The organism is Pseudomonas sp. 05N433, assembly GCF_056396925.1.
In genome coordinates this window covers 1-57671 of sequence record NZ_JBFTML010000031.1, presented here as the reverse complement: position 1 = coordinate 57671, position 57671 = coordinate 1, and the positions used below count along the sequence as shown (strand labels likewise).

Annotated in this window: 48 protein-coding genes and 1 tRNA gene (1 of these 49 running past the window's edge); 30 read left to right on the top strand and 19 right to left on the bottom strand. The window is 59.8% G+C overall.

The window, feature by feature from the left end; translation table 11 throughout:
* Both AC1DIS_RS17275 and AC1DIS_RS17270 read left to right on the top strand, forming a co-directional pair.
* Positions 1-1175, top strand: the 3' portion of a protein-coding gene (locus AC1DIS_RS17275; RefSeq protein WP_018928846.1) for a SpoVR family protein. The gene continues 388 nt to the left of window position 1, outside the view; the window shows 1175 of its 1563 coding nt (coding positions 389-1563); its start codon lies beyond the left edge, outside the window; it ends in the stop codon at positions 1173-1175.
* Positions 1176-1238: 63 nt separating this feature from the next.
* Positions 1239-2462 carry a multifunctional CCA addition/repair protein gene (locus tag AC1DIS_RS17270; protein WP_086944453.1) on the top strand — a complete coding sequence of 408 codons (1224 nt, stop codon included), beginning with the start codon at positions 1239-1241 and terminating at the stop codon, positions 2460-2462.
* 79 nt (positions 2463-2541) lie between these two features.
* Here AC1DIS_RS17270 and folK read toward each other — a convergent pair whose 3' ends face one another.
* Together folK and folB are read right to left on the bottom strand one after the other, a co-directional pair.
* Complete coding sequence (folK, locus tag AC1DIS_RS17265) at positions 2542-3060, bottom strand: 2-amino-4-hydroxy-6-hydroxymethyldihydropteridine diphosphokinase (RefSeq protein ID WP_477748475.1); 519 nt, start codon at positions 3058-3060, stop codon at positions 2542-2544.
* Positions 3051-3404, bottom strand: a complete 354-nt coding sequence (gene folB / locus AC1DIS_RS17260; protein ID WP_018928843.1) for a dihydroneopterin aldolase — start codon at positions 3402-3404, stop codon at positions 3051-3053. The genes folK and folB overlap by 10 nt, the downstream gene beginning before the upstream one ends.
* Before the next feature lie 74 nt (positions 3405-3478).
* Between folB and plsY the strand changes: the two genes are divergently transcribed.
* On the top strand, positions 3479-4048 hold the full coding sequence (gene plsY, locus AC1DIS_RS17255; RefSeq protein ID WP_018928842.1) for a glycerol-3-phosphate 1-O-acyltransferase PlsY: 570 nt from the start codon (positions 3479-3481) through the stop codon (positions 4046-4048).
* 23 nt (positions 4049-4071) lie between these two features.
* Here plsY and tsaD read toward each other — a convergent pair whose 3' ends face one another.
* Positions 4072-5097: a tRNA (adenosine(37)-N6)-threonylcarbamoyltransferase complex transferase subunit TsaD gene (gene tsaD / locus AC1DIS_RS17250; protein WP_018928841.1), complete on the bottom strand. Its 1026-nt coding sequence runs from the start codon at positions 5095-5097 to the stop codon at positions 4072-4074.
* Between the two features lie 199 nt (positions 5098-5296).
* On the opposite strand from tsaD, the gene rpsU reads away from it, so the two are divergent.
* The 7 genes from rpsU to AC1DIS_RS17215 all read left to right on the top strand — a co-directional run bounded on the left by rpsU (position 5297) and on the right by AC1DIS_RS17215 (position 15108).
* The gene (gene rpsU / locus AC1DIS_RS17245) at positions 5297-5512 is read left to right on the top strand and encodes a 30S ribosomal protein S21 (protein ID WP_002551877.1); all 216 of its coding nucleotides are present in this window, start codon (positions 5297-5299) and stop codon (positions 5510-5512) included.
* Positions 5513-5995: 483 nt separating this feature from the next.
* A complete protein-coding gene (gene dnaG, locus AC1DIS_RS17240; protein ID WP_258612748.1) occupies positions 5996-7963 on the top strand; it encodes a DNA primase in 1968 nt (655 codons plus the stop codon).
* 67 nt (positions 7964-8030) lie between these two features.
* Entirely contained in the window at positions 8031-9878 is a 1848-nt protein-coding gene (gene rpoD, locus AC1DIS_RS17235; RefSeq protein ID WP_007936542.1) for an RNA polymerase sigma factor RpoD, read from the top strand.
* 123 nt (positions 9879-10001) lie between these two features.
* Positions 10002-13748, top strand: coding sequence for a bifunctional diguanylate cyclase/phosphodiesterase (locus AC1DIS_RS17230; RefSeq protein ID WP_477743657.1), 3747 nt, complete (start codon positions 10002-10004; stop codon positions 13746-13748).
* A 15-nt stretch (positions 13749-13763) separates the two neighbouring features.
* A tRNA-Ile gene (locus AC1DIS_RS17225) sits at positions 13764-13840 on the top strand.
* A 514-nt stretch (positions 13841-14354) separates the two neighbouring features.
* Positions 14355-14855, top strand: coding sequence for a hypothetical protein (locus AC1DIS_RS17220; protein WP_019580724.1), 501 nt, complete (start codon positions 14355-14357; stop codon positions 14853-14855).
* A gap of 10 nt (positions 14856-14865) precedes the next feature.
* Complete coding sequence (locus AC1DIS_RS17215) at positions 14866-15108, top strand: hypothetical protein (RefSeq protein ID WP_018928836.1); 243 nt, start codon at positions 14866-14868, stop codon at positions 15106-15108.
* A gap of 290 nt (positions 15109-15398) precedes the next feature.
* Here the strand turns inward: AC1DIS_RS17215 and AC1DIS_RS17210 are convergent, their stop codons facing one another.
* Positions 15399-15563 (bottom strand): hypothetical protein, encoded by a 165-nt coding sequence (locus AC1DIS_RS17210; RefSeq protein ID WP_168206189.1) that lies wholly within the window; start codon positions 15561-15563, stop codon positions 15399-15401.
* 238 nt (positions 15564-15801) lie between these two features.
* The gene (locus AC1DIS_RS17205) at positions 15802-16446 is read right to left on the bottom strand and encodes a peptidase M41 (protein WP_477743656.1); all 645 of its coding nucleotides are present in this window, start codon (positions 16444-16446) and stop codon (positions 15802-15804) included.
* A gap of 138 nt (positions 16447-16584) precedes the next feature.
* Between AC1DIS_RS17205 and AC1DIS_RS17200 the strand changes: the two genes are divergently transcribed.
* The 10 genes from AC1DIS_RS17200 (at position 16585) to AC1DIS_RS17155 (ending at position 27621) form a co-directional block, all read left to right on the top strand.
* Entirely contained in the window at positions 16585-17046 is a 462-nt protein-coding gene (locus tag AC1DIS_RS17200) for an Lrp/AsnC family transcriptional regulator (RefSeq protein WP_007980298.1), read from the top strand.
* A 215-nt stretch (positions 17047-17261) separates the two neighbouring features.
* A complete protein-coding gene (locus AC1DIS_RS17195) occupies positions 17262-18944 on the top strand; it encodes a flavin monoamine oxidase family protein (RefSeq protein WP_018928833.1) in 1683 nt (560 codons plus the stop codon).
* A 12-nt stretch (positions 18945-18956) separates the two neighbouring features.
* Entirely contained in the window at positions 18957-19751 is a 795-nt protein-coding gene (locus tag AC1DIS_RS17190) for a carbon-nitrogen hydrolase family protein (RefSeq protein WP_477743655.1), read from the top strand.
* 107 nt (positions 19752-19858) lie between these two features.
* A complete protein-coding gene (pqqF, locus tag AC1DIS_RS17185) occupies positions 19859-22297 on the top strand; it encodes a pyrroloquinoline quinone biosynthesis protein PqqF (protein ID WP_477743654.1) in 2439 nt (812 codons plus the stop codon).
* Between the two features lie 156 nt (positions 22298-22453).
* Positions 22454-22528, top strand: coding sequence for a pyrroloquinoline quinone precursor peptide PqqA (gene pqqA / locus AC1DIS_RS17180; RefSeq protein WP_009045898.1), 75 nt, complete (start codon positions 22454-22456; stop codon positions 22526-22528).
* Between the two features lie 84 nt (positions 22529-22612).
* The gene (pqqB, locus tag AC1DIS_RS17175) at positions 22613-23524 is read left to right on the top strand and encodes a pyrroloquinoline quinone biosynthesis protein PqqB (protein WP_018928830.1); all 912 of its coding nucleotides are present in this window, start codon (positions 22613-22615) and stop codon (positions 23522-23524) included.
* Positions 23525-23651: 127 nt separating this feature from the next.
* Positions 23652-24404: a pyrroloquinoline-quinone synthase PqqC gene (pqqC, locus tag AC1DIS_RS17170; protein ID WP_007936521.1), complete on the top strand. Its 753-nt coding sequence runs from the start codon at positions 23652-23654 to the stop codon at positions 24402-24404.
* Positions 24401-24676, top strand: a complete 276-nt coding sequence (gene pqqD, locus AC1DIS_RS17165; protein ID WP_018928829.1) for a pyrroloquinoline quinone biosynthesis peptide chaperone PqqD — start codon at positions 24401-24403, stop codon at positions 24674-24676. Before pqqC ends, pqqD begins: the two co-directional genes overlap by 4 nt.
* 4 nt (positions 24677-24680) lie before the next feature.
* Entirely contained in the window at positions 24681-25823 is a 1143-nt protein-coding gene (gene pqqE, locus AC1DIS_RS17160) for a pyrroloquinoline quinone biosynthesis protein PqqE (protein WP_168206208.1), read from the top strand.
* Complete coding sequence (locus AC1DIS_RS17155; protein ID WP_477743653.1) at positions 25789-27621, top strand: S9 family peptidase; 1833 nt, start codon at positions 25789-25791, stop codon at positions 27619-27621. Before pqqE ends, AC1DIS_RS17155 begins: the two co-directional genes overlap by 35 nt.
* A 170-nt stretch (positions 27622-27791) precedes the next feature.
* Here the strand turns inward: AC1DIS_RS17155 and AC1DIS_RS17150 are convergent, their stop codons facing one another.
* The gene (locus tag AC1DIS_RS17150) at positions 27792-29075 is read right to left on the bottom strand and encodes an aspartate aminotransferase family protein (RefSeq protein ID WP_086944446.1); all 1284 of its coding nucleotides are present in this window, start codon (positions 29073-29075) and stop codon (positions 27792-27794) included.
* A gap of 169 nt (positions 29076-29244) precedes the next feature.
* On the opposite strand from AC1DIS_RS17150, the gene AC1DIS_RS17145 reads away from it, so the two are divergent.
* A complete protein-coding gene (locus AC1DIS_RS17145; RefSeq protein WP_477743652.1) occupies positions 29245-30165 on the top strand; it encodes a LysR family transcriptional regulator in 921 nt (306 codons plus the stop codon).
* A 225-nt stretch (positions 30166-30390) separates the two neighbouring features.
* Here AC1DIS_RS17145 and AC1DIS_RS17140 read toward each other — a convergent pair whose 3' ends face one another.
* From AC1DIS_RS17140 to bioB, 10 genes are all read right to left on the bottom strand, one after another.
* Complete coding sequence (locus AC1DIS_RS17140) at positions 30391-32169, bottom strand: acyl-CoA dehydrogenase C-terminal domain-containing protein (RefSeq protein ID WP_018928824.1); 1779 nt, start codon at positions 32167-32169, stop codon at positions 30391-30393.
* Positions 32170-32356: 187 nt separating this feature from the next.
* Positions 32357-34153: an acyl-CoA dehydrogenase C-terminal domain-containing protein gene (locus AC1DIS_RS17135; RefSeq protein WP_477743650.1), complete on the bottom strand. Its 1797-nt coding sequence runs from the start codon at positions 34151-34153 to the stop codon at positions 32357-32359.
* Between the two features lie 90 nt (positions 34154-34243).
* Positions 34244-35533: a GGDEF domain-containing protein gene (locus AC1DIS_RS17130; RefSeq protein WP_477743649.1), complete on the bottom strand. Its 1290-nt coding sequence runs from the start codon at positions 35531-35533 to the stop codon at positions 34244-34246.
* Positions 35534-35759: 226 nt separating this feature from the next.
* Complete coding sequence (locus tag AC1DIS_RS17125; protein WP_007936490.1) at positions 35760-37565, bottom strand: phenylacyl-CoA dehydrogenase; 1806 nt, start codon at positions 37563-37565, stop codon at positions 35760-35762.
* A gap of 277 nt (positions 37566-37842) precedes the next feature.
* Entirely contained in the window at positions 37843-38139 is a 297-nt protein-coding gene (locus tag AC1DIS_RS17120; RefSeq protein ID WP_018928821.1) for a hypothetical protein, read from the bottom strand.
* A gap of 120 nt (positions 38140-38259) precedes the next feature.
* Positions 38260-38940, bottom strand: a complete 681-nt coding sequence (gene bioD, locus AC1DIS_RS17115; protein WP_018928820.1) for a dethiobiotin synthase — start codon at positions 38938-38940, stop codon at positions 38260-38262.
* On the bottom strand, positions 38937-39749 hold the full coding sequence (gene bioC, locus AC1DIS_RS17110; RefSeq protein WP_477743648.1) for a malonyl-ACP O-methyltransferase BioC: 813 nt from the start codon (positions 39747-39749) through the stop codon (positions 38937-38939). The genes bioD and bioC overlap by 4 nt, the downstream gene beginning before the upstream one ends.
* Positions 39742-40473, bottom strand: a complete 732-nt coding sequence (locus AC1DIS_RS17105) for an alpha/beta fold hydrolase (protein ID WP_018928818.1) — start codon at positions 40471-40473, stop codon at positions 39742-39744. The genes bioC and AC1DIS_RS17105 overlap by 8 nt, the downstream gene beginning before the upstream one ends.
* On the bottom strand, positions 40466-41572 hold the full coding sequence (gene bioF / locus AC1DIS_RS17100) for an 8-amino-7-oxononanoate synthase (RefSeq protein WP_477780988.1): 1107 nt from the start codon (positions 41570-41572) through the stop codon (positions 40466-40468). The genes AC1DIS_RS17105 and bioF overlap by 8 nt, the downstream gene beginning before the upstream one ends.
* Positions 41573-41643: 71 nt before the next feature.
* Positions 41644-42699 carry a biotin synthase BioB gene (gene bioB, locus AC1DIS_RS17095; protein ID WP_008008198.1) on the bottom strand — a complete coding sequence of 352 codons (1056 nt, stop codon included), beginning with the start codon at positions 42697-42699 and terminating at the stop codon, positions 41644-41646.
* 90 nt (positions 42700-42789) lie between these two features.
* On the opposite strand from bioB, the gene AC1DIS_RS17090 reads away from it, so the two are divergent.
* From AC1DIS_RS17090 to rarD, 5 genes are all read left to right on the top strand, one after another.
* Positions 42790-43530 (top strand): ComF family protein, encoded by a 741-nt coding sequence (locus AC1DIS_RS17090; RefSeq protein ID WP_477743647.1) that lies wholly within the window; start codon positions 42790-42792, stop codon positions 43528-43530.
* Positions 43531-43593: 63 nt separating this feature from the next.
* Positions 43594-44358, top strand: coding sequence for a TOBE domain-containing protein (locus tag AC1DIS_RS17085; protein WP_018928815.1), 765 nt, complete (start codon positions 43594-43596; stop codon positions 44356-44358).
* 72 nt (positions 44359-44430) lie between these two features.
* Positions 44431-46332: a PhoX family protein gene (locus AC1DIS_RS17080; RefSeq protein ID WP_477743646.1), complete on the top strand. Its 1902-nt coding sequence runs from the start codon at positions 44431-44433 to the stop codon at positions 46330-46332.
* Between the two features lie 163 nt (positions 46333-46495).
* Entirely contained in the window at positions 46496-47470 is a 975-nt protein-coding gene (locus tag AC1DIS_RS17075; protein ID WP_477743645.1) for a serine/threonine protein kinase, read from the top strand.
* A gap of 108 nt (positions 47471-47578) precedes the next feature.
* On the top strand, positions 47579-48466 hold the full coding sequence (rarD, locus tag AC1DIS_RS17070; RefSeq protein WP_018928812.1) for an EamA family transporter RarD: 888 nt from the start codon (positions 47579-47581) through the stop codon (positions 48464-48466).
* Between the two features lie 215 nt (positions 48467-48681).
* Here rarD and AC1DIS_RS17065 read toward each other — a convergent pair whose 3' ends face one another.
* Positions 48682-49200, bottom strand: coding sequence for a glycine cleavage system transcriptional repressor (locus tag AC1DIS_RS17065; RefSeq protein ID WP_007936467.1), 519 nt, complete (start codon positions 49198-49200; stop codon positions 48682-48684).
* 581 nt (positions 49201-49781) lie between these two features.
* Here AC1DIS_RS17065 and AC1DIS_RS17060 point away from each other — a divergent pair.
* Entirely contained in the window at positions 49782-51959 is a 2178-nt protein-coding gene (locus AC1DIS_RS17060) for a malate synthase G (protein ID WP_086944442.1), read from the top strand.
* Positions 51960-52237: 278 nt separating this feature from the next.
* On the opposite strand, the gene AC1DIS_RS17055 is transcribed toward AC1DIS_RS17060, so the two are convergent.
* Entirely contained in the window at positions 52238-52684 is a 447-nt protein-coding gene (locus AC1DIS_RS17055) for a response regulator (protein WP_477743644.1), read from the bottom strand.
* A gap of 265 nt (positions 52685-52949) precedes the next feature.
* Here AC1DIS_RS17055 and AC1DIS_RS17050 point away from each other — a divergent pair, with 265 nt between their 5' ends.
* The 3 genes from AC1DIS_RS17050 (at position 52950) to AC1DIS_RS17040 (ending at position 56430) form a co-directional block, all read left to right on the top strand.
* Positions 52950-54890 (top strand): putative nucleotidyltransferase substrate binding domain-containing protein, encoded by a 1941-nt coding sequence (locus tag AC1DIS_RS17050; RefSeq protein ID WP_018928809.1) that lies wholly within the window; start codon positions 52950-52952, stop codon positions 54888-54890.
* The gene (locus AC1DIS_RS17045) at positions 54887-55594 is read left to right on the top strand and encodes a 3'-5' exonuclease (protein WP_018928808.1); all 708 of its coding nucleotides are present in this window, start codon (positions 54887-54889) and stop codon (positions 55592-55594) included. The genes AC1DIS_RS17050 and AC1DIS_RS17045 overlap by 4 nt, the downstream gene beginning before the upstream one ends.
* A gap of 206 nt (positions 55595-55800) precedes the next feature.
* Positions 55801-56430, top strand: coding sequence for a glutathione S-transferase (locus tag AC1DIS_RS17040; RefSeq protein ID WP_019650301.1), 630 nt, complete (start codon positions 55801-55803; stop codon positions 56428-56430).
* A 181-nt stretch (positions 56431-56611) separates the two neighbouring features.
* Here AC1DIS_RS17040 and creD read toward each other — a convergent pair.
* A partial coding sequence (gene creD, locus AC1DIS_RS17035; protein WP_477780987.1) for a cell envelope integrity protein CreD occupies positions 56612-57671 on the bottom strand: 1060 nt, incomplete at its 5' end.

Sequence of the window (57671 nt, the reverse complement as noted above, 5' to 3'; positions counted from 1 at the left end):
GCAATTACCTGTTCCGCACCTGGACCGACGCCAGCTCGATCATCGATTACCTGGTGTTCGCCAAGCAGTACATCATGCAGTGCGAAGAACGCCACGGTATCGACGCGGTAGAGGACTTGCTCGATTCCTGCCATGCGCTGATGAATTACGGGGTCGACCGTTACAAACGCCCTTATCCGATTTCCGCCGAAGAAGAACGCCGTCGGCAGAAGGATCGGGAAGAACATCTGCAAAAGCAGATCAACGATTTGTGGCGGACCATTCCAAAAGGCGCGGACAAATTCAGCGACAAGGACAACGCACGCTTCCCCGCCGAGCCTCAGGAAAACATCCTGTATTTCATCGAAAAACACGCCCCGCTGCTGGAGCCATGGCAACGTGAAATCGTGCGGATCGTGCGCAAGATCGCCCAGTATTTTTATCCACAGCGCCAGACACAGGTGATGAACGAAGGCTGGGCCACCTTCTGGCACTACACCTTGATGAACGACTTGTATGACGAAGGCCTGGTCACCGATGGCTTCATGATGGAGTTCCTGACGTCCCATACCAGCGTGGTGTTCCAGCCGGGCTTCGACAGTCCCTACTACAGCGGAATCAACCCCTACACCCTCGGTTTTGCCATGTATCGCGATATCCGGCGGATATGCGAACAGCCTACCGAAGAGGACTACCGCTGGTTCCCGGAAATCGCCGGCACAGACTGGCTGTCCAGCATCAAATTCGCCATGAGCAGCTTCAAGGACGAGAGCTTCATCCTGCAGTACCTGTCACCCAAGGTGATCCGCGACCTGAAGCTGTTCAGCATCCTCGATGACGACCAAAAGGATGATCTGCTGGTTCCGGCGATCCACGACGAAGAGGGCTATCGAACCATCCGCGAAACCCTGGCGGCGCAATACAACCTGGGCAATCGCGAACCCAACATCCAGATCTACAGCATCGACCGGCGCGGGGACCGCTCGCTGACCCTGCGTCACCAGCAGCACGACCGCAAGCCGCTCGGCGATTCCACCGAGGAAGTGCTCAAGCACCTGCATCGGCTCTGGGGCTTCGACATTCACCTGGAAACCCTGCAAGGGGATCAGGTGGTGAAAACCCACCATGTTCCACCCAGAAGCGAACACGGCGAGGGAGACTACGGCCGGCTAGACTTGGCTGTCATTCATCTTTGATCCTGTTTCGGCCTCCGGAAGTTCGACGCAAAGGTTATTCTGTCGGGCTAACGGAGGTTTTTTATGCAGATTTATAAAGTCGGTGGTGCGGTACGCGATCGCCTGCTGGGCAGGCCTGTCACCGATATCGACTGGGTCGTGGTAGGCGCCACCACCGAAGAAATGCTCGCCAAGGGCTTTCGCCCGGTGGGTGCGGATTTTCCGGTATTTCTTCACCCCAAAAGCGGTGAGGAATACGCCCTCGCCCGCACCGAACGCAAAAGCGGGCGCGGTTACGGCGGCTTCACCTTTCACGCCAGCCCCGAAGTCACGCTCGAAGAAGACCTGATTCGTCGTGACCTGACGATCAACGCCATGGCCGAAGACGATCAGCAGAACCTGACCGACCCCTACCATGGCCAGCGGGATCTCGAGGCTCGCCTGCTTCGTCACGTTTCCCCCGCGTTCGCCGAAGATCCGCTCCGCGTTCTGCGCGTTGCCCGCTTCGCCGCGCGTTATGCAGGACTGGGCTTCACCGTCGCCCCCGAGACACTGGCGCTGATGAGGCAACTAAGCGAATCGGGTGAACTGGAGGCACTGACCGCGGAACGCAGCTGGAAAGAAATCGCCCGTGCGCTGATGGAAGACCAACCCCAGGTGTTCATCCAGGTGCTGCGCGAGTGCGGTGCGCTCAAAGTGCTGATGCCGGAAGTCGATGCGCTGTTCGGTGTACCGCAACCCGAGGCCCATCACCCGGAAATCGACACAGGCGTGCATACCCTGAGCGTGCTGGAGCAAGCGGCACAGCACAAACAACCGCTGACCGTGCGCTGGGCCTGCCTGCTGCACGACTTGGGCAAAGGACTGACGCCCGAGGAGGAATGGCCCCGCCACATCGCCCACGAGCAAAAAGGCCTGAAGCTGATCAAAGCGGTCAACGAGCGCTTCAAGGCACCGAAGGATTGTCAGGAATTGGCACTGCTGGTGGGCGAGTATCACACCCATGGCCACCGGGCTCTGGAACTGAAACCGTCGACCTTGCTGGAGTTGCTGCAGAGTTTCGACGTCTATCGTCGACCTCAGCGCTTTGAGGAGTTTATTGCGGCGTGCGAGATGGACGCTCGAGGGCGCAAAGGCCTGGAGCAGCGAAGTTATCCACAGGCGGATTATTTGCGCGGTGCGGCGACTACAGCGCGAAGCGTGGCGGTTCAGCCGTTGCTGGAGAAGGGATTCAAGGGGCCGGAATTGGGCGAGGCGATCAAGCGCGAGCGGCTCAAGGCGCTGAAGGCCTACAAAGAAAAAGCATAAGCAAGGGCAAAAGATCGCAGCCTGCGGCAACTCCTACAGAGATCGGCGTAGAAGTTGCCGCAGGCTGCGATCTTTTGCTTTACAGCATATCGGAAGGGGTCAACTGCTCACCGCGCCACTCAAAAGCCACCGGCGCCAACACCTGATCGATCCGCGCCTCGCTCCACAAGGTCGCAAAGCTTTTGCCTACGCCCGGATGCACTCTGTCCGGCGCAATCAGCGACAACGGCCACAGCACGAAGGCATTTTTCAGAATCTCTGCCCTGGGCAAGATCAAGCCATCGAAGTTACCCACCAGGTCGCCGAACAGCAGCACGTCGATATCCAGCGGCAAGCCCTTGCGGTCCGGCGCGTAACGGCCGTTATCCGCTTCGATGAATTTCAGCCGTCGATCCAGCTCCATCAACGGTAGATCGGTATAGGCCGAGACCACAAAGTTGAAAAACGGCCCGCTCTTGATCCCCACCGGCTGGCTTTCGAACACCGCCGAGCAGCGCATATCCACCAGGAAACCCGCCAGGGCGTCCAGGCCAGCCTGCAAATGGGATTCGCGCTCGATGTTGCTACCGAGCCCGAGGTACACCTGAGTCAGCGACATCCGCGCTCGATCTCCACACCCACGCCCTTGGCCGCCGGAACGGCACCTGGCTTGGTCAGCTTGAGGTGCATCCAGGTGATCTTGAACTCACTCATCAGCACTTCTGTCAGACGCTCGGCAAACGTCTCGACCAGCTGGAACTGCGCCTGCTCGGCAAAAGCCTGGATGCGTGACGAAACGCTCGCGTAGTCGAGCGCCAGAGTCAGGTCATCACCAGCAGCGGCCGGACGATTGTCCCAGGCGAAGCTCAGATCAAGTCGCAGACACTGTCGGATGCCTCGTTCCCAGTCGTAGGCACCAATCACGGTGTCGACTTCCAGGCCCTCGATAAACACTCTGTCCAAGCACTTCTCTCCGCTGCACGACAAGGGCGCAATGCGCCGTTAGAATCAGGGCGTCCTCGCCCGGAATAGTTAGCATGTTTTGGTCACTGGCGATTTTCGCCTACCTGCTCGGCTCTCTGTCCTTCGCCATTTTGCTCAGCCGCCTGACCGGTAACCCCGATCCGCGAATGAGTGGCTCGGGCAATGCCGGTGCCACCAATATGTTTCGTCTGGCCGGCAAAAAACTCGCCATCCTGACCTTGCTCGGCGACCTCTGCAAAGGCCTGCTGCCAGTGCTGGTCGCAGGTGCAATGGGCCTTTCACTGCAGGAACAGGCCTGGATCGGCGTCTTCGCCGTCATCGGTCACCTGTTTCCACTGTACTTCCGCTTTCGCGGCGGCAAGGGTGTCGCCACCGCGGCCGGCATGCTGCTGGGGCTCTATCCACCCGCTGCGCTGCTGGCGGTCTGTGCCTGGCTGTTGACGTTCTACCTGACCCGCACCAGCTCACTCGCCGCCCTGATTGCCACACCCCTGACCCTGCCGCTGCTCGCCTGGCAAGAACCGGCGGCACTGCTGCCCATGAGCGCACTCACGGGGCTGATCGTCTGGCGTCATCGCGGCAATCTACGCGACCTGTTTGCCGGGCGCGAACGGCATTTTTAAATACCGCACGTGAGCGCCACTCATCACAGCGCCGACAACTGCTCCATCGGCCAGCGCGCCTGCACGCTGATTGCCAGGCTTTCGTGCTGACCGGCCCGCAAGCGCTGGCAGCCGGCAAACGCAATCATCGCACCGTTGTCGGTGCAGAACTCCGGACGGGCATAAAACACATCGCCCCTCATGTCGCCGAGCATTTTTTCCAGTGACGTACGCAACGCCTTGTTGGCGCTGACGCCACCAGCGATCACCAGACGCTTCATGCCGGCCTGTTTCAGGGCACGCTTGCACTTGATGGTCAAAGTCTCCACCACGGCCTGCTGGAACGCCAGCGAGATGTCGCAACGGGCTTGCTCGCCGTCGTCCCCGGCGCTGACGCATTGCTGCCAGGTGTTCAAGGCGAAGGTTTTCAAACCGCTGAAGCTAAACGCCAGGCCCGGACGATCACACATCGGACGCGGGAAGACGAAACGTCCGTCAACGCCTTGCGCCGCCAGACGAGCGATCTCCGGACCGCCCGGGTAATTGAGGCCCATCATTTTTGCAGTTTTATCGAACGCTTCGCCGGCGGCATCGTCGAGGGTCTCGCCCAAGAGCGTGTACTGACCGATCCCGTCGACCTGAACCAGCTGCGTATGACCGCCCGAGACCAACAAAGCGACGAACGGGAACTCCGGTGGCTGCGGCTCCAGCATCGGCGCCAGCAAGTGACCTTCCATGTGGTGCACGCCCAGGGCCGGGATACCCCAGGCAAAAGCCAGCGCCTGCGCGCAGGAAGCCCCTACCAGCAGGGCTCCGACCAGGCCGGGGCCGGCGGTATAAGCGATGGCGTCGATCTCGGTCGGCACGCAGTCGGCCTCCGCCAGCACCTGACGGATCAAGGGCAGCATGCGTTTGACGTGATCGCGCGAAGCCAGCTCCGGCACAACGCCGCCATAAGCGCGATGCAGGTCGATCTGACTGAACAGCGCATCGGCCAACAACCCGCGTTCACTGTCGTAAAGTGCGACACCGGTTTCGTCGCAAGAGGTTTCTAATCCCAGTACTAGCATGGGTTTGCGCCTTGTAGAGGCTGAATTCGAAGGCGCGCATAATAGTCGTCGCGTGATGCCCCGACCAGCGGTTTTCGATCAGAGGCTTTGCATTCCGAGCGATGAGGGGTTAACATCCGCAACCCTTAAAAACCGACGTCTTCAAGTGCTCTTTTGCCGCGAGGATGTTGACCCCGGTAATGAATGAAGGTAGCTCTGGATGCCAGCCGTCAAAGTTAAAGAGAACGAACCCTTCGACGTAGCTCTGCGTCGTTTCAAGCGCTCCTGCGAAAAAGCCGGTGTACTGGCTGAAGTTCGTAGCCGCGAATTTTACGAGAAGCCTACTTCTGAGCGTAAGCGCAAAGCAGCAGCCGCTGTTAAGCGTCACGCCAAGAAAGTACAGCGCGAACAGCGCCGCGCCGTTCGTCTGTACTAATACACAGACGATCGTAGCAAGCTTCTGCCAAGCCCGGCCCTCAGCCGGGCTAATGGCATTTGCGGACAACGCTTGATGCTTCACCGTCAAAGCCGCAGACGCGACCGAGACAAACCTGCTTCACAGCGTCAGACCTGGCTCTTTTGCCAGCGGTGCACGTCTTTTCTGACGAGCCTTTCAAGGCTACTGACGAGCACACCCACTGATTCCTCTCACGACGATCAGCCCAAGGCACCTTCTTGCGTGCCCGCTTATTGAGCTATCCGAGGCCATAGATTGGCCGTCGCCGGACTCAGCGAAACACTTTCGAATAGTCGAATGCTGATTGGTACTAACGTCAGTGGATTTTCGGCAGATACACTTCCCGACAGCGATTACGCAGACGACACCGGTCGAGCCGCACACCCTGCGCGCCTCAAACAACGACCTGCGTTCGGCCGCACTTCGTTTCGGGTCCATTTCAGCGCAGATGACGAGAACGCCATGGCCGGGCTAATTCCCCAGAGCTTCATTGACGACCTTCTGAACCGCACCGACATCGTCGATGTGGTCAGCTCGCGCCTGCAAATGAAAAAGGCCGGCAAGAACTACACTGCCTGCTGCCCGTTTCACAAAGAGAAAACCCCCTCCTTCAGCGTCAGCCCCGACAAACAGTTCTATTACTGCTTCGGTTGCGGCGCTGGCGGTAACGCCCTCGGCTTCATCATGGACCACGACAACCTGGACTTCCCCCAGGCAGTCGAAGAACTGGCCAAAGCCGCCGGCATGGAAATCCCCCGCGAAGAAAGCGGCCGACCGCACAAACCGCGGCAGCCCACCGATTCGCCGCTGTATCCGCTGCTCACCGCTGCCGCCGATTTTTACCGCCAGGCCCTGAAAAGCCATCCAGCGCGCAAAGCGGCCGTGGATTACTTGAAAGGTCGTGGATTGACCGGCGAAATTGCTCGGGATTTCGGCCTCGGATTCGCTCCGCCCGGCTGGGATAATCTGTTCAAGCATCTGAGCAGCGACACCCTGCAGCAAAAGGCCATGATCGATGCCGGCCTGCTGGTGGAGAACGCCGAAACCGGCAAGCGCTATGACCGCTTCCGCGATCGCGTGATGTTCCCGATCCGTGACAGTCGCGGGCGCATCATCGCCTTCGGCGGCCGGGTACTGGGCGACGACAAGCCGAAATACCTGAACTCACCGGAAACCCCGGTTTTCCATAAGGGCCAGGAACTCTATGGCCTTTACGAAGCGCGCAAGAACAACCGCAACCTCGACGAAATCATCGTCGTCGAAGGCTACATGGACGTCATCGCCCTCGCCCAGCAAGGCCTGCGCAATGCTGTGGCAACCCTGGGCACCGCCACCAGCGAAGAGCACTTGAAGCGACTGTTTCGCGTCGTACCCAACGTACTGTTCTGCTTCGACGGCGACCAGGCCGGCCGCAACGCTGCCTGGCGTGCACTGGAAGCGACGTTGCCGAGCCTGCAGGACGGACGGCGCGCACGCTTTCTATTCCTGCCCGAAGGCGAAGACCCGGACACGCTGGTCCGCTCCGAAGGCACTGACGCCTTCCGCGCGCGGATCAATCAGCACGCACAGCCATTGGCCGATTATTTTTTCCAACAGCTGACCGAGGAATCGGACCCGCGCTCGCTTGAAGGCAAGGCCCACATGGCTACCCTCGCCGCGCCACTGATCGACAAGGTTCCGGGCGCCAACCTACGCATTCTGATGCGCCAGCGCCTGACCGAAATTACCGGGCTCAGCGGCGAAGCCGTGAGTCAACTGGTGCTAAGCGCACCTCAGGAAGCACCACCGGCTTACGACCCAGGCATTGATTACGACGCCATGCCCGATTACAGCGACTACCATCAGCCGCAGGCACAAGAGATGTATGTGCCGCAGCAGGAGTGGACGCCGAAAAAACCCGGTGCGGGCGGCAAGAAATGGGACAAGAAACCGTGGGACAAGAACGGCAAACGTGGCGGCGATCGCGATCAACCACGCGCGCCACGAGTACCGGCTGCTGTAGAGCCACCCACCCTGGCCGCCTTGCGCACGTTGCTGCATCACCCGCAATTGGCCGAAAAAGTCGAGGATGCCGGGCACTTTGCGGCCGAAGACCACACTAACACGCAACTGCTGGTCGCCCTGCTCGAAGCCGTACAGAAGAATCCCAAGCTAAACTCATTTCAACTGATTGCGCGTTGGCACGGCACTGAACAGGGCCGACTGCTGAAAGCGCTGGCAGAAAAGGAATGGCTGATTGATGGAGATAACCTTGAACAACAGTTTTTCGACACCATTACTAGCTTGTCAGCCCGCCAACGCGAGCGAAATCTGGAACAACTTCTTCGAAAAGCGCGTCAAAGTGAGTTGAGTGCCGAAGAGAAAAATCAACTGCGCGACCTTTTAAGCCGCAATGTTTGCGCATCAAACCCGACCTCAACTGGCGCGTGAGGTCATAGCTCAGGTATAATCCTCGGCTTGTTTTTTGCCCGCCAAGACCTTCAGTGGATAGGGTGTTATGTCCGGAAAAGCGCAACAGCAGTCTCGTATCAAAGAGTTGATCACACTTGGTCGTGAGCAGGGCTACCTGACTTACGCGGAGGTCAACGACCACCTGCCGGAGGATATTTCAGATCCGGAACAGGTGGAAGACATCATCCGCATGATCAATGACATGGGGATCAACGTATTCGAGGTTGCGCCAGATAAGGATTCCCTTATGCTGGCCGACGCCGATACCGACGAAGCCGCGGCCGAAGAGGCAGCAGCAGCGTTGGCAGCGGTCGAGACCGACATTGGTCGCACCACCGACCCAGTGCGCATGTACATGCGTGAAATGGGTACGGTAGAGCTCCTCACACGTGAAGGCGAAATCGAAATCGCCAAGCGTATTGAAGAGGGCATCCGCGAAGTGATGGGCGCAATCGCGCACTTCCCTGGCACGGTTGACCATATTCTCTCCGAGTACACTCGCGTCACCACCGAAGGTGGCCGCCTGTCCGACGTCCTGAGCGGTTATATCGACCCGGACGACGGCATTGCGCCGCCTGCAGCCGAAGTGCCGCCGCCTGTCGACCCGAAAGCCGTGAAAGCGGACGACGACACCGACGACGATGACGCCGAAGCAAGCGATGACGAAGAAGAAGCCGAAAGCGGTCCGGATCCGGTCATCGCCGCACAGCGTTTTGGCGCTGTCGCCGATCAGATGGAAATCACCCGCAAGGCGCTGAAAAAGCACGGTCGCTACAACAAGGCTGCGATTGCCGAGCTGTTGGCCCTGGCTGAGCTGTTCATGCCGATCAAACTGGTGCCGAAGCAATTCGAAGGCCTGGTCGAGCGTGTTCGCAGTGCCCTGGATCGTCTGCGTCAGCAAGAGCGCGCGATCATGCAATTGTGCGTTCGTGATGCCCGCATGCCGCGTGCCGACTTCCTGCGCCAGTTCCCGGGCAATGAAGTCGACGAAAGCTGGAGCGATGCACTGGCCAAAGGCAAAAGCAAATACGCTGAAGCCATTGGTCGCCTGCAACCGGACATCATTCGTTGCCAGCAGAAGCTGACCGCGCTGGAAACCGAAACCGGTTTGACGATTGCCGAGATCAAGGACATCAACCGTCGCATGTCGATCGGTGAGGCCAAGGCCCGCCGCGCGAAGAAAGAGATGGTCGAAGCGAACTTGCGTCTGGTGATCTCCATCGCCAAGAAGTACACCAACCGTGGCCTGCAGTTCCTCGATCTGATCCAGGAAGGCAACATTGGCTTGATGAAAGCGGTAGACAAGTTCGAATACCGCCGTGGCTACAAATTCTCGACTTATGCCACCTGGTGGATCCGTCAGGCGATCACTCGCTCGATCGCCGACCAGGCCCGCACCATCCGTATTCCGGTGCACATGATCGAGACGATCAACAAGCTCAACCGTATTTCCCGGCAGATGTTGCAGGAAATGGGTCGCGAACCGACCCCGGAAGAGCTGGGCGAACGCATGGAAATGCCTGAGGACAAGATCCGCAAGGTACTGAAGATCGCTAAAGAGCCGATCTCCATGGAAACCCCGATCGGTGATGACGAAGACTCCCATCTGGGTGACTTCATCGAAGACTCGACCATGCAGTCGCCAATCGATGTCGCCACCGTTGAGAGCCTTAAAGAAGCGACTCGCGAAGTCCTGTCCGGCCTCACTGCCCGTGAAGCCAAGGTTTTGCGCATGCGTTTCGGTATCGACATGAATACCGACCACACCCTCGAGGAGGTTGGTAAGCAGTTCGACGTGACCCGTGAACGGATTCGTCAGATCGAAGCCAAGGCGCTGCGCAAGCTGCGCCACCCGACGAGAAGCGAGCATTTGCGCTCCTTCCTCGACGAGTGATCACAGAACCCCCGGCCCAGGCCGGGGGTTTTGCTTTATGCAGATTAAATGCCCCGCACGTCCCACCCGCCGAATAGCCCGTCTACACTCGAAGCATTCCCCCAAAGCCATAACGAGACCGTTATGCCCAGATGGTCGACCGTGCTTTTTTTGCTGTCGCTGATGACCTGGACCGCAACGGCTGGCGCGCTGACTCTGACCGACGAAGAACGTAGCTGGCTGGCGGCTCACCCGGAATTGCGCCTGGGCGTCGATGCCTCCTGGCCGCCGTTTGAGTTTCGCGACGATCATGGGCGTTATCAGGGCCTGGCAGCGGACTATATCAACGTCATCCGGCAACGGCTGGCCATCAAACTCACGCCCATCGAACCGGTCAGCTGGACCGAAGTGCTGCAGCAGGCCAAACAAGGCAAGCTAGACATCTTGCCGGGCATCATGTCGACCCCCGAGCGCCAGACCTATCTGTCGTTCACCCGCCCCTACCTCGATTTTCCGATTGTCATTCTGGCCCACGTCGGAGGCCCCCAACCGCGCAAACTCAAAGATCTGTACGGACTGAAGATCGCCGTGGTGGAAAACTACGCCCCCCATGAACTGTTGCGCACCCAACATCCCGACCTGAATCTGGTGGCGATGCCCAATGTCAGCTCGGCATTGCAAGCGCTGGCTACCGACGAAGTGGACGCGGTCGTGGGCGATCTCGCCTCCAGTGTCTGGAGCCTGCGCCAGCTCAAGCTCGAAGGGCTCTACGTCAGCGGTGAGACGCCCTACCGCTATCAATTGGCGATGGCCGTCCCCCCGAACAATAAGCTGCTGGTCAGTATCCTGGACAAAGTCCTGGCAGACATGAGCCCGAGTGAAATCAGCGCCATCCAGGAACATTGGGTCGGTAACGTCCTGGATCATCGGACCTTCTGGTCCGACGTGCTGATTTACGGCCTGCCAGGACTATTGGCACTGATGATCGTGCTGGCAGTGGTGATCCGTATCAATCGCCGACTGAGTTCGGAAATTGCCCGCAGGGTCGACCTGGAACAGGAGCTGCGCAGCAGCGAATACCATTACCGCGGGCTGGTGGAGAGTCTTTCAGCCATCGCCTGGGAAGCGCAGATCAGCGATTACACCTACAGTTACGTGTCGCCCCACGCCCAGGACCTCCTCGGTTATCCCCTGTCCCATTGGCTGATTCCGGGCTTCTGGCGCAACATCATCCACCCCGCGGACCTCACTCGGGCCCAGGCGTTCTGCGACCGTGAAGTGGCGGCCGGGCGCGATCACAGCGTCGATTACCGGGTCATCACCGCTGATGGCCGTTGCCTGTGGGTCCGCGATATCGTCAGCCTGATCGAACATGGCCGTGAACCGGTCCTGCGCGGGCTGATGATCGATATCAGCGAAGCCAAACGCACCGAAGAGGCGCTGCGCCTGTCGGAACAGAAGTTCGCCTCAGTGTTCCAGCAATGCCCGGATATTCTGGTGATCGCACGGCTTTCCGATGGCTGCCTGCTGGAAGTCAACGAAGCGTTCGAGGAACAGATCGGCCTCAAGGCCGAAGACGTCATAGGCCAGACGGCCACCGACCTGAACATCTGGGGCGTTCCTGGCGTGGGACCGGGTTTGCTGCAGCGATTGCAGGCCGGCAGTATCCGCAACCTGGAGATGCCCTTTCGCCGCAACAATGGCCAGGTGTTTACCGGCCTGATCTCTGCCGAGCCTTTCGACCTCGACACGACCCCGGCCCTGGTGGTCGTCGTACGAGACATCAGTCAGCTCAAGGAAACCCAGCAACAGCTGCAAACCTCCGAAGAGAAATTCGCCAAGGCCTTCCACGCCTCCCCCGACGGCTTGCTGCTGTCCCGGCAGAGCGACGGCTTGCTGCTGGAGGTCAACGAAGGTTTCAGCCGTATAACCGGGTTCAACAGTGCGATGTCGGTAGATCGGTCGGCGCTGGACCTGGGGATCTGGGTCAATCTCAACGAGCGCAAACAGATGCTCGAATTGCTGCACCGGGATGGTTTCGTCCGCGATTTCAGTTGCCACATCCGCCGCAAGGACGGGCAGATCCGGCTCTGCGAAGTTTCAAGCCGGCCACTGCCCATCGGCGATGAAGACTGCATGCTGACCATCGCCCGGGACATTACCGAGCGACACCTGATGCAGGAAAAACTGCAACAGGCCGCCACCGTGTTCGAAAGCACCGCCGAGGGCGTCTTGATCACCGACACCCAACAGCACATCAGCGCGGTCAATCGGGCATTCACCGAAATCACCGGCTACAGCGAGACCGAAGCACTGGGCCACACCCCTCGCCTGCTCGCCTCGGGCCTGCACGACAGCGCCTTCTATGCTGCGATGTGGCATCAACTGACCGCCGAAGGTCATTGGCAAGGCGAGATTTCCAACCGGCGCAAGAACGGCGAGCTCTACCCGAGCTGGCTGACCATCAGCGCCGTGCGCAACCGGGACAAACTCATCACCCACTTTGTCGCGGTGTTCGCGGACATTTCCAGCCTCAAGCATGCGCAAGCCAAACTCGACTACCAGGCGCACCACGATCCGCTGACCGGCCTGCCGAATCGCACATTGTTCGAAAGCCGCCTGCTGACCGCGCTGAACAACCAGCAGGAAAACGGTGGCCAAGGCGCCGTGCTATTCCTGGACCTGGACCGTTTCAAACACATCAACGACAGCCTCGGTCACCCGGTCGGCGACCTGCTGCTCAAAGGCATCGCCGTACGCCTCAAGGAGCAGTTGCGCGATATCGATACCGTGGCGCGGCTGGGTGGCGACGAATTCATCATCCTGCTCCCCGGCCTGCAACAGGCCAGCGATGCCGACAACATTGCCACCAAGCTGCTCAATTGCTTCAGCGCCCCTTTCCAGGCCGGCGAGCACGAGTTTTTCATCAGCGCCAGCATCGGCACCAGCCTGTATCCCAAGGACGGCTGCGACGTTGCCACGCTGGTCAAGAACGCCGATGCCGCGATGTATCGCTCCAAGGCCAAGGGCCGTAACCGGGTTGAAAGCTACACCCGCGACCTCACCGCCCAGGCCAGCGAACGCGTGGCACTGGAGCATGAACTGCGACGCGCCATCGAGCGCAATGAGCTGTTTTTGTACTACCAACCCAAAATCAGCCTCAAGGATCATCGGCTGGTCGGTGCCGAAGCGCTGATTCGCTGGCATCACCCAACCTTTGGCGATGTGCCCCCCGAGCACTTCATTCCCCTGGCCGAAGAAAACGGCATGATCCTGCAAATCGGTGATTGGGTATTGGAGACTGCCTGCCAGCAGATGTACGAGTGGAATCAGGTCTATGAGTGCCTCGGCCCACTCTCGGTCAACCTGGCGGGCGCTCAATTACGCCAGCCGAACCTGCTCGGCCGGATCGAGCAATTGCTCAAGGACAACCGCCTCAAACCTGATTTTCTGCAACTGGAGATTACCGAAAACTTCATCATGAGCCAGGCCGAAGAAGCGCTGACGGTCCTGCACCAACTCAAACGCCTGGGCGTGCAGCTGGCGATCGACGATTTCGGCACCGGTTATTCGTCCCTGAGCTACCTCAAACGCCTGCCGCTGGACATCCTCAAGATCGACCAGTCCTTCGTCCGCGGCTTGCCGGACGACCCGCACGACGCGGCGATTGTCCGCGCAATCATCGCCCTGGGCCGCAGCATGCAATTCACCGTCATCGCCGAAGGCGTCGAAACCCACGCCCAGCAACAATTCCTCACCGCCGAAGGCTGCGAACAGATCCAGGGCTACATCGTCAGCCTGCCACTTTCCCCCGACGAATTCGCCGCGACGTTTCTTCGTATAGCCGTATCGGATTTTTCGGATAGCACAGCCGAGAAACCATCGCTATAATCCGCGGCCTACTGAGGGCCTATAGCTCAGTTGGTTAGAGCAGAGGACTCATAATCCTTTGGTCCACGGTTCAAGTCCGTGTGGGCCCACCAACTCCAAAGCCGCGCATTGCGCGGCTTTCGCGTTTCTGGCTGGTCCACCACAGATACAGTCCCAGGGTCCAAGGGTACAATTCAGGTACAGTGCTGGTTCGCCAGCCGCCAAGGCGCTTCAAGGAGGTGCCTTGGCCTACAGGTCATCCTCTGGATTGCGCAACAGCCGCAACTCACCGCGTGCAACCTCATCCGGCACCGCGAAGGAGTACCGTCCCAGCATAGTGCCCAGCTCCAACGCAGCTGACATCTCCCGAGCACGATCATACTGATCGTAAGCCGAATCCAGGTCGAAGCTATTGTTCTCTTGCTTCAGGTCCCACAGCACACTTTCGGACGCCGAATGAGCCGTCGCTGTTGCCGCTGACCGAAAACTGACCTTGCGGGGGTGCGGTAGCTGGCGATGAGACCCGTGCAGACGTCAAATTCCCTGGGGGCCTCACATCAAAGACGGTTTGCATCTTAGTCACCGCTTGTAGAAAATCATCGTCTTTTTGCACGAATGGATACGCGCATGAAGTTCGAGAAGACCACGCAGTACAGGTCCGAGGAAGGGATCGTCTTCAATCTGTCTCAAATCACCCTCATGGAAAGCGACCGAGGTCGCCTGCGCGAGCTGCACTTTGGCGAAGCAAAACGCGCCCATTACCAAGTCAACAGCATAGTCGTCGATATGTACGACCGAATGCAGGCTCGAAACCTGCCATGCCTGCTGACAGTCTGCATTTCCAATCCCCTCACCCGGCAGCAGGCCGATGCTATCAGCACTATGCGCGGCAACGTCGCCAAGGGAATTGCTGCGGCCTCAGGTGGCGTTGCAGGGAAGGTAGGTGCGTTGGGCGGGCCGCTCATTGGCTGGGCTTCAGGTGCAGTCGTGACGACAGGTGTCAACTGGTACCTCAAAGGGGCCCTGCCGAACCTGCATGCAGGTGACGTGCTGGTCAGCATCGAGGGAGAGGTCCATGGCGGGATTGGCCCACAGCGCTCTGTCGTGACGCTGGTCATCAAGGTCTGAGGAACTGCACATGCCCTACATCATGCAAACTATCGTCCTTCTGGTGCTGGGCGCGATCCTCGTTCAGTTTCTGAAACCGTACCCGTTGCGCAAGTGGCTGGGTTTGACGCTGCTGGCAACGGGCTTGGTCAGCATCTTCAAGGTTGGTGAGCAGCAGGTGCTGGGCTTTGACCTGGAACTGCTAGCACTGCTGGCCGTGCCGCTGGGCGTGGTGCTTTTCCTGACGCGGCGGCGGTTCACGGAGGGGGACTGAAGCCCTGGCACGATTTCTCGGTGCCGTCTCTGACCCAAAATCATATGGGACAACAGTCGATCAACAGCGCGTTGATCGATGATCTTAGCGTTGGACCTTGCCGGTGGATTGGGGGTTACTTTGAACATACTGGTAACTCCTAACGTTGGTTAGATGCCGCCAAAATCACTGCTAAATGATCGGTGGCGGCTGTAACGCAGGCCTGGTGCGTCGGAAATGTGTAATGCCACATTGACCAGCCTTGCCAACTCTGCGGGCGCGGCCTAATTCTGATCCTAGACAGCACGGATCTAGCGCACATGAAAGGTCACCTGGGCCAGCGCGGCGCCGAGCCCGAACGGCAGTAGTATCGCTCGGGTCGCGGTGGGGGCCGGGCTACGCATGTCTTCAGCCAAAGCAGCCACGTCTCGGTGCAACTGTTCAATGCTGGCTTGAGTCGTGGGAGGTAAGGACATACAGCGTCTTCCTGTCGGGATCAGATCGCGCCTTGTGCGCGGCTCCGAGGCGGGTCGTGCGTCATTTTTCCTGCCTGTCGTCTAGGTTATATTTTGCGCGGACGGCGGGTTATCGGATGACGTCCGCCAAGGTTGTAGGCAAACTCCGAGAATTGCGTAATGGGCGCATTTGGGCACTTTTCCGCCTTGTTGGGCTTTTTTTCGACGGGATACTCTCCGGACGTCGCTGCCAATCAGCTTACGTCCAAACACCCAATGAAGGGATCGCCTGCACCGGCTGCAACCGCTCAAGCACTTCCCCCGTCAACACAACCTCATACGTATCCGCCGGCCGCCCCCACTGCTCCACAATGACCATGCGCTCCACCAAAAGCCCCGCCAATCCAGTAATCGTATCGGCCAACACCTCGACGATTTCTTGAGTGCGCAACCACAAGCGATCATTAATGTCTGTCAGCTCAGCAATGATGCGATCAGACGACGCTGGGTCCGTATCGGGATAGGCGATATTTCGAAGCAAGTACCGCAACTCTCTTATTTTTGCGTGATCCTGCTCCGCTCCAAACTCTCCTTTCAGGATGGCTGCCGCTTTCGACTTATCGACGCGTTTCTCGGGCGAGTGCTTTGCAGGCAAGGTCTGCGCCATGGCGCCAGCGAAGAGGACCATTATCCGGGCTTCCAAATGTTCCTTCATGGCTTCGAGCGACGAAATGGACCGCGTCAAGGTAATGGAGGCCCCGCCATGATGCGTCAGGCCCATGGTCACTTTCAGGGTCACATCACCCGTTTCAAAACCCAGGGCTCGGGCTACGACGTAATGCCCCATTTCGTGATTGGCAATCTGCAGTGCATAGTCGCGCAGAGCCGCAGGCATGCTCTTCATTTCGATCCCCTCGCTTCACAGCCCCTGGTTGCGCATTCGACTACGAGTGACAATTTGTGTCCATCCAATTAACCCGTTGAGGGCATGGACTGCCTGTAATATGCCTGCCCATTGCTCTGTACCGCTGGAGATACCCCTTTGCCTGACACTCGCCCGCCCGTTCTCGACGAAATCGACCGCCAATTGATCGCCGCCTTGCAGATCAATGCCCGTGAAAGTGTGGCCATGCTTGCCCGGCAACTGGGCATCGCCCGGACCACCGTTACTTCGCGCCTGGCCCGGTTGGAAAAGGCCAAGGTGATCACCGGTTACGGTGTGCGACTGGGTCAGCGTGTGGTGGATGGCGGATTGCAGGCTTACGTCGGGATTACGGTGCAACCGAGATCTGGCAAGGAAGTGCTGCGACGACTTAGCGCCATGGCTCAGGTGCAGCAGCTGTGTGCGGTGAGTGGCGAGTTTGATTATGTGGCGTGGTTGCGCACCGATTCGCCGGAGCAGCTGGATCAGTTGCTGGATCAGATCGGCAGTGTGGATGGGGTGGAGAAGACGACGACTTCGATCATCCTGAGCAGCAAGATTGATCGGGGGCAGCCGGTTTGAATTTCCGCCGGTAGGTCTTCGGTGTCTGGTCGGGCCTCTTCGCAGGCAAGCCTCGCTCCTACAATATGTAGTGATAAATCGTCATATTGATAAAACAATTAGCAAAACGACGACACATTGCGTCTTATTAACGTGTTCTACGCTCTCTAGAATGGCTGCCATCTTTTCCTATACTCAGACGCGCATCCTGCGTCGGGTCGCCAGCAAGGTCAGCCATGAACAAGAACAATCGCCATCCTGCAGACGGTAAAAAACCAGTCACTATTTTCGGCCCGGATTTTCCTTTCGCCTTCGACGACTGGATCGAGCACCCGGCCGGGCTGGGCAGCATTCCAGCACACAATCACGGCGCCGAAGTGGCGATCGTCGGGGCTGGCATTGCCGGTCTGGTGGCCGCCTATGAACTGATGAAACTGGGCCTGAAACCTGTCGTCTACGAAGCCTCGAAAATGGGCGGTCGTCTGCGCTCCCAGGCGTTCAACGGTGCCGAAGGCATCATCGCCGAGCTCGGCGGCATGCGCTTCCCGGTGTCGTCCACTGCGTTTTATCACTACGTCGACAAACTCGGCCTCGAGACCAAGCCCTTCCCGAACCCGCTGACCCCCGCGTCTGGCAGCACGGTGATCGATCTGGAAGGCAAAACCCATTACGCACAGAAACTGGCGGATCTTCCTGCACTGTTCCAGGAAGTGGCTGACGCTTGGGCCGATGCCCTGGAAGACGGTTCGCGCTTCGGCGAGATCCAGCAGGCGATCCGCGATCGCGACGTGCCGCGCCTCAAGGAATTGTGGAACACCTTGGTGCCGTTGTGGGACGACCGCACGTTCTACGATTTCGTCGCCACCTCCAAAGCCTTCGCCAAGCTCTCCTTCCATCACCGCGAAGTGTTCGGCCAAGTCGGTTTCGGCACCGGTGGCTGGGACTCGGACTTCCCCAACTCGATGCTGGAAATCTTCCGCGTGGTGATGACCAACTGCGACGATCACCAGCACCTGGTGGTCGGCGGCGTGGAACAAGTGCCGCAAGGCATCTGGCGCCATGTGCCGGAGCGTTGCGTGCACTGGCCGGAAGGCACCAGCCTCAGCTCGCTGCACAACGGCGCACCACGTACCGGCGTGAAGAAAATTGCCCACGCGGCAGGCGGCCGTTTTGCGGTCACCGACAACTGGGGCGACACCCGCGAATACGCAGCGGTGCTGACCACTTGCCAGAGCTGGCTGCTGACCACCCAGATCGAATGCGACGAGAGCCTGTTCTCGCAAAAGATGTGGATGGCCCTGGACCGTACCCGCTACATGCAGTCGTCGAAAACTTTCGTGATGGTCGACCGCCCGTTCTGGAAGGACAAAGACCCGGAAACCGGCCGCGACCTGATGAGCATGACCCTCACTGATCGCCTGACCCGTGGCACGTACTTGTTCGATAACGGCGACGACAAGCCTGGGGTGATTTGCCTGTCGTACTCATGGATGAGCGACGCCCTGAAAATGCTTCCACAGCCAGTGGAAAAGCGCGTGAAGCTGGCGCTGGATGCGTTGAAGAAGATCTACCCGAAAGTCGACATCGCCGCGCGGATCATCGGCGATCCGATCACCGTGTCGTGGGAAGCCGACCCGCATTTCCTCGGGGCCTTCAAGGGCGCCCTGCCCGGTCACTACCGCTACAACCAGCGCATGTACGCGCACTTCATGCAGGACGACATGCCGCCCGAGCAACGCGGGATTTTCATCGCCGGCGATGACGTTTCATGGACACCGGCGTGGGTTGAAGGCGCGGTGCAGACCTCGCTCAACGCGGTGTGGGGCATCATGAAACACTTCGGCGGTGAAACTCACGCTGAAAACCCGGGTCCAGGAGATGTGTTCAACGAGATCGGTCCGATCGCCCTGCCCGAGTAAGAGGAATCCGAAATGCGCGTAGCCCTTTACCAATGTCCACCGCTGCCCCTGGATGTCGCAGGCAACCTGCAACGCCTGCATCAACTGGCGCTGGAGGCCAAGGGCGCGGATTTGCTGGTGGTGCCGGAGATGTTCCTGACCGGCTACAACATCGGCATAGACGCCGTCAGCGTGCTGGCGGAGGTGCACAACGGTGAATCGGCGCAGCAAATCGCGCGCATCGCCAAGGCAGCCGGGATCGCCATTCTGTATGGCTACCCCGAGCGTACCGAGGATGGGCAGATCTACAACGCCGTGCAGTTGATCGACGCCCATGGCGAGCGGCTGTGCAACTACCGCAAGACTCATCTGTTCGGTGACCTCGATCACTCGATGTTCAGCCCCGGGCCGGATGAGTTTCCGTTGGTTGAACTCAATGGCTGGAAGCTTGGCTTTTTGATCTGCTACGACCTGGAGTTCCCGGAAAACGCCCGGCGTCTGGCGTTGGCCGGTGCCGAGCTGATCCTGGTGCCGACGGCGAACATGATTCCCTACGATTTCATCGCCGACGTCACCGTCCGCGCCCGGGCCTTCGAAAACCAGTGTTATGTGGCTTACGCCAACTACTGTGGGAGCGAGGGCGAGATCCAGTATTGCGGCCAGAGCAGCATCGCCGCGCCGGATGGCAGCCGTATCGCCCAGGCCGGTCTTGATGAAGCGCTGATTGTCGGTGAGCTGGATCGCCAGCTGATGATCGATTCCCGCGCAGCCAATCGCTACTTCCTCGATCGCCGTCCCGAGCTTTACGACGCGCTGAACAAGCGCTGATCCACTTAGGGGGCGTTCTCAATATGTTTCCCCGGCGCAGTGTGGAAACTCATTGAGAACGCCCCCTAATCCGCTAGCATTAGCGCTTCTCTGTTCTGGAAGTGCTCATGCCTGCGCTGAATCACCCCCACCTTCACACTGAAACCCTGGCCAACGGTTTGCGGGTGACGCTGCGTCATGCTCCCGGTTTGAAGCGCGGCGCCGCTGCGTTGCGGGTCGCTGCCGGCAGTCACGACGTGCCATCGGCCTGGCCGGGGCTGGCGCACTTTCTCGAGCATTTGCTGTTCCTGGGTACAGAGCGCTTTCCCGCAGGACAAGGGCTGATGGCCTACGTACAAGGTCATGGCGGGCAGGTAAACGCGCGAACCAGCGAACGGACGACGGACTTCTTTTTCGAACTGCCGCCCCAGGCGTTCAGCGCTGGGCTGGAGCGTCTGTCAGACATGCTCGCCCATCCGCGTATGAATCCGGACGATCAGCGGCGGGAACGGGAAGTGCTGCACGCCGAATTTGTCGCCTGGTCGCGGGATGCCACAGCCCAACAGCAATTCGCGCTGTTCGACGGGCTCTCGGCGGCTCACCCGTTACGGGCGTTTCATGCTGGCAACCGTTACAGCCTGCCGATTCCGCAGCCCGAGTTTCAGCAAGCGTTGAAGGACTTCCATCAGCAGTTTTATCAGACCGGGCAAATGACGTTGAGCCTGGCCGGCCCGCAGAGTCTCGAAGCATTGAAAGGGATGGCGCAGGCGTTTGCCCTTGCCATTCCCACCGGTAAAAAAGTCCCCCAGGCAAAGCCCAGCCTGTTGATGGATTCATCGGCCAATAGTTATCAACAGGCTGGAGAACGTCGACTGGATCTGCTGTTCACCTTCGAAGGGCTGCCCGACTCATCGCCCGAAGCGCTGGCGTTCCTGTGCCATTGGCTGACCGCCGCAAAGCCCGGCGGCCTGTTGGCGCAGCTGCGAGACAGCGGGCTGGCAGACAACCTGAAAGCCGCGCCGCTCTACTGCTATGCCGGGCAAGCCTTGCTGCACATCGAATTCACGCTGCCCGCAAACGCCACGCAATCGGGCAACGTGATCCGCGAACGGCTTCTGGATTGGCTGGGCTTTTTTGCCTCCCGTCAGGATTGGGCCCAATTGCGCGAAGAATACGCAGCCCTGCAGCAGCGCCAACAACAAGTCAGCAGCGCCTTGCAACTGGCCCAACGGGACAGCGAGCAACTTGCACCGGGGTTGTCCGAACAGGGCGTTGTCGCCCTCAAGGCAATCCTGCAACAAATCGGCGCTGTGGATAACTTCACCGGCCAGTGGCAACTACCGCCCCCCAACCCGTTTTTGCGTACCGAGACTCCAGCCCCGAATGCCGGCTTGATTCGCGGCCAGACCAGCGCCCACCGTGGCCTGCGGACCTTTGCCCAGGATCGCTCGCGCAGTCGCCGCGAACGTTCGCCGATGCAGTTCAGTCAGGCGTTGCCGGATAACACGGATGAAGGCGCGGTTTATCTGCGCTGGCGCCTGGAGTCCGCGCCTCACAGCCGTCTTCAGACCAATCTGGAAAACAACCTGGGGCCGTTGCGCGAGGATGCACGTCAGGCCGGTGTCGACGTTTCCTTCAGCGCATCGGGCAATGAGTGGCTGCTGAGACTGACGGGGCTGCAGGAACCGATGCCAACAGTCCTCGAACATGTGCTGAAAGCGCTGACAAAACCTGATGCGCGTTTCTTACAGGATGCACCGACGGCCACCCCATTGATGCCGATTCGACAGCTGCTCAAGGCGCTGCCCGATCTATGCACTGAACACACCGCAGCCTCGGATGACTTGCAGCAACTCTGGTCGAGTGCGCGTTGGGATGGCCTGGCGACCGGATTGTCGGCCCAGACGCAAGCGGCGATGGGGTTGGCGTTGAGTCGTGTGCCGGGAACGCCAGACCATCAATCGACGTCACCTCTATCGATCGGCTCACAGCATCTCTGGAGCGCCATCGATACCGGCTCCAGCGAACACGCGCTGTTACTCTTTTGTCCGACGGCAACCCATGACATCGCCGACGAAGCTGCCTGGCGCTTGCTCGCACACGTGTGCCATACACCGTTCTATCAACGCTTGCGGGTGGAACTGCAACTCGGTTACGCGGTGTTCAGTGGCCTGCGCCAGATCAACGGTCAGACCGGGCTGTTGTTCGGCGTGCAATCGCCGAGCGTCGCGCCTCTGGACTTGTTGCAGCACATCGAACAATTCCTCGGCGAGCTCGAAAGGATGATCGAAAGCATCGATGAGCTGACCTTCATCGCCCAACGCCAAGCCCTGGCCGATCAATTCGACAGCACCGCCCTGCCCAACACCCAGGCCGCCGAACTGCTCTGGCAAGGCAAACTGGCCGGCCACTCGTCGGATTATCTGGGCCTTTTACCTCAAGCGATTCTGAAGATCGACCGCAAAGCCTTGCTGGCCGCGGCACAGCGACTGAATAGGGCCGAAGGTGGCTGGCGCTGTCTGGCCAGCGGAGCTTGCCCGACTACGCGCTGGCAAGTGGCAAAATGATCATTACCGGCGCTGCAATTAGCTTTCTCAAAGATTCGCAGCCAATCACTCTGTAATTTTGAGTAACATAGCCACCTAACTATCTGAACATCTCCGGCTGGAGGTGGACTATATGTGTAGGTCTCAACTGTCCCATCCACCTGAAGGAGCGCTTCTATGTCCTGGTCCAAACCTGCTTACACCGACCTGCGTATCGGCTTCGAAGTCACCATGTACTTCGCAAGCCGCTAAGCTCTGCCGTTTGGTAGAGAATGCAGTGCTACGCCTCGGCTTGCCGGGGCGTTTTTATTTTCAGTTTTCGATGATGGAGCGGCCATGTTTGTCCAGATTCTAGGTTCCGCCGCCGGCGGCGGTTTCCCCCAGTGGAACTGCAACTGCGCGAACTGCGCAGGTTTTCGCGACGGCAGCCTGCGGGCCGAAGCGCGTACCCAGTCGTCCATCGCGATTTCCGATGATGGCGTGAACTGGGTGCTGTGCAATGCTTCGCCGGACATCCGCGCCCAGCTCCAGAGTTTCGCGCCGATGCAGCCGGGCCGCGCGCTGCGTGATACCGGCATCAGCGCAATCATCCTGATGGACAGCCAGATCGACCACACCACCGGCCTGCTCAGCCTGCGTGAAGGTTGCCCGCATCAGGTCTGGTGCACTGACATGGTCCATGAAGACCTGAGCACCGGGTTCCCGTTGTTCACCATGCTGACCCACTGGAACGGCGGGTTGAACTGGAACCGTATCGAACTCGATCAGAGCTTCACCGTCCCGGCCTGCCCGAATCTGCGTTTCACCCCACTGCCCCTGCGCAGCGCCGCCCCACCCTACTCGCCGCACCGCTTTGACCCGCATCCGGGCGACAACATCGGCCTGATCGTCGAAGACCTGAGCACCGGCGGTAAACTGTTCTACGCACCGGGCCTGGGCAAGGTCGATGCTCCGCTGCTGAAGATCATGGCCAGCAGCGATTGTCTGCTGGTAGACGGTACGATGTGGGACGACGACGAAATGCAGCGCCGTGGCGTCGGCACGCGCACGGGTCGGGAAATGGGCCACCTGGCGCAGAACGGCCCCGGCGGCATGCTCGAAGTGCTGGAACAACTGCCCAAGCAGCGCAAAGTGCTTATCCACATCAACAACACCAACCCGATTCTCGATGAGGATTCGCCAGAGCGTGCGGAGCTGGCCCGTCGTGAAGTTGAAGTGGCTTATGACGGCATGAGTATTGTGCTGTAGCGGATGGCCTCTTCGCGGGCCAGCCACGCTCCCACAGGGATAGCGCTATCTCTGTGGGAGCAGGCCTGCCCGCGAAGGCGTCAGACCAGACACCAAAGAATCCACCGGTTGTTCCCGGAGAACCGCAATGACTGATACCCCAATGTCCCCCGCCGAATTCGAAGCGGCCCTGCGCGCCAAGGGCGCCTACTACCACATCTATCATCCGTATCACGTGGCGATGTATGAAGGCCGGGCGACCCGCGAGCAGATCCAGGGCTGGGTCGCCAACCGCTTTTACTATCAGGTGAACATCCCGCTCAAGGACGCCGCGATCCTGGCCAACTGCCCGGACCGCGAGATTCGTCGCGAGTGGATTCAGCGCCTGCTGGACCATGACGGCGCCCCCGGCGAAGACGGCGGTATCGAAGCCTGGTTGCGTCTTGGGCAAGCGGTCGGCCTCGACCCGGATCAGTTGCGCTCCCAGGAGCTGGTGCTGCCCGGCGTGCGTTTCGCCGTGGATGCCTACGTCAACTTCGCCCGCCGGGCCCGTTGGCAGGAAGCCGCCAGCAGCTCATTGACCGAGCTGTTCGCGCCGCAAATCCACCAATCGCGCCTCGACAGTTGGCCGCAGCATTACCCGTGGATCGACCCGGCCGGTTACGAATATTTCCGTACGCGCCTGGGCCAGGCTCGCCGGGATGTGGAGCACGGTCTGGCAATCACGTTGCAGCATTACACTACGCGGGAAGGCCAGGAGCGCATGCTGGAAATTCTCCAGTTCAAACTGGACATTCTTTGGAGCATGCTCGATGCCATGAGCATGGCCTACGAACTGAACCGCCCGCCGTACCACAGCGTGACCGAACAGCGGGTCTGGCATAAAGGAATCACCTTATGAGTTTTGATCGCAGCAAAACCCCGACCTGGCGTCCCGGCTACCGTTTCCAGTACGAACCGGCGCAAAAGGGCCATGTATTGCTCTACCCCGAAGGCATGATCAAACTCAATGAGAGCGCCGCGCTGATCGGCGGCTTGATCGATGGCCAGCGAGATGTCGCGGCCATCATCGCCGAGCTCGACAAACAGTTCCCCGGCGTGCCCGAGCTCGGTGACGACATCGAGCAATTCATGGAGGTCGCCCGTGCTCAGCACTGGATCGAACTTGCCTGATTCCGTGTCAGGCAAGTTACCGCCCAAGCCCGAAATCGGCCTGCCCCTTTGGCTGCTGGCCGAGCTGACCTATCGCTGCCCGTTGCAATGCCCGTACTGCTCCAATCCGCTGGATTTCGCCGAGCAAGGCCGGGAGTTGACCACCGAGCAGTGGATCAAGGTCTTTCGCGAAGCCCGGGAAATGGGCGCGGCGCAGTTGGGCTTTTCCGGTGGTGAACCGCTGGTGCGCCAGGACCTCGCCGAGTTGATCGCTGAGGCGCGCAAACTGGGGTTCTACACCAACCTGATCACCTCCGGCATCGGCCTCACCGAGCAGAAAATCAGCGACTTCAAAAAGGCCGGCCTGGACCACATCCAGATCAGCTTCCAGGCCAGCGACGAGCAGGTGAACAACCTGCTGGCCGGCTCGAAAAAGGCCTTCGCGCAAAAACTCGAAATGGCCCGTGCGGTGAAGGCGCACGGCTATCCGATGGTGCTGAACTTCGTCACCCATCGGCACAACATCGACAAAATCGACCGGATCATCGAGCTGTGCATTGCCCTTGAGGCAGACTTCGTCGAACTCGCGACGTGCCAGTTCTATGGTTGGGCTCAGCTCAATCGGGTCGGCCTGTTACCGACCAAGGAACAATTGGTTCGCGCCGAACGCATCACCAACGAATACCGCGCGAAACTGGAAGCCGAAGGGCATCCGTGCAAGCTGATTTTCGTGACGCCGGACTATTACGAAGAGCGTCCGAAAGCCTGCATGAATGGCTGGGGCAGTATTTTTCTGACGGTCACACCAGACGGAACCGCCCTGCCCTGTCATGGCGCCCGACAGCTGCCGGTGCAGTTTCCCAACGTGCGCGACCACAGCATGCAGCACATCTGGTACGACTCGTTCGGCTTCAACCGCTTTCGCGGTTACGACTGGATGCCCGAGCCGTGCCGCTCCTGCGACGAGAAAGAAAAGGACTTCGGCGGCTGCCGTTGCCAGGCGTTCATGCTCACGGGTGACGCGAGCAATGCCGACCCGGTGTGCAGCAAGTCGAAACATCACGGCGTGATCCTCAAGGCCCGCGAAGAAGCCGAGCACGCGACCCAGACCATCGAACAACTGGCCTTTCGCAATGAACGAAACTCACGCCTCATCGCCAAAAGCTGAACCCTTGAGCGCCGCCAGGGCCGTCGCGGCCGGCATCGACTTCGCCGAGTTGCAGGTCGGGCCACATGGCCTGTTCTGGAACGAGTACCGCCCCGAAGATGCTGCCTGCCGAGTCTGGCAGTGGCGCGACGGTCAGGCCCATTGCCTGACGCCACCCACGTTCAGTGTGCGCAGCCGGGTGTACGAATATGGCGGTGGCGCGTTTTGTCTGACCGATGACGGGCTGGTGTTCGTCAACGAGGCCGATCAGCAGCTGTATCGGCAATCGCTGAGCGATGGGACGCCTGAGGTGCTGACTTCAAGTGAATGCCGGTACGGCGATCTGCACTTCGCCAACGGGCAAGTGCTGGCGGTGGAAGAAAACCGCGATCGGCATCGCCTGGTGGCGATCGATCTGGCCGATGGCCGACGCCATCTGCTGGCCGAAGGCGCTGATTTCTACGTGGCACCGACCTTGAGTCCTGACGGTCGACGTTTGGCCTGGATCGAGTGGAATCGCCCGGATCAGCCCTGGACCGCAACACGCCTGATGGTTGCCGAACGCCAGCGCGATCACACATTTGCGCAGCCGCATTGTGTGGCCGGTGACGGTGCTCAGGAGTCACTGCAACAACCGGGATTCGATGACAGCGGCCGTCTGTATTGTCTGACCGATCGCGGCGGTTTCTGGCAGCCGTGGGTGGAGTCGACAGAAGGACTGAGCCCACTCCCGAGCGCTGCTGCCGACCATGGACCGGCGCCCTGGCAATTGGGTGGTTGCACCTGGTTACCGTTGAGCGAAGACACTTATCTGGCCAGTTGGACCGAAGAGGGTTTTGGGCGACTGGGGCTTTGTCATGGCGATGGCTCCCGTGAGGATTTCACGGGCGACTACAGCCGCTTCCGCCATCTCGCACAGGATGACCAGTTCATCTACTGCATCGCCGCTTCACCAGTCAGTTCGGCGTCGGTGATTGCCATTGACCGCAAGACCCGGCAGGTGAAGACCCTCGCCGGTGGTGTTGTCCCCCTGCCGGCCGATCAGATCAGCCGCCCGCAAACCCTGCGTTATCCGAGCGGTTCGGGCGAGGCCCACGGGTTCTTCTACCCGGCAATGAACGACGATACGAAACCGCCCTTGGTGGTGTTCATTCACGGCGGCCCGACTTCGGCCTGCTACCCGATGTTCGACCCGCGAATCCAGTATTGGGCACAACGCGGCTTCGCCGTGGCCGATCTCAACTACCGAGGCAGCAGCGGCTACGGCCGTGCTTATCGCCAGGCGCTGCATTTGAGCTGGGGCAAGGTGGACGTGAAAGATGCCTGCGCAGTGGTCGGCTACCTGGCCGAGCGCGGACTGATCGACGGCGATAAAGCGTTTATCCGTGGTGGCAGCGCCGGCGGGTACACCGCATTGTGCGCATTGGCCTTTCACAAGGTCTTTCGTGCGGGCGCCAGCCTGTATGGCGTCAGCGATCCCGTTGCGCTGGGCCGCGTCACGCACAAGTTCGAAAGCGATTATCTGGACTGGTTGATCGGCGACCCGGTAGAGGACGCTGAACGCTACGCCGCGCGCACGCCGCTGCTGCATGCGAACAACATTAGCGTTCCAATGATCTTCTTTCAGGGTGAACTGGACGCCGTGGTGGTGCCGCAACAGACCCGCGACATGGTCAAGGCATTACAGGACAACGGCATTCTGGTCGAAGCGCATTACTATGCCGACGAACGCCATGGCTTTCGCAAGGCCGGCAACCAGGCCCATGTGCTGGAGCAGGAATGGATGTTTTATCGGCGGGTGATGGAGTTGGCGGACTGAAATCGTAGCGCCCCAATTCGCGGGCAACCATTGATCCTGCTATCACTCAAGCACTGAAATGTCTTCGGCAAAACGCAGAGACAAAAAAACGCCCCACGCGAAAAGAATCAAACGTGGGGCGCTGCGTTATACCGCGAGACGGTTCGGAAATTCGTGCAGGGCGGGTCTGATCAGACCGCAATACCTTTGCGGCACTGCAGTTGCGCGGTGCGCACGCGGGAGAAGGCGCGGGCCAGACGCAGGAGCATTTCGTCGATATTGGCCTTGCTGACCGTAAGGGCCGGGGTAAAGCGCAGGCAATCGGCTTGCGGCGCATTGAGCAGCAAGCCTTCGTACAATGCAGCCTTGACTACGGCGTCGGCCGAATCGTCGGACAGATCGAGCCCCCAGAGCAGCCCTTGCCCACGCAATTCGCCGTGACCATAGCGATGGGCCAGACGACTCAGGCCTTCGCCCAGATGCTGAGCGGTTTCCCGCATATGATCGATAAAGCCCTTGTCCTGCACGCTGTCGAGCACGACAAGCCCGACGGCACTCATCAACGCATTGCCATGATGAGTGCCGCTCATTTCGCCGATTTCGAAACAACAGGCCTTGCCTCGCGCCAACAATGCCGCCAATGGCACGCCACCACCGAGCCCTTTGCCGAGCACCACGATATCTGCCCGCACGCCGTAGGAGTGTTCGGCAAGCAATGTGCCGCAGCGCCCGACGCCGGTTTGCACTTCGTCAAATATCAGCAGAATGCCAAGCTCACGACACAAGCGCTCGACGCCCTTGAGGTAGTGCTCGGTAGCGGGAATCACCCCGGCCTCGCTCTGGATCGGTTCGAGCATGATCGCGACCGTCTGGGCATCCACGGCCGCATGCAAGGCGGGCAGGTCATTGAACGGGACATGGCTGAAGCCCGGCAACTGTGGCTCGAATCGGTTGATCAGATTCGAACTGTCCGACGCAGAAATCGTCCCCAGGCTACGGCCATGACAGCCTTTGCTGGCCACAATGATCCGCGAAGCGCCGCCACGATGTTGCTGGCCCCATTTGCGCGCCAGTTTGATCGCCGCTTCACAGGCTTCGCTGCCACTGTTGAGCAGGTACGCCTGGTCACTGCCGGTACCGGCGCAGAGCCGGTCGGCGAGGTTGAGCATGCCGCGGTTGTGCAGACCGAAACCCGGATTGATCAGCGACTGAGCCTGCTCCGAAATCGCTTTGACCAGTGCTGAAGGGCTATGTCCGAGGCTATTGGCGCCGCCACCCTGTGAGAAATCCAGGTAAGCGCGGTTATCGCTGTCCCACAACCAGGAGCCTTGGCCACGCACGAAAATCTGTTTCGGTCGTTCGACACTGGGCATCAGGCACTCGCTGGAAAAGTTGTCGCTTCTGGCCGGCAGGGAAGTGTCCATCGCCAGGTCATCAAGGCTCGGTGGCTTGCGTCGCAGGTTGAACAGATTCATCGGATAAAACCTCGTCCGAGGTTTTTTGCCTTGCCTATGTAAACACCATCGCTGTAAACGGTATTCATCGTGCTTTATGGCCCTGTAAGCCTTGTGAATGCGGTTAGACTAGGCGTAGGCAAGGCACTGAGCCATTTCGATTTCTCAGCATTTTCGATAAGTATTACTTATGGATTTCAAGCAACTGCGTTATTTCGTCGCGGTCTACGAAGAGGGCCACGTCGGTCGGGCCGCCGAGCGGCTTTCTATCTCCCAGCCAGCGTTGTCCCAGCAGATCCGCCAACTCGAACAGAACCTCGATGTGAGCCTGTTCGAACGCAGCAGCAAACGTCTGCTGCCAACCCTGGCGGCCCACACGTTGTACAACCATGCCCTGCCCTTGCTCGATGGCTTGCAACGCACGCGCGAAGCCTTGGGCAATTTCAAGGGCAAGGCGCTGCGAACCTTGGCCATTGGCGTACTGCAGACCGTCCACTCCAGCCTGGTGCCGCAAATGCTCGAACGCGTGCGCAAGGCACAGCCGCATCTGGTGGTGCAGATCTATGAACTGACCGGCCTGGAAATCGAGCGGCGACTACTCAATGGTTCGCTGGACATCGGGATCAGTTACCTGCCGCCCCGTCAGCCGGGTTTGCACGGCGTGCCGTTGTACGAAGATGAGCTGACCCTTGTCATCCCGGCGGACCATCCGTTGCGCGAATTCAAGAAGGTCTCCATGAGCCAGGCGGCCGAGTTGCCCATGTTGCTGTTGGGTGAAGAGTTCCAGGTGCGGCAGATCTGGCAGGCACAACTGGCCAGTCTTGGGCGCCGGCCGCAGGTGCAGGCCGAGCTGAACAACATGGCGGGGATTCTCGACAGCCTGCCGCACACGCGGCTGGCGACTGTGCTGCCCGGACGCTCGCAAAAGACCCATGGCGACCAAGAGTTGCTGTGGAAACCACTGAGTGAGCCGCGGGTGCCGCTGAAAGTGGGGTTGGTGTGTCGGGATGTGCAGCGGCAACAGGCTTCGCTGGCGTTGTTGCGGACATTGCTGGAAGAGGTGATGGATGAACACTTGCGTAGCCCGACGGCCCTGGATGGGTTGAGCTGAACTTTTTTGCAGGCAAAAGAAAACCCCGCCGAAGCGGGGCTTTGCAGACTGTTTCCCTGACATCCATTTCACTCCGCCGTCCTGGCAGAATCCTACGTGTCCGTGTTGTTGCTTTGCGCTTCCTGCGCGACGTCCATGTGAAGTAGATTAGCTCTGGATCCAATCTGCGCATATGGGAAAACAGCAGCACGTCATGTAAGAGAATGCTTACATGACGTTACAGAGTCAGAACTGTCCTGCGTCCAACAGGAACAACGATTCGCTTCCCGCCTTTACCGACGCGCTCAACGAGTGAATACGTGGCAGCAGACGAGCGAAATAGAACCGCGCCGTACCCAGTTTGCTCGCGTAGAAATCGTCCTGCGCTTCTTTGCCGAAGGCTGCCTTGGCCATCAGTGCCCACATGTAGGCATAGGCGGTGTAACCGAATGCTTGTAGATACTCGACCGAAGCAGCGCCGATTTCGTTCGGGTTGTTTTTCGCCCGGTCCAGCAGCCATGCGGTCAGATCGTCGAGGGTGCCCACTGCATCGTTCAGCGGTTTGGTGAACTCCGCCAAATCAGCACTGGCCGTCGCGGTGAAATGACGAATCTCGTCAGCGAACAGTTTGTAGAATGCCCCGCCGCTGCCGACGATCTTGCGCCCGACAAGGTCCAGCGCCTGAATACCATTGGTGCCTTCGTAGATCTGCGTGATACGCACGTCACGAACCAGTTGCTCCTGGCCCCACTCACGGATGTAGCCGTGGCCGCCAAAAATCTGCTGGCCATGAACTGTGGTTTCAAGCCCCAAATCGGTCAGGAATGCCTTGGCAACAGGCGTCAACAGTGCGACCAGGTCTTCTGCGCGCTTGCGGGTGGTGGCGTCTTCGCTGAACTTGGCGGTGTCCAGTTGCATCGCCACGTAAGTGGAAAATGCACGGCCGCCTTCGTTCGAGGCTTTCATGGTCAGCAGCATGCGACGCACGTCAGGGTGGACGATGATCGGGTCAGCCACTTTGTCCTTGTTCTGCGCGCCGGTCGGCGAACGGCTCTGCAGGCGGTCGCGAGCGTATTCAATGGCGTTCTGGTAGGAACGTTCACCCGAGGCCAGGCCCTGGATGCCGACACCCAGACGCTCGTAGTTCATCATGGTGAACATCGCCGCCAGGCCTTTGTTCGGCTCGCCGACCAGGTAACCCACGGCTTCGTCGAAGTTCATCACGCAGGTCGCAGACGCCTGGATACCCATCTTGTGTTCGATCGAACCACAGGTCGCCGGGTTGCGCGCACCGAGGCTGCCATCGGCATTGACCATGAACTTCGGCACCAGGAACAGCGAAATACCTTTCGGCCCTGCTGGCGCGTCTGGCAGTTTGGCCAATACCAGGTGGATGATGTTTTCGGTCAGGTCGTGCTCGCCGCCGGTGATGAAGATCTTGGTGCCGCTGACCTTGTAGGAACCGTCAGCCTGAGGTTCGGCCTTGGTGCGGATAATCCCCAGATCAGTACCGGCGTGCGGCTCGGTCAGGCACATGGAACCGGCCCAGACACCGGCGTACATGTTCGGCAGGTACGCGGCTTTCAGCTCTTCGCTGGCGTGGGCGTTGATCGACAGGCAGGCGCCGGCGGTCAGCATCGGATACAGACCGAACGACAGGCTGGCGGAGTTGACCATTTCTTCGACCTGCGCCGAAACCGCCTTGGGCATGCCCATGCCGCCGTAGGTTGGATCGCCACCGACACCGACCCAACCGCCTTCAGCGTAGGTCTGATACGCCTGTGGGAAACCGGCCGGGGTGGTGACGGCACCGTCGGCCCAGTGGCAACCTTCTTCGTCAGCCGCACGGCTCAGGGGCGCGATGCTTTTGCTGGTGACCTTGCCGGCTTCTTCCAGAATGGCTTCGACGGTTTCAGCATCGACGGTCTCGGCGAGCGCAGGCAGTTCGGCCCAGAGTTTGGCGACCTCGAAAACTTCATTGAGGACGAAGCGCATATCGCGCAGGGGCGCTTTGTAGTCAGCCATGGCAAACCTCGCAAGATCTAAACAGGTGGTTCGTAGGAATAGTGATTTCGCTGTGTCCGAGTGTACCTCAACAACTTTTACGACACATAGGGTCAGCCCATGACCGATTTGTTATTTTTAGTCACCGACCTGTTCTTCATAAAGAAGCCCGCAGCAAGGCGGGCTTCTTTATGGCCGATTTGAATGATTAAAGTGCAAACAACTCCGCCGGCAACTTCATCAAACAGTCGCTACCCGCCTCGATGGCCGCCCGATGAGCAGCCGTACGCGGCAGTAAGCGCTTGAAGTAAAACTCGCTGGTCGCCAGCTTGCCTCGGCAATAATCGGCATCACCGCTGCCCGCCTCCAACTGCGACTGAGCCACCAGCGCCATGCGTAGCCACAGGTAGCCGAGGATGATATAGCCGCAGTACATCAGGTAATCCACCGAGGCGGCGCCGACCTCATCCGGATTTTTCATCGCAGCCATGCCGATCCTGGTGGTCAATTCACCCCACTGCTGATTCAGATCGTTGAGTTGCGCCACATAACCGCCGAGTTGCGGGTGCTCAGCGTTTGCCGCACAGAACTTGTGGACGATTTTAGTGAAGCCGCGCAGCAGTTTTCCCTGACTGCCAAGGACTTTGCGCCCAAGCAGATCCAGCGCCTGAATGCCGTTGGTGCCTTCATAGATCGGCGCGATCCGGCAGTCGCGAACCAACTGCTCCATGCCCCACTCACGAATGAAACCGTGGCCGCCAAACACCTGCATGCCGAGGTTGGTCACCTCCAGCCCGGTGTCGGTCATGAAGGCTTTGCAGATCGGTGTGAGGAACGCCAGCAAATCCTCGGCGTCCTGACGCGCCGTTTCATCCGGGCTCAGGTGCGCAGCGTCCAGCAACTGTGCGGTGAAGTAAGTCAGCGCCCGGTTGCCTTCATTGAAGGCCTTCATGGTCAACAACATCCTGCGCACATCGGGATGCACGATGATCGGGTCGGCAGGTTTTTCCGGGGCTTTCGGGCCGGTCAGCGAGCGCATTTGCAGACGGTCGTTGGCGTATTTGACCGCCCCCTGGAAGCTCGCCTCCCCCAGACACAAACCTTGCATGCCGGTGCCGAGCCGCGCGTGGTTCATCATGGTGAACATGCAGTTCAGGCCCTTATTCGGCTCACCGATCAAGAAGCCCTTGGCATCGTCGAAATTCAGCACGCAGGTGGCCGAGGCCTTGATGCCCATTTTGTGTTCGATCGAACCGCAGGAAACGCCGTTGCGCTCGCCTGCCTCACCCTCGGCATTGGGTAGGAATTTGGGCACGATAAACAGCGAAATACCTTTGGTCCCCGCTGGCGCGTCCGGCAATTTGGCCAGCACCAGATGAATGATGTTGTCACTCATGTCGTGCTCACCGGCGGAGATGAATATCTTGCTGCCAGAGATCGCGTAACTGCCATCGGCCTGAGGCACGGCGCGGGTCTTGATGATGCCCAGATCGGTGCCGCAATGAGCTTCGGTCAGGCACATGGTGCCGGTCCATTGGCCTGCGGTGAGCTTGCTCAGGTAGGTCTGTTTCTGTTCTTCAGTGCCATGGGCATGGATGGCCGACATCGCACCGTGGGTCAGGCCGGGGTACATGCCCCAGGACGTGTTACTGGAGCCGACCATTTCGCTGATGACCAGCCCCAAGGAACTTGGCAAGCCCTGGCCGCCGTAAGCCGGGTCCGCCGCCAGACCATGCCAGCCGCCTTCCACGTATTGTGCGAATGCTTGCTTGAAGCCTGTAGGCGTTGTGACCACACCGTTGTCGAAATGGCAGCCTTCTTCGTCGCCGCTGCGGTTCAGCGGTGCGAGAACGTTCTCACAGAATTTCGCGCCTTCTTCGAGAATCGCATTGACCATGTCCGGGCTGGCATCGGAGGCCCCCAGCGCGGCGTAGTTGCTGTGAAAATCAAACACGTGATCGATCAGAAAGCGCATGTCGCGCAGGGGAGCTTTGTACTCGGGCATGTTCATTTCTCCGGCAGCAGATGGCTCAAACCTACCGCCGTGCATCACACCTCACAATCACAGTCCAGACGCTGAATGCGCCATCATCACTCAACCCGCAGCGGCGTCCATGCGCACTGCGCCACGGCGGTTCTGACCGAAGGCCATCACACAGTTTCGCCCCGCGCCCTTGGCGCTGTAGAGCGCTTGGTCGGCGGATTTGAGCACTTCTTCGGGGGTGCGTTGTTCCAGGCGTTCGGCGACGCCGATGCTGACGGTGACCGAAACACTCGAGGCACCCGAACCCGCGCGACGCTGGCGCCCCTGCTGGTCATCCTGGGGACGGCTGTCCTGATTGCGCAGCTGGATGTTGTAAGTGGCAATGGATTCGCGGATGACCTCCAGATGCGGCATGCACTCTTCGAGGGTCTTGCCTGCGAACACCAAGGCAAATTCCTCACCGCCGTAGCGATATGCCCTACCGCCACCACTGATTTTCGACAGCTTGCTGGCGACCAGACGCAACACTTGGTCGCCGACATCGTGGCCGTGGGTGTCGTTGAATTTCTTGAAGTGATCGACGTCGCTCATCGCCAGCACGTAATTGCGCCCCAGCCGTTGCATGCGCTCGTTCAGGGCGCGGCGCCCCGGCAGGCCGGTGAGTTCGTCGCGGAAAGCCATCTGATAGGCCTCATGGGCAACCGCGGCGGCAATCATCAACATCACCTGGCTGCACATGATGTTGAGGGTGAAGGGCAGGATGAAGGTTTTCGGCAACATCCAGAACAATCCCAACAGCCCCACCAATTGCGCAGCGTGCAAAGGTCTTGGGTTGCGCCAGTATTGCCAGGCCAATAACAGGAACGAGGCGACGAACACGGGATAAGACAATTGGATCAGGCTCATCCACGCACCATGCAACGCCGGCCAGCGGATCTCCGACAGCCACATCAGCAGCGCCTGTGGGTAACTTTGCTCCAGCCCCAGCGCCACACTGCCGAACGCCAGCAACACAGCGAAACGCGCCACCATGTCCTGGAACAGGTGAGTACGCTCTTGCCAGGCAGCGAACAAGCCAAACAGCAACGGCAACAACAGACAGCACAGATGGAACACCACCGCGGCGTCTTCACGAACCTTGCCGTTGTCGCGGTAATAGTCAGTCTGGGTGTCGAGCAGGAAGTAGGCGATGTACACCGTGACCATCAGAAACAGTTCACGCTGACGTCTATAAACCGCGCAATACGCACCGCCGAGCAACAGCACCAGAGTGGGCAGAACGTTGAACAGCGAAGTGAAGAAGACGTTGAGATCCTTGACGTAGGCAGCCGCAAGCCCCGCGAGCAACAACAGCAGCGATGGCAAAAAATGGCTGACACGTACAGCGGAAGAACGCGGCAAGGGTAAAGCTCCGACCCGGCAAACAAAGATGGCATTGTGCCTGCATTTGGCGCAGCTAAGCACGTGCAACGTGACAGGCGTCACATCGCAGCCTCTTTAACGGCAGCAAAGTCGTTCTTCTTAGCGTTTTAGTCAGGAATATTTAAAGACGTGATCGTTTGCGTCAGGCATAAAAAAGCCGCTGCTTCCGAAGAAGCAGCGGCTTTGTGAAGAGACTGCGTAGGGCTTAGTAACCCAGTGCGAAGTCTTCTTCTTTCATGTCCATCAGGTTGTTGGCGCCCGACAGCATGGTTGCAACGTGAGTGCGGGTACGCGGCAGGATGCGCTGGAAGTAGAAGCGCGCAGTCTGCAGCTTGGCGGTGTAGAACGCCTCTTCAGTGGTGCCGGCAGCCAGTTTCTCGGCCGCCAGACGCGCCATGTCAGCCCAGAAGTAGGCCAGGCAGGCGTAACCGGAGTACATCAGGTAGTCCACGGATGCTGCGCCGACTTCTTCGCGATCTTTCATGGCCGCCATACCGACCTTCATGGTCAGCTCGCCCCATTCTTTGTTCAGCGCAGCCAATGGCTCGACGAACTCTTTGACCGCGTCATTGCCTTCGTTGCTCTGGCAGAACTTGTGGACGATCTTGGTGAAGCCCTTGAGCGCTTCGCCTTGAGTCATCAGCACTTTACGGCCCAGCAGGTCGAGTGCCTGGATGCCGGTGGTGCCTTCGTACAGCATCGAAATACGGCTGTCGCGAACGTTCTGCTCCATGCCCCACTCGGCGATGAAGCCGTGGCCACCGTAGATCTGCACGCCGTGGTTGGCGGATTCGAAACCGACTTCAGTCATGAAGGCTTTGGCGATCGGCGTCATGAAGGCCAGCAATGCGTCGGCTTTCTTCTTCTCTTCTTCATCGACGCCGTATTTGACGATGTCAACTTGCTTGGCGGTGAAGTAAACCATCGCACGGTTGCCTTCGGCGAACGCCTTCATGGTCAACAGCATGCGACGAACATCAGGGTGAACGATGATCGGGTCAGCGGCTTTGTCCGGCGCTTTCGGGCCAGTCAGGGAGCGCATTTGCAGGCGATCGCGAGCGTATTTCAGGCCGCCCTGGAAGCCGATCTCGGCGTGTGCCAGACCTTGCAGCGCGGTACCCAGACGTGCGGTGTTCATAAAGGTGAACATGCAGTTCAGGCCTTTGTTCGCCGGGCCGATCAGGTAACCGGTGGCCGCGTCGAAGTTCATCACGCAGGTGGCGTTGCCGTGGATGCCCATCTTGTGTTCCAGGGAACCGCAGCTCACAGCGTTGCGCGCGCCGATCGAGCCATCTGCGTTCGGCAGGAATTTCGGCACGATGAACAGCGAGATGCCTTTGGTGCCGGCAGGTGCGTCCGGCAGACGTGCCAGAACGATGTGGACGATGTTGTCGGCCATGTCGTGCTCACCGGCCGAGATGAAGATCTTGGTGCCGGACACTTTGTAGGAGCCGTCGGCCTGAGGTTCGGCCTTGGTGCGCAACATGCCCAGGTCAGTGCCGCAGTGCGGCTCGGTCAGGCACATGGTGCCGGTCCATTCGCCGGAAACCAGTTTGGTCAGGTAAGCCTCTTGCTGCTCAGGCGTGCCGTGCTCGGAAATAGTGTTCATCGCGCCATGGGACAGGCCTGGGTACATGCCCCACGACCAGTTGGCCTCGCCAACCATTTCGCTGACAGCCAGGCCCAGAGACTCCGGCAGGCCCTGGCCGCCGTGCTCTACATCGTGGGCCAGGCTAGGCCAGCCGCCTTCGACGAATTGCTTGTAGGCTTCTTTGAAACCGGTCGGGGTTTTAACGCCCGACTCGCTCCAGGTGCAGCCTTCGGTGTCACCCACGCGGTTCAGCGGAGCCAGCACCTGCTCACAAAACTTGGCGCCTTCTTCGAGAATGGCGTCAACCATGTCCGGAGTTGCGTCCTGGCAAGCCGGAAGGCTCTGATAGTGCGCTTCGTAGCCGAGCAGTTCGTCACGAACGAAGCGAATATCACGCAAGGGGGCCTTGTAGTCAGGCATAGCGATAAACCTCTGCTGATGTAACCGGGAATGAACGACCGTGGTGATTTGTTGTGACGGTCAAACAGTTGTTTGAAACATACGTTTACGCCCAAACCTTGTCAAGCGCCGATCTTTTGCCGTTCGTCTTCGATCTATGAAAATCTTGGGCGCGCAGTGGCGCAACGTCGTTGATTGAGCAACACGTCATGTAGGAGAGATTAGTTGAGGGAGAAGGACTTACGCAGAAAAACGCCGCGAACAGGCGCGGCGCTGGGGTAGTGAATTCAATGAGGAATCAGGCGAAGGTATCGATCAACGTACCGAGCATTTCATCGGAGGCCTTGGCGACTTTGACGCCAAGTTCCACCTGGAACTTGCCTTGAGACATCTCGACCACATTGCTGGCCAGATCCGATTGCTGGCTGCGGTCTACCGAGCGCAGACGATCGACCTGAACCTCGGAGGACTGACTGGTGACCGAACGCTCGATGGTGTTGTTGGCGATTTGCCCCGAAGCCTGATCGACGCGGCTCTGCCCTGTCTGAATAGTGCTCAGACCGGCATAGAAAGCGGTGTTTCCTGAGATTTCCATGGGAGAACTCGTCCTACAAAGGATCAACAGCGGCCATTGAACCAGACACGCCGCTAAAAGGCCCGACAAAAACACTAATGGCACAGTGCCTTATCATAGGTAAAACCCACGCCAGAAACGTCAGTCCAGCAGATCCAGCTGTAGATGTTCGGCCACCGCTTCGGCCGTCACCGACTTGAGTTTCGGCACCCGCCCCAGGCACGGCGCGGGAATGCGCTCGGCCAGCGTCGCCAGGTTTTCTTCCAGGCGCGAGGTCTTCGGATCGATGATGTTCGCCACCCACCCCGCCAACTGCAAACCATCCCGAGCAATTGCCTCAGCCGTCAGCAGCGCATGGTTGATGCAGCCCAGGCGCACACCAACCACCAGGATTACCGGCAGATCCAGCGCCATGGCCAGGTCTGACAGATTGTCTTGATCCGCCAACGGCACTCGCCAGCCGCCAGCGCCTTCGATCAAGGTGAAGTCCGCCTGCAGATCGAGAACCTGCCGCATTGGTGCCAGCAACGATTGCACGGTCAGCGCCACGCCAGCCTCCCGCGCTGCCAGATGCGGTGCGATCGCCGGCTCGAACGCGACCGGATTGACCTGATCGTAGGTCAACGGTATCGAGCATTCGGCCAGCAGTGCCAGTGCGTCGGCGTTGCGTAATCCCTTGGGCGTCAGCTCACACCCGGAGGCTACCGGCTTACCCGCCGCTGTGCTCAAGCCTGACAATCGCGCGGCATGCAGCAAACCTGCGGCGACGGTGGTCTTGCCGACATCGGTGTCAGTACCGGTGATGAAATAGGCTGCGCTCATAAGGGTTTCTCCAGCACGGCGTAAACCACTTGATAAGTCGCCGGCAGTCCCTGTGCCTGACGAAACTGCTCGTAAGCCTCGATCAAGCCGAGGATTCGCGCCCTGCCGGTCAAACCGCCCGGCCGACCGGGGTTCAGGTTATGCGCCCCGAGTGCCTTGAGCTCATGGGTCAGGCTGCGGACATCGGGGTAATGCAACACATGTGGATGTGTTTCAAGGCTGATGACCTTCAAGCCACTGCCCGCGCAAAGCTGCTGGTAAACACCGAACTCGCGGAAGCGGTTGACGTGCACCATGCCATCCACCTGACGCCAGCTGTCGCGCAATTCGTACAGCGTGCCTACACACAGACTAGCAAACGCGAAAATACCGCCCGGTTTCAGCACCCGATACGCTTCGTTGAGCACCGAGGCGAAATCCGCGCACCATTGCACCGCCAGGCTGGAGAAGACCAGGTCGCAGGTCGAATCCTGCAACGGCAAGCGTTCGGCATCACCGGCGATGAAATGGTTGGCGCCGCCCAAGGGACGGGCGTGATTGAGCATCCCCTCTGCGATATCAAGGGCCAGCCCGTTGCCGGTAGGAAAACGCTCACCGAGCGCACGGCTGAAATACCCGGTGCCACAACCCATGTCCAGCCATCGACCCGGGACAAAATCCTCCGGCAAGCGACGCAACAATTCATTGCCAACGTCGCGCTGCAATTCGGCCACGCTGTCGTAGCTCGCCGCCGCTCGGGAAAAGGACGCCGCTACCTGGCGTTTATCGGGCAAGCCGCCGGGCAGGTTGGGAAAGGACAAATCAGTCATCACCGGACTCATGCAAAAAGGCCTGAATCGCCCCCGCCACACCGTGGGGGTCTTCCAGAAGAAACGCGTGGCTGGCCTGTTCAATCAGACCGATTTCGACATCCGGCAGCAGCGCCAGCAAATCCCCCGCCGCTTCGGCCGGGACCAATCCGTCGAGACCACCGAACAAGTGCAATTGCGGACCGCGAAACGCCTGCAACGCTTGCCGGGTATCCAGCTGTGCAAGCAACTCCAGGCCGCTCATCAGCACCGATGGAGACGAAAGCGGTGCGCCAGCGAGCAACAGCCGCGATAGCCCGCGCGGGTCTGCGGCACCTTGGGTGCACAGCAGCGAGAAACGTTTCAACGTCATGCCCGGATCGGCTTTGCAACCGGCCAGAAACGCGTCGAAGGTCTCGCCAGGCATCCCGCTCGACCACTGCTCATGGGCGACAAAAGAAGGGTTACTCGCCAGGGTCACCAAACCGCAGCAACGGTCACCGCGCTTCGCCGCCAATTCGGATGCCAGCATGCCGCCCAATGACCAACCACCTAGCCAGGCATCCTGGGGCAGCGTCGAATCCAGTTCATCGAGCCATTCTTCAAGGTTGCTCGATTCCAGTTCCGGCAGTGGTTCGATTTCGACGCGCAGATGCTCATCCAGGCCTTGCAAGGCAGCCGCCAAGGGTTCCAGCGGAGAAATCCCGAGACCCCAGCCCGGCAGCAGAATCAGACGATCACGCATGGCTTGGCTCCGGTCCCAGTTGTTGAAAACAATCGGCCAGTCCATTTAACAATAGCTGCACCTGCGCCTCGCTGTGAGCGGCAGTTAGGGTAACGCGCAAGCGGGCGCTGCCGGCGGGCACGGTCGGTGGACGGATCGCGGTCACCATCAGGCCACGCTCACGCAGCATCTGCGACAGCCGGACCGCACGCCCGGCATCGCCAATCATGATCGGCTGGATCGGCGTGAAGCTGTCCATCAACTCCAGGCCAATCTGCTCGGCGCCTTGGCGGAACTGGCGAATCAGCGCCTGCAAATGCTCACGTCGCCAGTGTTCGCTGCGCAACAATTCCAGGCTTTTAAGCGTCGCGCAGGCCAGTGCCGGCGGCTGGCTGGTGGTGTAGATGTAGGGGCGAGCGAACTGGATCAGGCTCTCGATCAACTCCTCACTGCCAGCCACAAAAGCACCGGCCGTACCGAACGCCTTGCCGAGGGTGCCAACCAACACCGGCACGTCCTCCTGACTCAGGCCGAAATGCTCGACGGCCCCACCGCCATTGGCGCCCAGCGGACCAAAGCCGTGAGCGTCATCGACCATCAACCAGGCACCTTTGGCCTTGGCTTCCCGCGCCAGCGCCGGCAGATCGGCGATGTCACCGTCCATGCTGAACACGCCGTCGGTGACCACCAGCGTATTGCCGGTGGCCTTCTCAAGGCGGTTGGCCAGACTGGCCGCATCGTTATGCAGATAGCGATTGAAACGCGCACCGGACAGCAAACCGGCATCCAGCAACGACGCGTGATTGAGCCGGTCTTCCAGCACCGTATCGCCCTGCCCGACCAATGCGGTGACCGCGCCGAGGTTGGCCATGTAGCCGGTGGTGAACAGCAATGCGCGCGGACGGCCGGTGAATTCGGCAAGGGCTTCTTCCAGCGCGTGATGCGGGCCGCTGTGGCCAATCACCAGATGCGAAGCACCACCGCCCACGCCCCAACGAGACGCGCCGGCGCGCCAGGCTTCGATCACTTGCGGGTGATTGGCCAGGCCCAGGTAATCGTTGTTACAGAACGCCAGCAATGGCTGACCATCGTGTAGGAGCCTGCTTGCTGGCGATAGCATCACCACGGTCTGTCGACAGACCGTGGTGATGCTATCGCCAGCAAGCAGGCTCCTACAGGGTTTTGCGTGGGTTAAACAGCAGCGTTATAGAACTGCTCGCTGCTCTTCTGCTCCACCAGTGCCTGTTCGATGGCGGCCTGATGCACTTCGTCGGCGTGCTCTTCGCGGGCTTCCGGCAGGATGCCCAGACGCGAGAACAGTTGCATGTCCTTGTCTGCCTGCGGGTTGGCGGTGGTCAGCAGTTTTTCGCCGTAGAAAATCGAGTTGGCGCCGGCAAAGAACGCCAGAGCCTGCATCTGCTCGTTCATCGCTTCGCGACCGGCGGACAGGCGTACGTGGGATTTCGGCATCAGGATGCGTGCAACGGCGAGCATGCGGATGAAGTCGAACGGATCGACGTCGTCGGCATTTTCCAGCGGCGTGCCGGCGACTTTCACCAACATGTTGATCGGCACCGACTCTGGATGCTCTGGCAGGTTGGCCAGCTGGATCAGCAGGTTGGCGCGGTCGTCGAGGGACTCGCCCATGCCGAGAATGCCGCCGGAGCAGATCTTCATCCCCGAATCACGCACGTAGGCCAGGGTTTGCAGGCGCTCGCTGTAAGTGCGGGTGGTAATGATGCTGCCGTAGAACTCCGGCGAGGTGTCGAGGTTGTGGTTGTAGTAGTCCAGGCCGGCTTCGGCCAGGGCGACGGTCTGGTCCTGATCGAGACGACCAAGGGTCATGCAGGTTTCCAGGCCCATGGCTTTCACGCCTTTGACCATCTCCAGCACGTAAGGCATGTCTTTGGCCGACGGGTGTTTCCACGCCGCGCCCATGCAGAAACGGGTCGAACCGATCGCCTTGGCGCGAGCAGCCTCTTCGAGGACCTTCTGCACTTCCATCAGCTTTTCTTTTTCCAGGCCAGTGTTGTAGTGACCCGACTGCGGACAATATTTGCAATCTTCAGGGCACGCGCCGGTCTTGATCGACAGCAGGGTGGAAACCTGGACGCGATTGGCGTCGAAATGCGCGCGGTGCACCGTCTGCGCCTGGAACAGCAGGTCATTGAATGGCTGAACGAAGAGTGCTTTGACTTCAGCCAAAGACCAGTCGTGACGCAGGGTGGCAGTGGTGCTGGCGCTCATGGGCGATTCCTTGGTTATGCTTGGCAAGCGACTGGGGAATGGAATACCCACAGACGCGACACGGATGTTCGGCATATTTAAGGAAGACTCATGCACTGTCAACCACGATACGAAGGACCGGTTTACATCTGGTTAAAAAACAAACAATCCTGTTTGCTCTGCTCAGAGGTCGCGGACGACACCATACCGATCTGCATGGCCTGCGAAACCGAGCTGCCCTGGCTGGGCGACCAATGCCATACCTGCGCCCTGCCCTTGCCCGCCACCGGCCTGACGTGCGTCCAATGCCTGAAACAACCGCCAGCCTTCGAGCGAGTCGCCGCGCCCTGGACTTACAGCTTTCCCGTCGACAGTTTGATCACCCGCTTCAAGCACAGCGCAAAATGGCCGCTTGGCCGCCTGCTCGCCGAACTTCTTGCCCAGTTCCTGCAACATCGCTTCGATGAAGATCTGGATCGGCCCGACGTGCTGATACCGGTACCGCTGGCCCCCAAGCGGCTGCGACAGCGGGGTTTCAACCAAGCGGCGATGCTCGCCCGCTGGCTCAGCGCCGGCCTCGACATTCTTTGTGATGAAACGCTATTGGTGAGGACTCAGGACACCAGCGCGCAACAAGACCTTAATGCCGATGCACGTAAAAAGAACCTGCGCCACGCCTTCGCCCTGGCGCCCGAGGCTTCGGTCAAAGGTCGCCACTTCGCACTGGTGGACGATGTGCTGACCACCGGCGCCACCGCACAGGCCCTGGCCCGGCTGTTAATGGCGGCGGGTGCGACGCGGGTCGACGTCTACTGCCTGGCCCGTACCCCCAAACCTGGCGATGGGGCCTGACTTGACTCCCGCACGCCAAGTCGCCAACGTCCCATCCATCGCCACAGCCCAAAGCGCCTTGCCATGTCCTTGCCTACGTTGTTGTCCCAGCACATTGTCCGTCGTCCGCAGCGCATCGCGTTGCTGCAACACATCGCCGAACAGGGCTCGATCACCCGCGCCGCAAAAAGCGCCGGCCTGAGTTACAAGGCCGCGTGGGACGCCATCGACGAGCTGAACAACCTCGCGCAGAAACCACTGGTGGAGCGCAGCGTTGGTGGCAAGGGCGGCGGTGGCGCCAAATTGTCCAGCGAAGGCGAGCGCGTGTTGCGCCTGTATCAAAAGCTGCAAGCGTTGCAGGCTCAGGTTCTGGAAGCCGCCGAAGAGGCCAGCGACCTGGACTTGCTCGGTCGGCTGATGCTCAGAACCAGCGCGCGCAATCAATTGCACGGCAAGGTCGTGGCGATCGATGCACAGGGGCGCAACGACCGGATCCGCCTTGAACTGGCCGAAGGCTTGCTCATTGACGCGCAGATCACTCACGACAGCACCCTGCGCCTGGAGCTGGAAACGGGTACCGAAGTGGTCGCACTGATCAAGGCCGGTTGGCTGGAACTGCTTGGCATCGATCAAGCTGCAACACATGGCAACAATTGCCTGAAGGGCACGATCGAAGAAATCCTCGACGCTGAAGACAGCCCCAGCGAAGTGCGCATCGGCCTGCCCAATGGCCAGACACTTTGCGCCCTGGCCGAGCCGCTGCACCTGAAAAACCTCGGGCTTGCCGCCGGTAAACCGGTGCAGGTGCAGTTCGCGCCATCGAACATCCTGCTGGGTACACCGCTCTAGCCTGCAGGCGCTGCAACAAAAGCTTCATCAACCGCCCTTAAGGTGGCTGCAAAAACCCGCAGGGAGCCTGATGTGAGCCTATTAGAAGACAACCAACCCACCGACCTCGAAAAAATGGTCGGCCTCAGCCGTCGTGGCTTCATCAGCGCCGGCGCCCTCTGCGGTGCGGCGATGTTTCTCGGTGGCAACCTGCTGAGTCGCAGCGTGCTGGCCGCCAGCGTCAGCGCCGGTTCCAGCAAGCTGTTGGGCTTCGACAGCATTGCCGCCGCCACCACCGATACCATCACCCTGCCGCCGGGCTACAAGTCCTCGGTTTTGATTAGCTGGGGTCAGCCTCTGCAAAAGAATGGCCCGGCATTCGACCCTAGCGGTAACGGCACGGCCCAGGCGCAGGAAGTCCAGTTCGGCGACAACAACGATGGCATGAGCCTGTTCGAATTCCCCGGTGACAAAGACCGGGCGCTGATGGCGATCAACAACGAATACACCAATTACCGCTACCTCTACCCCCACGGCGGCATGCCGCAATCGGCGGAAGATGTGCGCAAGGCCCTGGCCTGCGAAGGCGTGTCAGTGATCGAAGTGCAGCGCAAGAACGGCCAGTGGCAGTTCGTCCAGGGCTCGCGCTACAACCGGCGCATTCACGGTAATGCGCCCATCAAACTGAGCGGCCCCGCAGCAGGTCACGACCTGCTGAAAACCAGTGCCGACAAACACGGCAAGAAAGTCCTCGGCACCTTCCAGAATTGCGCCAACGGCAAAACGCCATGGGGCACTTATCTGACCTGCGAAGAGAACTTCACCGACTGCTTCGGCAGCAGCAATGCCGAGCAAAAATTCGACGCCGCGCAGAAACGCTACGGCGCAGTGGCAACCAGCAAAGACATCAACTGGCATCAACACGATCCACGCTTCGACCTGGCGAAGAATCCCAACGAACTCAACCGCCACGGCTGGGTGGTGGAAATCGACCCGTTCGATCCGCAATCGACGCCGGTCAAACGCACCGCGCTGGGCCGCTTCAAACATGAAAACGCTGCCCTGGCCGAAACCAACGACGGTCGCGCCGTGGTGTACATGGGCGACGACGAACGTGGCGAGTTCATCTATAAATTCGTCAGCCGCGACAAGATCAACCACAAAAACCCCAAAGCCAACCGCGATCTGCTGGACCACGGCACCTTGTACGTGGCGCGTTTCGATGCGGGCGACGGCAACGCCGATCATCCGAAAGGCCAGGGCCAGTGGATCGAACTGACCCACGGCAAGAACGGCATCGACGCCAGCAGCGGTTTTGCCGATCAGGCCGAAGTGCTGATTCATGCGCGCCTCGCCGCCAGCGTGGTGAGCGCCACGCGCATGGACCGCCCGGAATGGATCGTCGTCAGCCCCAAGGACGGCCTGGTCTATTGCACCCTGACCAACAACGCCAAGCGCGGCGAAGAAGGCCAACCGGTGGGCGGCCCGAACCCACGCGAGAAGAACGTCTACGGGCAGATCCTGCGCTGGCGCACCGACCGCGACGATCACGGTTCGAATAGCTTTGCCTGGGACCTGTTTGTGGTCGCCGGCAACCCGGGCGTCCACGCCGGCACGCCGAAGGCCGGCTCGTCAAACATCACCCCGCAGAACATGTTCAACAGCCCGGACGGCCTGGGCTTCGACAAGGCCGGACGCTTGTGGATTCTGACCGACGGCGACACGAGCAATGCGGGCGACTTCGCGGGCATGGGCAATAACCAGATGCTGTGCGCCGACCCGGCAACCGGTGAGATCCGCCGTTTCATGGTCGGGCCGGTGGGCTGTGAGGTGACGGGGATCAGCTTCTCGCCGGATCAGAAGACCTTGTTTGTCGGGATTCAGCATCCGGGGGAAAACGGCGGGTCGACATTCCCTGAACACCTGCCCAATGGCAAGCCGCGGTCTTCGGTGATGGCGATTACCCGCGAGGATGGCGGAATCGTCGGCGCCTGACAGGGCCTCTTCGCGGCAAGTCAAGCGCCTACTGCAGGAGCAAGGCTTGCCCGCGAAAGCGTCAGCCCAAACCACACTTACCTCAAGCCCACCCCCTAAAGAGGCCCCGTCTGCGCTACCATGCTTGGCCGGACGCGGCAGCCTGCCGCGCGCAGGAGTCAGCATGGCCCACCCGTTTGAAACCCTCACCCCAGACCTCGTGCTCGATGCCGTCGAAAGCATCGGCTTTCTCAGCGACGCCCGTATTCTGGCGCTCAACAGCTACGAGAACCGTGTCTATCAGGTCGGCATCGAAGACTCCGAGCCGCTGATCGCCAAGTTTTACCGTCCGTTGCGCTGGACCAACGAAGCGATTCTCGAAGAACACCAATTCACCTTCGAACTCGCCGAGTGCGATATACCGGTGGTCCCGCCGCTGATCCACAACGATGAAAGCCTGCACGAACATGCCGGATTCCGTTTCACCCTGTTCCCGCGCCGGGGTGGTCGCGCACCGGAGCCGGGCAACCTTGATCAGCTGTATCGCCTGGGCCAACTGCTGGGTCGTCTGCATGCGGTCGGCGCTACAAAACCGTTCGAACACCGTGAAGTGCTTGGGGTGAAAAACTTCGGTCACGACTCACTGGCCACCTTGCTCGAAGGCAATTTCGTACCGCGCAGTCTGCTGCCGGCCTACGAGTCCGTCGCCCGCGACTTGCTCAAGCGCGTGGAAGAGGTCTACCAGGCCACGCCACACCAGAACATCCGCATACATGGCGATTGCCACCCCGGCAACATGATGTGTCGCGACGAAATGTTCCACATCGTCGACCTCGACGACTGCCGCATGGGCCCGGCGGTACAGGATATCTGGATGATGCTGGCGGGTGACCGTCAGGAATGTCTGGGGCAACTGTCGGAACTGATGGACGGCTACAGCGAATTCCACGACTTCGACCCGCGGGAACTGGCGCTGATCGAACCGCTGCGCGCCTTGCGGTTGATGCACTACAGCGCCTGGCTCGCCCGTCGCTGGGACGACCCGGCCTTCCCTCGCAGCTTTCCGTGGTTCGGCACCGAGCGCTATTGGGGCGATCAAGTGTTGGCGTTGCGTGAGCAATTGGCGGCACTGAATGAAGAGCCATTGAAACTCTTCTAAACACCGCGTCCCTGTAGGAGCGAGCGGTGCGGGCAAGCCTCGCTCCTACAAAAAAGGCCACACATCTATACAATCCCCTCTTTGTTAGCTGCCTAAGCAAGGATTCTCATGCAAGCCGCCAACCTGCGTCGCGGGTACATCCTGGGCCTGAGTGCCTACATCATCTGGGGACTTTTCCCGCTCTACTTCAAAGCCATCGCCAGCGTGCCTGCCGTGGAGATCATCATCCACCGAGTGCTTTGGTCCGCGTTGTTCGGCGCCTTGCTGCTGCTCGTCTGGAAACATCCCGGCTGGTGGCGCGAGCTGCGTGAGAATCCACGGCGGCTGGCGATCCTGGCCCTGAGCGGCACGCTGATCGCGGCCAACTGGCTGACTTACGTCTGGTCGGTGAACAACGGACGCATGCTTGAGGCCAGCCTCGGTTACTACATCAACCCGTTGGTAAACGTGCTGCTGGGGATGCTGATCCTCGGCGAACGGCTAAGGCGCATGCAGTGGATCGCGGTGGGGCTGGCGGCGGTCGGTGTCGCGCAGCAAGTGTGGCAGGTCGGCAGCCTGCCGTGGGTGTCGCTGGTGCTGGCATTGACCTTCGGCTTCTACGGCCTGATCCGCAAGCAGGCACCGGTCAAGGCGCTGCCGGGGCTGGTGGTGGAAACCTGGATGCTGGTGCCGATTGCTGTCGCCTGGCTGCTGTTCAACCCGACGGCGACCAGCGCGCAAGCCGCATTCTGGACCAGCTCCGAAGCCTGGTGGCTGGTAGCCGCCGGTCCGGTGACGCTGGTGCCGCTGGTGTGTTTCAACGCCGCCGCACGGCACTTGCCCTACACCACCCTCGGATTTCTCCAGTACCTGGCGCCGACGCTGGTGCTGTTGCAAGCCGTACTGCTGTTTGGCGAACACTTGTCGTCCAGCACGCTGGTGGCGTTCATCTTTATCTGGGCAGGTCTGGCGGTTTACAGCGTCGACGCGTGGATAAGTCTGCGCCGCCGCAGTTGATCAGAAAACGTACAAATCTCTACAGGCCACGTCTCCCGTGGCCTGCATCCATCCTTCCCAAGGTTATCCACAACGTGATCCCCGGCGTTTGTGCGCAAGTCACTGAAACTGCTGGTTTTTTGATCAGATCCTGAAGAGCCCCGGCCGGCGTGGGCTGGCGGGGTGTCTCTACAGGTTATCCACAGGCAGGTGCACGTATAACTTGGATAACCTGTTCAAGGTTCGCTGCGCAGTACCAATTCGACCATCAGGTCGTCCGCCAGGGTTTCCAGGCGCGATTGCAGCACCTCCAGCGACAAAGTCAGGGGCACCGCGAGGATTGCTTCGGCATGGAACAACGGCTCGCTGCTCATCGGCGCCGGACGCACTTCGGTCACCAGCCGCTCCAGGCTCACCCCTTGCTCACTCAGCAGACGCGTAATGTCCCGCACAATGCCCGGACGATCATTGCCCACCAGTTCCATGGCAATCGGCTTCCAGGTGCAGGATTGTTCGATGCTGCTTTCGGCGATCATCACGCGGATGCCCTGGGTCGACAGTCCCTGTAGGGCGTCTACCAGTTCATCGTAGGCTTCGGCCGGTACGCCCACCCGAAGAATCCCGGCGAACTGCCCGGCCATGCGCGACATGCGGCTCTCCAGCCAGTTGCCGCCATGCTCGGCAATGCATTGGGCAATGCGCTCGACCTGCCCGGGCTTGTCCGGGGCGAATACCGTGAGTACGAGATGGTCCATGGCGCAGCCCTCTTGTCATGACTTTTGTTATGGAAAGGCAAGTATAGGCAAGGGGCTGGATGTGGCGAGGGGGCTTGCCCCCGTTGGGTCGCAAAGCGGCCCCTTGAGTTTCTCCAGCGTGTTCGCATCAGGCGATCTACGACTGCTTCGCAGCCGAACGGGGGCAAGCCCCCTCGCCACAAAAGCCCCATCTCCATAGCAGGGCATCGAATATTATGTGTACAAGTTTTTATATTTAACTGGAACAATCCAATAGTTTTTTGAGAACATCCCGTTCCCCGACATGACTGCAATGCGTCATGGGGTCGCAGAACGACGTAATTAGTCTAATTTTCACAACCGCAATTCATCATGTAGTATGCCACAGCGCGCACTACATAACGTTGGATCGATGTCTGCCGCAGGCACACTCGCAACCCTGAAAGCCCCGTCAGCAAGGCCGCAATGCCGTTGATCGGAACGAACCCAGCCGCCAGCAATGGCATGTACTGGTAGAAGGGTTTGTGGTTTAAATGGCCAGAGGCTTCATTGTTAAATTGAAGAGCTGAAAAGCGAAATAGCTGAGCAGAGTGAGGCAAGCAATGACTGAACACGTTCAAGTCGGTGGCCTGCAGGTCGCCAAAGTCCTGTTCGACTTCGTGAACAACGAAGCCATTCCCGGTACCGGCCTCACCGCCGACACGTTCTGGGCCGGTGCCGACAAGGTCATCCATGACCTGGCACCGAAGAACAAAGCCCTACTCGCCAAACGCGATGATTTCCAGGCTCGCATTGATGCCTGGCACCAGGCTCGTGCAGGTGTTGCGCACGATGCGGTGGCCTACAAAGCCTTCCTGCAAGACATCGGTTATCTGCTGCCAGAAGCGGCCGATTTCCAGGCAACGACACAAAACGTCGATGACGAAATCGCCCGCATGGCCGGCCCACAGTTGGTGGTGCCGGTGATGAACGCGCGCTTCGCGCTTAACGCCTCGAACGCACGCTGGGGTTCGCTGTATGACGCGCTCTACGGCACCGACGCCATCAGCGAAGCGGATGGCGCGGAAAAGGGCAAAGGCTACAACAAGGTACGTGGCGACAAGGTTATTGCCTTCGCCCGTGCGTTCCTCGACGAAGCCGCGCCATTGGCTGCCGGCTCCCACGTCGATTCCACCGGCTACAAGATCGTTGACGGCAAACTGGTTGTCGCCCTCAAGGGTGGTAGCAACACCGGCTTGCGCAACGATGCTCAACTGATCGGTTTCCACGGCGACGCAGCGGCTCCGACCGCGATCCTGCTGAAGAACAACGGCCTGCACTTCGAAATCCAGATCGATGCCAGCACCCCGGTCGGCCAGACCGACGCGGCCGGTGTCAAAGACATCCTGATGGAAGCCGCGCTGACCACCATCATGGACTGCGAAGACTCAGTCGCCGCGGTCGATGCCGATGACAAAGTGGTGATCTACCGCAACTGGCTCGGTCTGATGAAGGGTGACCTGTCGGAAGAAGTCTCCAAGGGCGGTCAGACCTTTACCCGCACCATGAACGCCGACCGCACCTACACCGCTCTCGATGGCAGCGAACTGAGCCTGCACGGTCGCTCGCTGTTGTTCGTGCGCAACGTCGGTCACCTGATGACCATTGACGCGATCCTCGACAAAGACGGCAACGAAGTGCCAGAAGGCATTCTCGACGGTCTGGTGACTTGCCTCGCGGCGATCCATAGCCTCAACGGCAACAGCTCGCGCAAGAACAGCCGTACCGGTTCGGTCTACATCGTGAAGCCGAAGATGCACGGCCCGGAAGAAGCCGCGTTTACCAACGAGCTGTTCGGTCGCATCGAAGACGTCCTCGGCCTGCCGCGCAATACGCTGAAAGTCGGGATCATGGACGAGGAGCGCCGTACCACGGTCAACCTCAAGGCCTGCATCAAGGCTGCCAGCGAGCGCGTAGTGTTCATCAACACCGGTTTCCTCGACCGCACGGGCGATGAAATCCACACCTCCATGGAAGCCGGCCCGATGGTGCGCAAGGCCGACATGAAGGCCGAGAAGTGGATCAGTGCCTACGAGAACTGGAACGTCGACATCGGTTTGAGCACCGGCCTGCAAGGTCGTGCCCAGATCGGTAAAGGCATGTGGGCCATGCCCGACCTGATGGCCGCCATGCTGGAACAGAAAATCGCTCACCCATTGGCCGGTGCCAACACCGCCTGGGTTCCATCGCCGACAGCTGCTGCGCTGCACGCGTTGCACTACCACAAGGTCGACGTGTTCGCCCGTCAGGCCGAACTGGCCAAACGTGCGCGTGCTTCGGTGGACGACATCCTGACTATCCCGCTGGCTGTGAATCCGAGCTGGACTGCGGAACAGATCAAGAACGAACTGGACAACAACGCCCAAGGCATTCTCGGTTACGTGGTGCGCTGGATCGACCAGGGCGTAGGTTGCTCGAAAGTGCCGGACATCAACGACGTCGGCCTGATGGAAGACCGTGCGACGCTGCGTATTTCCAGCCAGCACATCGCCAACTGGCTGCGCCACGGCATCGTTACCGAAGCGCAAGTGATGGAAAGCCTCAAGCGCATGGCGCCGGTGGTTGACCGTCAGAACGCCAACGACCCGCTGTACCGCCCGCTGGCACCGAACTTCGACAGCAACATCGCCTTCCAGGCGGCGGTCGAGCTGGTGGTCGAAGGCACTAAACAGCCGAACGGCTACACCGAGCCGGTTCTGCACCGTCGTCGTCGTGAGTTCAAGGCTGCCAACGGCCTTTGAGTAAACGCTGACGCCGGACGTGAAAAAGCCCTGATCGAGAGATCAGGGCTTTTTCATTTACGCTGTCTAGTCCTGAAATAGGTTCACACCTGTTTCAGGACTAGACACGCTGCGGTCCCCTGTGGCGAGGGAGCTTGCTCCCGCTCGACTGCGCAGCAGTCGTAAATCCGGTGTATGCGGTGTATCAGGGACATTGGGATCGCAGTTTTTGGGGCTGCTTCGCAACCCAACGGGAGCAAGCCCCCTCGCCACAAAAGCTGCCAACCTGGAAGTCCGCGCTACAGATCCATCCCCAGCTCATGCTTGACCAGTTCAAGCAATTTTTCGCTATCAATGGGCTTGAGCAGAAAGTCCACGACGTGCAAGTGCATCGCTTCGATCGCATCCTTCACATCGGCATCGCCGGAAACGATGATGATCGGCAATGCCGCGCGTGGCGACTCCCGCACCAGGCGGATCAGTTCCAGGCCGTCGACGTGGCCCATCCGCAGGTCGGTAATCACCAGACCGATCGATGGCTTCTCTTCCAGCATTTTGAGCGCCATCTCGCCACTGGCCGCCGTCATGCAGTGAATGCCATCGAGCCCCAGAATTTCCGACAGCAATTCGCGGGCATCCTTATCGTCATCGACGATCAGCACCCGCTGCGGCGGCAAGTCTGGTTCCAGCATGACGGCGCTGAGCGCTTCGCGCTCGGCATCACTCAAAATATCGTGGTCGGACATGGCGTTCTCAACGTTTTCAATGCGATCCCTGACACAGGGTGTCAGACATCGCTCAGCAGACTTCAATGTGCACTTCGTCGGAATCTTTTCCAATAGACAATGTAGGAGGTTTTTCCCACCGTTGTGTCAGACATTTCCCATATTCCGGCCGCTGCACTGCCTACCTAGACTTACGTCCAATGGGCACCCTGCCCGCAGGGGTCGACCATGCCTGGAACGATCTGAAACAACGATCCGACACAACAATCAGAAAAAGACTGCGGTAATGGTTATGAGTAAAGCGGACGCCTTCACCCAGGCAGGGAAAACCGCGGTGTTGCAGAACATCCAGGGCACTTTGCAATTCCTGCAGCGCTTCCCACCCTTCAATCAGATGGAAAACGCTCATCTGGCCTATCTGGTGGAGCAATGCCAGCTGCGTTTTTATGCCCCCGGCGAGAGCATCATCAAACCCGCCGATGGCCCGATTGAGCATTTCTACATCGTCAAACAAGGCCGGGTCGTGGGGGAACGCCCGCACACGGCCAAGGGTGGCACCGAAACCACTTTCGAAATCACCACCGGCGAGTGTTTCCCCCTTGCCGCGCTGCTGGGCGAACGTGCAACCCGCACCGAACATCTGGCGGCCGAAGATACCTTTTGCCTACAGCTGAACAAGCTCGCGTTCATCAAACTGTTCGCACTGTCCAATCCGTTCCGCGACTTTGCCCTACGGGGTGTCAGCAGCTTGCTGGACCAGGTCAATCAGCAAGTCCAGCAAAAAGCCGTGGAAACCCTCGGCACCCAATACTCGCTCAATACCCGGCTGGGCGAATTGGCCATGCGTCACCCGGTAACCTGCAGCCCGATCACACCTCTGCGTGAAGCGGTGACGCTGATGCACGATCAGCAAGTCGGCAGCATTGTGGTGGTCGATGAACAAAAGGCGCCGCTGGGCATTTTCACCCTTCGCGACTTGCGACACGTGGTGGCCAACGGCACCAGTGATTTCAATGAATCCATCGAGCGGCACATGACCCGGGCGCCGTTTTTCCTGTCGCCGGACCACAGTGCCTTCGACGCAGCGATCGCCATGACCGAGCGACACATTGCCCACGTCTGCCTGGTCAAGGACCAGCGCCTGTGTGGCGTGGTTTCGGAGCGTGACCTGTTTTCCCTGCAAAGGGTCGATCTGGTGCACCTGGCGCGGACCATTCGCAGCGCCCAGCGGGTGGAAAACCTGGTGGCGATCCGCGGCGAAATCGGCCAATTGGTCGAGCGGATGCTAGCCCACGGCGCGTCCTCGACGCAGATCACCCATATCATCACCCTGCTCAACGACCACACCGTCTGCCGGGTGATCGAACTGGCCATCGCGGAGAAAGGTGATCCCGGTGTGCCGTTCAGTTGGCTTTGCTTCGGCAGCGAAGGCCGCCGCGAGCAGACGCTGCACACCGATCAGGACAACGGCATTCTGTTCGAAGCTCGCGATGCGGCCCACGCCGCCGAAATTCGCGGCAAGTTGTTGCCCATCGCCCAGCAGGTCAATCAGAGCCTGGCGCTGTGCGGCTTTACCTTGTGCAAAGGCAACATCATGGCCGGCAACCCCGAGCTGTGTTTGTCCCGGATCGAGTGGGCACGACGCTTTGCAGCGTTTATCCGCGAGGCAACGCCGGAAAACCTGCTGGGGTCGAGTATCTATTTCGATCTGCGCGTGGTCTGGGGCGATGAGCGAGGCTGTGAGCAACTGCGCCGGGGCATTCTCGATCAGGTCGGCGACAACCGGTTGTTCCAGCGCATGATGGCCGAGAACGCCCTGCGCAACCGCCCGCCCGTAGGACGTTTCCGCGAATTCGTCCTGGCGCGCAAGAATGGCGAGAAAGCCACCCTCGACCTGAAACTCCAGGGCCTGACGCCATTCGTCGACGGCGCGCGAGTGCTGGCCCTGGCCCACGGCATCGACGCCAACAACACCCTGGAGCGTTTTCGCCAATTGGTGGAAAAAGAGGTCATCGATCAGCTGGACGGCGCGGCCTATGAAGAGGCGTATCACTTCATCCAGCAAACCCGCATGCAGCAACATCAGCTACAGACCCGTGAGAACTTGCCCTACTCCAACCGGGTCGATCCCGACAGCCTCAATCATCTGGACCGACGCATCCTGCGTGAATCCCTGCGCCAGGCCCAACGCCTGCAAAGCAGCCTGACCCTGCGGTATCAGTTATGAGCCTGTTTTCATGGCTGCGCCCGGCCAGTCCCGTTTTGCCCGGCGAACTGCAACACCGTCTGGATCGCTTGCCGGCCGTGGCCCAACTGAGCGACTGCAGCCTGCGCGAGCAACGCTGGGTGGTGCTCGACCTGGAAACCACCGGGCTGAATCTGAACAAGGATCGGCTGTTGTCCATCGGGGCCGTGGTGATCGAGGACGGCGCGATCGACTTCAGCCAGCAGTTCGAGCGCACGCTGCAATGCACCGAACTCAAACTCGGCCCCAGCGTGCTGATTCATGGGCTGGGTCCGAGCGCCATTGCCGCCGGCAGCGACCCCGCGCAGGCCCTGCTCGAATTCATGGAATTTGTCGGCGACAGCCCGGTGTTGGCGTTTCATGCGCCGTTCGATCAGCACATGCTCGGGCGCGCACTGAAAGAACATCTGGGTTACAAGCTGCAGCATCCGTTTCTGGACGTGGCAGACATCGCCCCGCTGCTTTGTCCCCAGGCACACTTTCGCGAGGCCGGGCTGGATGAGTGGATCGACTGGTTCAAGCTGGAGGTCTTCGAACGGCATAACGCCAGCGCCGATGCCTTGGCGACGGCGGAGCTGATGCTGATTTTGTTCAGCCGCGCGCGGCAGCAACAGATTCATAGCCCGTTGAACCTGCAGCAGCGGCTGAGTCAGTGGAAGCGGCGGCGGCAAGCGCCTTCTTTCTGACCTGTGGCGAGGGGGCTTGTCGGACCGCCGCACCGCCCCGTTGGGTCGTGAAGCGGCCCCCTGCATTTCGCCATATAAACCGCATTCGGCGGTTTTACGACTGCTGCGCAGCCGAACGGGGGCAAGCCCCCTCGCCACAAGCTCGCTCCCACACTCAAACACCAAAGCGCTATGCTCCCGACACTGCCCATGATCGAGATGCCGCCATGTCCGCCCCCAGCATGACCCTGTTCCACAACCCCGCCTCGCCCTTTGTTCGCAAAGTCATGGTGCTGTTGCACGAGACCGGCCAAACGAACCGCGTGGCGCTGCAAGCCTGCCAGCTCACGCCGGTCAGCCCGGATCAGGCTCTCAACAAAGACAACCCGCTGGGCAAGATTCCGGCGCTGCGCCTGGCCGACGGCAATGTGTTGTACGACAGCCGGGTGATCCTCGATTACCTCGATCACCAGCACGTCGGCAATCCGCTGATTCCTCGTGAAGGCTCGGCGCGCTGGCGGCGCTTGACCCTGGCTTCTCTGGCAGACGGGATCATGGATGCCGCCGTGATGATTCGCTATGAAGTGGCCCTGCGCTCACCGGAGAAACATTGGGACGCATGGCTCGACGGTCAACGCGACAAGATTCGTCGCGCCCTGGCGCTGTTGGAGGCCGATGCGATTGCCGAGCTGACCAGCCATTTCGATGTGGCAGCGATCAGTGTGGCCTGTGCCTTGGGTTATCTGGATTTGCGCCATCCGGATCTGGAATGGCGCAAGGAAAATCCAAAGTTGGCCGAGTGGTATTTCGAAGTGAGTCAGCGGCCTTCGATGATCGCGACGATGCCCAAGGTTTGATCTTTGGTCGGCCATGCCGGCCTCAGAAGATCGCAGCCTTCGGCAGCTCCTACGCCGAACGCGTGCTCCTGTGGGAGCTGCCGCAGGCTGCGATCTTTTGATCTCTGTGCAAACAACCTGGCAATCCGCGTCGCCAACACCTCACCCACTCGCTGATCCTCGTGCAACCCCAACCACCGGCTCATTCCACGGCACCTATATCAAAGTCCAAGGGCTTCGCGGTTTTCTGCCCGATCCCATACCAGTCCAGCTTACGGGTCAGCACCATGAAAACGCCCAGTAGCCCGAACAACAGCAGCGAGCCCATCAACAGCGCGTAATCCTCGGCGCTCAACAAGCCGTAAAGCAGCCCGTATAACGCCGCCAACCCCGCCGAAAAGCTCAAACCGTGACGCACGCTGCGCAGCACATGGCAGACATAAAAACCGATCAACGCCACACAGCTACTCGCCGACAGCAGATACGCCAGGGCAAAGCCGATGTGTTCGGACAGCGACAACAGCAACAGGTAGAAGAACGCCAGCGCTACACCCACCAAGGCGTACTGCACCGGGTGCACCGCCAGGCTTTTCAACACTTCGAACAGGAAGAAACCGGCGAAGGTCAGGACGATAAACAGCAATGCATATTTGATTGCCCGGTCGCTTTTCAGGTACTGGTCCACCGGGTCGATGAAACTCACGCCGAAACTACGACCGCTGAACGCCTCGCAATGACCGCCCGACACGCAACTGTTCAACGCTTCTTGCAGGTTGGTGGAGAAAAACGAGGTCTGCCAATTGGCCGTAAAGCCCTGATCGGTGATTTCCCGCTGGGCCGGCAGGTAATTGCCGATGAAGCTGGGGTGAGGCCAATTGGCCGCCAGTGAAACCTTGCTGGTCTTGCCCACCGGCAGAACCTGTAACTGGCCGGTGCCTTGCAGACGCAAGTCGAAACCGAAGGCCAGCTCCGTGGCCTGTTGGGTGTCCAGCGCCGGCAACGTCACATGCACACCCTCGCCCAGCCAGCCCACCTGGCTACCCGGTACAAAATCCAGCTTCTGGCCATTGAGTTCGAGTTTCAGCGCATTTTCGATGCCGCGGATGTCGCTGATGCCAACAGCCAGGAACGGCTGATCGAAGCGGTAATCGGCGAAGTCTTCCTTGATGCCCAGTTGTGCCGGAACCGAAAAATGCCCGCTGATGCGGTTATCGGCATGGAACAGTCGCGCCTCGTAGATGCCCCGGGAGCGCAGCTCTGTC

What these genes read in the sequence shown, in the direction of transcription:
- AC1DIS_RS17145 (WP_477743652.1), top strand. Translation starts at nt 29,245, where the DNA reads ATGGATTTCAAGCAACTGCGTTATTTCGTCGCGGTCTACGAAGAGGGC.
- dnaG (WP_258612748.1), top strand. Translation starts at nt 5,996, where the DNA reads ATGGCCGGGCTAATTCCCCAGAGCTTCATTGACGACCTTCTGAACCGC.
- pqqD (WP_018928829.1), top strand. Translation starts at nt 24,401, where the DNA reads ATGAGTTTTGATCGCAGCAAAACCCCGACCTGGCGTCCCGGCTACCGT.
- AC1DIS_RS17090 (WP_477743647.1), top strand. Translation starts at nt 42,790, where the DNA reads ATGCACTGTCAACCACGATACGAAGGACCGGTTTACATCTGGTTAAAA.
- AC1DIS_RS17210 (WP_168206189.1), bottom strand. Translation starts at nt 15,563, where the DNA reads ATGTCCTTACCTCCCACGACTCAAGCCAGCATTGAACAGTTGCACCGA.
- AC1DIS_RS17065 (WP_007936467.1), bottom strand. Translation starts at nt 49,200, where the DNA reads ATGGACCATCTCGTACTCACGGTATTCGCCCCGGACAAGCCCGGGCAG.
- AC1DIS_RS17060 (WP_086944442.1), top strand. Translation starts at nt 49,782, where the DNA reads ATGACTGAACACGTTCAAGTCGGTGGCCTGCAGGTCGCCAAAGTCCTG.
- AC1DIS_RS17215 (WP_018928836.1), top strand. Translation starts at nt 14,866, where the DNA reads ATGCCCTACATCATGCAAACTATCGTCCTTCTGGTGCTGGGCGCGATC.
- AC1DIS_RS17155 (WP_477743653.1), top strand. Translation starts at nt 25,789, where the DNA reads ATGAACGAAACTCACGCCTCATCGCCAAAAGCTGAACCCTTGAGCGCC.
- AC1DIS_RS17205 (WP_477743656.1), bottom strand. Translation starts at nt 16,446, where the DNA reads ATGAAGAGCATGCCTGCGGCTCTGCGCGACTATGCACTGCAGATTGCC.
- pqqF (WP_477743654.1), top strand. Translation starts at nt 19,859, where the DNA reads ATGCCTGCGCTGAATCACCCCCACCTTCACACTGAAACCCTGGCCAAC.
- bioC (WP_477743648.1), bottom strand. Translation starts at nt 39,749, where the DNA reads ATGACTGATTTGTCCTTTCCCAACCTGCCCGGCGGCTTGCCCGATAAA.
- AC1DIS_RS17135 (WP_477743650.1), bottom strand. Translation starts at nt 34,153, where the DNA reads ATGCCCGAGTACAAAGCTCCCCTGCGCGACATGCGCTTTCTGATCGAT.
- rpsU (WP_002551877.1), top strand. Translation starts at nt 5,297, where the DNA reads ATGCCAGCCGTCAAAGTTAAAGAGAACGAACCCTTCGACGTAGCTCTG.
- AC1DIS_RS17075 (WP_477743645.1), top strand. Translation starts at nt 46,496, where the DNA reads ATGGCCCACCCGTTTGAAACCCTCACCCCAGACCTCGTGCTCGATGCC.
- AC1DIS_RS17045 (WP_018928808.1), top strand. Translation starts at nt 54,887, where the DNA reads ATGAGCCTGTTTTCATGGCTGCGCCCGGCCAGTCCCGTTTTGCCCGGC.
- AC1DIS_RS17190 (WP_477743655.1), top strand. Translation starts at nt 18,957, where the DNA reads ATGCGCGTAGCCCTTTACCAATGTCCACCGCTGCCCCTGGATGTCGCA.
- rarD (WP_018928812.1), top strand. Translation starts at nt 47,579, where the DNA reads ATGCAAGCCGCCAACCTGCGTCGCGGGTACATCCTGGGCCTGAGTGCC.
- AC1DIS_RS17120 (WP_018928821.1), bottom strand. Translation starts at nt 38,139, where the DNA reads ATGGAAATCTCAGGAAACACCGCTTTCTATGCCGGTCTGAGCACTATT.
- bioD (WP_018928820.1), bottom strand. Translation starts at nt 38,940, where the DNA reads ATGAGCGCAGCCTATTTCATCACCGGTACTGACACCGATGTCGGCAAG.
- AC1DIS_RS17140 (WP_018928824.1), bottom strand. Translation starts at nt 32,169, where the DNA reads ATGGCTGACTACAAAGCGCCCCTGCGCGATATGCGCTTCGTCCTCAAT.
- pqqB (WP_018928830.1), top strand. Translation starts at nt 22,613, where the DNA reads ATGTTTGTCCAGATTCTAGGTTCCGCCGCCGGCGGCGGTTTCCCCCAG.
- bioF (WP_477780988.1), bottom strand. Translation starts at nt 41,572, where the DNA reads ATGCTATCGCCAGCAAGCAGGCTCCTACACGATGGTCAGCCATTGCTG.
- AC1DIS_RS17085 (WP_018928815.1), top strand. Translation starts at nt 43,594, where the DNA reads ATGTCCTTGCCTACGTTGTTGTCCCAGCACATTGTCCGTCGTCCGCAG.
- folK (WP_477748475.1), bottom strand. Translation starts at nt 3,060, where the DNA reads ATGTCGCTGACTCAGGTGTACCTCGGGCTCGGTAGCAACATCGAGCGC.
- AC1DIS_RS17105 (WP_018928818.1), bottom strand. Translation starts at nt 40,473, where the DNA reads ATGCGTGATCGTCTGATTCTGCTGCCGGGCTGGGGTCTCGGGATTTCT.
- pqqC (WP_007936521.1), top strand. Translation starts at nt 23,652, where the DNA reads ATGACTGATACCCCAATGTCCCCCGCCGAATTCGAAGCGGCCCTGCGC.
- AC1DIS_RS17055 (WP_477743644.1), bottom strand. Translation starts at nt 52,684, where the DNA reads ATGTCCGACCACGATATTTTGAGTGATGCCGAGCGCGAAGCGCTCAGC.
- rpoD (WP_007936542.1), top strand. Translation starts at nt 8,031, where the DNA reads ATGTCCGGAAAAGCGCAACAGCAGTCTCGTATCAAAGAGTTGATCACA.
- AC1DIS_RS17050 (WP_018928809.1), top strand. Translation starts at nt 52,950, where the DNA reads ATGGTTATGAGTAAAGCGGACGCCTTCACCCAGGCAGGGAAAACCGCG.
- tsaD (WP_018928841.1), bottom strand. Translation starts at nt 5,097, where the DNA reads ATGCTAGTACTGGGATTAGAAACCTCTTGCGACGAAACCGGTGTCGCA.
- AC1DIS_RS17125 (WP_007936490.1), bottom strand. Translation starts at nt 37,565, where the DNA reads ATGCCTGACTACAAGGCCCCCTTGCGTGATATTCGCTTCGTTCGTGAC.
- AC1DIS_RS17270 (WP_086944453.1), top strand. Translation starts at nt 1,239, where the DNA reads ATGCAGATTTATAAAGTCGGTGGTGCGGTACGCGATCGCCTGCTGGGC.
- AC1DIS_RS17230 (WP_477743657.1), top strand. Translation starts at nt 10,002, where the DNA reads ATGCCCAGATGGTCGACCGTGCTTTTTTTGCTGTCGCTGATGACCTGG.
- AC1DIS_RS17150 (WP_086944446.1), bottom strand. Translation starts at nt 29,075, where the DNA reads ATGAATCTGTTCAACCTGCGACGCAAGCCACCGAGCCTTGATGACCTG.
- AC1DIS_RS17195 (WP_018928833.1), top strand. Translation starts at nt 17,262, where the DNA reads ATGAACAAGAACAATCGCCATCCTGCAGACGGTAAAAAACCAGTCACT.
- AC1DIS_RS17220 (WP_019580724.1), top strand. Translation starts at nt 14,355, where the DNA reads ATGAAGTTCGAGAAGACCACGCAGTACAGGTCCGAGGAAGGGATCGTC.
- AC1DIS_RS17040 (WP_019650301.1), top strand. Translation starts at nt 55,801, where the DNA reads ATGTCCGCCCCCAGCATGACCCTGTTCCACAACCCCGCCTCGCCCTTT.
- plsY (WP_018928842.1), top strand. Translation starts at nt 3,479, where the DNA reads ATGTTTTGGTCACTGGCGATTTTCGCCTACCTGCTCGGCTCTCTGTCC.
- bioB (WP_008008198.1), bottom strand. Translation starts at nt 42,699, where the DNA reads ATGAGCGCCAGCACCACTGCCACCCTGCGTCACGACTGGTCTTTGGCT.